This is a genomic window from Mesorhizobium sp. M0166 (assembly GCF_040322255.1).
Taxonomy (GTDB): Bacteria; Pseudomonadota; Alphaproteobacteria; order Rhizobiales; family Rhizobiaceae; genus Mesorhizobium.
Window position 1 is genome coordinate 1 of the sequence record NZ_JAMYTD010000038.1, and the last position, 52207, is coordinate 52207.

The 52207-nt window shown below is 58.7% G+C and carries 36 protein-coding genes and 5 pseudogenes; 18 read left to right on the forward strand and 23 right to left on the reverse strand.

Annotated elements, in window-relative coordinates:
• Positions 1-745: 745 nt before the first annotated feature.
• On the reverse strand, positions 746-3328 hold the full coding sequence (locus NKJ46_RS27705; protein ID WP_352669228.1) for a caspase family protein: 2583 nt from the start codon (positions 3326-3328) through the stop codon (positions 746-748).
• A gap of 386 nt (positions 3329-3714) precedes the next feature.
• A complete protein-coding gene (locus NKJ46_RS27710) occupies positions 3715-3918 on the reverse strand; it encodes a hypothetical protein (protein WP_352669230.1) in 204 nt (67 codons plus the stop codon).
• A gap of 57 nt (positions 3919-3975) precedes the next feature.
• Between NKJ46_RS27710 and NKJ46_RS27715 the strand changes: the two genes are divergently transcribed.
• Complete coding sequence (locus tag NKJ46_RS27715; protein WP_352669319.1) at positions 3976-5175, forward strand: IS256 family transposase; 1200 nt, start codon at positions 3976-3978, stop codon at positions 5173-5175.
• 255 nt (positions 5176-5430) lie between these two features.
• On the opposite strand, the gene NKJ46_RS27720 is transcribed toward NKJ46_RS27715, so the two are convergent.
• Complete coding sequence (locus tag NKJ46_RS27720; RefSeq protein WP_352669232.1) at positions 5431-6900, reverse strand: caspase family protein; 1470 nt, start codon at positions 6898-6900, stop codon at positions 5431-5433.
• A gap of 400 nt (positions 6901-7300) precedes the next feature.
• Between NKJ46_RS27720 and NKJ46_RS27725 the strand changes: the two genes are divergently transcribed.
• The 3 genes from NKJ46_RS27725 (at position 7301) to NKJ46_RS27735 (ending at position 10736) form a co-directional block, all read left to right on the forward strand.
• A complete protein-coding gene (locus NKJ46_RS27725) occupies positions 7301-8395 on the forward strand; it encodes an autotransporter outer membrane beta-barrel domain-containing protein (RefSeq protein ID WP_352669234.1) in 1095 nt (364 codons plus the stop codon).
• An 831-nt stretch (positions 8396-9226) separates the two neighbouring features.
• Positions 9227-10063, forward strand: a complete 837-nt coding sequence (locus tag NKJ46_RS27730; protein WP_352669235.1) for a PA3715 family protein — start codon at positions 9227-9229, stop codon at positions 10061-10063.
• Positions 10064-10187: 124 nt separating this feature from the next.
• Positions 10188-10736, forward strand: a complete 549-nt coding sequence (locus NKJ46_RS27735) for a class I SAM-dependent methyltransferase (protein WP_352669238.1) — start codon at positions 10188-10190, stop codon at positions 10734-10736.
• A 341-nt stretch (positions 10737-11077) separates the two neighbouring features.
• Here NKJ46_RS27735 and NKJ46_RS27740 read toward each other — a convergent pair whose 3' ends face one another.
• The 4 genes and pseudogenes from NKJ46_RS27740 to NKJ46_RS27755 all read right to left on the reverse strand — a co-directional run.
• Complete coding sequence (locus NKJ46_RS27740) at positions 11078-11311, reverse strand: DUF6429 family protein (protein WP_352669241.1); 234 nt, start codon at positions 11309-11311, stop codon at positions 11078-11080.
• 101 nt (positions 11312-11412) lie between these two features.
• Positions 11413-11672 (reverse strand): annotated as a pseudogene (locus tag NKJ46_RS27745) (inositol monophosphatase family protein); the annotation flags it as partial.
• Positions 11673-12066: 394 nt separating this feature from the next.
• A complete protein-coding gene (locus NKJ46_RS27750; protein ID WP_352669244.1) occupies positions 12067-12387 on the reverse strand; it encodes a sunset domain-containing protein in 321 nt (106 codons plus the stop codon).
• 97 nt (positions 12388-12484) lie between these two features.
• Positions 12485-12662 (reverse strand): annotated as a pseudogene (locus NKJ46_RS27755) (transposase); the annotation flags it as partial.
• 171 nt (positions 12663-12833) lie between these two features.
• Here NKJ46_RS27755 and NKJ46_RS27760 point away from each other — a divergent pair.
• The 6 genes from NKJ46_RS27760 to NKJ46_RS27790 all read left to right on the forward strand — a co-directional run bounded on the left by NKJ46_RS27760 (position 12834) and on the right by NKJ46_RS27790 (position 22721).
• Positions 12834-14420 carry an adenylate/guanylate cyclase domain-containing protein gene (locus NKJ46_RS27760; protein ID WP_352669247.1) on the forward strand — a complete coding sequence of 529 codons (1587 nt, stop codon included), beginning with the start codon at positions 12834-12836 and terminating at the stop codon, positions 14418-14420.
• Positions 14421-14723: 303 nt separating this feature from the next.
• Positions 14724-15719, forward strand: a complete 996-nt coding sequence (locus NKJ46_RS27765) for a glycosyltransferase family 2 protein (RefSeq protein WP_352669250.1) — start codon at positions 14724-14726, stop codon at positions 15717-15719.
• A gap of 92 nt (positions 15720-15811) precedes the next feature.
• A complete protein-coding gene (locus NKJ46_RS27775) occupies positions 15812-16894 on the forward strand; it encodes a glycosyltransferase family 2 protein (protein ID WP_502903462.1) in 1083 nt (360 codons plus the stop codon).
• A 6-nt stretch (positions 16895-16900) separates the two neighbouring features.
• A complete protein-coding gene (locus NKJ46_RS27780) occupies positions 16901-19918 on the forward strand; it encodes a trifunctional glycosyltransferase/class I SAM-dependent methyltransferase/polysaccharide deacetylase (protein ID WP_352669255.1) in 3018 nt (1005 codons plus the stop codon).
• Entirely contained in the window at positions 19915-20904 is a 990-nt protein-coding gene (locus NKJ46_RS27785; protein WP_352669258.1) for a glycosyltransferase family 2 protein, read from the forward strand. The genes NKJ46_RS27780 and NKJ46_RS27785 overlap by 4 nt, the downstream gene beginning before the upstream one ends.
• On the forward strand, positions 20901-22721 hold the full coding sequence (locus NKJ46_RS27790; RefSeq protein WP_352669261.1) for an ABC transporter ATP-binding protein: 1821 nt from the start codon (positions 20901-20903) through the stop codon (positions 22719-22721). The genes NKJ46_RS27785 and NKJ46_RS27790 overlap by 4 nt, the downstream gene beginning before the upstream one ends.
• Before the next feature lie 160 nt (positions 22722-22881).
• Here the strand turns inward: NKJ46_RS27790 and galE are convergent, their stop codons facing one another.
• The 8 genes and pseudogenes from galE to NKJ46_RS27830 form a co-directional block, all read right to left on the reverse strand.
• Positions 22882-23856: a UDP-glucose 4-epimerase GalE gene (galE, locus tag NKJ46_RS27795; RefSeq protein WP_352669264.1), complete on the reverse strand. Its 975-nt coding sequence runs from the start codon at positions 23854-23856 to the stop codon at positions 22882-22884.
• The gene (locus NKJ46_RS27800) at positions 23853-24827 is read right to left on the reverse strand and encodes a UDP-glucuronic acid decarboxylase family protein (RefSeq protein ID WP_352669267.1); all 975 of its coding nucleotides are present in this window, start codon (positions 24825-24827) and stop codon (positions 23853-23855) included. Before NKJ46_RS27800 ends, galE begins: the two co-directional genes overlap by 4 nt.
• Positions 24828-25234: 407 nt before the next feature.
• The gene (locus tag NKJ46_RS27805; RefSeq protein ID WP_352669270.1) at positions 25235-25492 is read right to left on the reverse strand and encodes a hypothetical protein; all 258 of its coding nucleotides are present in this window, start codon (positions 25490-25492) and stop codon (positions 25235-25237) included.
• A gap of 136 nt (positions 25493-25628) precedes the next feature.
• Positions 25629-26369 (reverse strand): hypothetical protein, encoded by a 741-nt coding sequence (locus tag NKJ46_RS27810; protein ID WP_352669272.1) that lies wholly within the window; start codon positions 26367-26369, stop codon positions 25629-25631.
• Positions 26366-26658, reverse strand: a pseudogene (locus NKJ46_RS27815) (DUF1236 domain-containing protein). Before NKJ46_RS27815 ends, NKJ46_RS27810 begins: the two are co-directional and overlap by 4 nt.
• Positions 26659-27673: 1015 nt before the next feature.
• Positions 27674-27907, reverse strand: coding sequence for a hypothetical protein (locus NKJ46_RS27820; RefSeq protein WP_352669275.1), 234 nt, complete (start codon positions 27905-27907; stop codon positions 27674-27676).
• Positions 27908-28016: 109 nt separating this feature from the next.
• The gene (locus NKJ46_RS27825; protein WP_352669278.1) at positions 28017-28985 is read right to left on the reverse strand and encodes a hypothetical protein; all 969 of its coding nucleotides are present in this window, start codon (positions 28983-28985) and stop codon (positions 28017-28019) included.
• On the reverse strand, positions 28960-30396 hold the full coding sequence (locus NKJ46_RS27830; protein ID WP_352669280.1) for an MBOAT family O-acyltransferase: 1437 nt from the start codon (positions 30394-30396) through the stop codon (positions 28960-28962). The genes NKJ46_RS27825 and NKJ46_RS27830 overlap by 26 nt, the downstream gene beginning before the upstream one ends.
• Positions 30397-31298: 902 nt before the next feature.
• Between NKJ46_RS27830 and NKJ46_RS27835 the strand changes: the two genes are divergently transcribed.
• The 3 genes from NKJ46_RS27835 to NKJ46_RS27850 all read left to right on the forward strand — a co-directional run bounded on the left by NKJ46_RS27835 (position 31299) and on the right by NKJ46_RS27850 (position 35002).
• Positions 31299-31823: a hypothetical protein gene (locus NKJ46_RS27835; RefSeq protein ID WP_352669283.1), complete on the forward strand. Its 525-nt coding sequence runs from the start codon at positions 31299-31301 to the stop codon at positions 31821-31823.
• Positions 31824-32055: 232 nt separating this feature from the next.
• Complete coding sequence (locus tag NKJ46_RS27845) at positions 32056-33624, forward strand: lipopolysaccharide biosynthesis protein (RefSeq protein WP_352669286.1); 1569 nt, start codon at positions 32056-32058, stop codon at positions 33622-33624.
• Complete coding sequence (locus tag NKJ46_RS27850; RefSeq protein WP_352669289.1) at positions 33617-35002, forward strand: phenylacetate--CoA ligase family protein; 1386 nt, start codon at positions 33617-33619, stop codon at positions 35000-35002. Before NKJ46_RS27845 ends, NKJ46_RS27850 begins: the two co-directional genes overlap by 8 nt.
• Here NKJ46_RS27850 and NKJ46_RS27855 read toward each other — a convergent pair.
• The 4 genes from NKJ46_RS27855 to NKJ46_RS27870 form a co-directional block, all read right to left on the reverse strand.
• Positions 34896-35159 carry an asparagine synthase-related protein gene (locus NKJ46_RS27855; protein WP_352669292.1) on the reverse strand — a complete coding sequence of 88 codons (264 nt, stop codon included), beginning with the start codon at positions 35157-35159 and terminating at the stop codon, positions 34896-34898. The two genes, NKJ46_RS27850 and NKJ46_RS27855, sit on opposite strands and share 107 nt — an antisense overlap.
• A gap of 406 nt (positions 35160-35565) precedes the next feature.
• Entirely contained in the window at positions 35566-36954 is a 1389-nt protein-coding gene (locus NKJ46_RS27860) for an O-antigen ligase family protein (RefSeq protein WP_352669294.1), read from the reverse strand.
• A 28-nt stretch (positions 36955-36982) separates the two neighbouring features.
• Entirely contained in the window at positions 36983-38137 is a 1155-nt protein-coding gene (locus NKJ46_RS27865; RefSeq protein WP_352669297.1) for a glycosyltransferase family 4 protein, read from the reverse strand.
• A 75-nt stretch (positions 38138-38212) separates the two neighbouring features.
• Positions 38213-40207, reverse strand: a complete 1995-nt coding sequence (locus NKJ46_RS27870) for a GumC family protein (protein WP_352669300.1) — start codon at positions 40205-40207, stop codon at positions 38213-38215.
• Between the two features lie 465 nt (positions 40208-40672).
• On the opposite strand from NKJ46_RS27870, the gene NKJ46_RS27875 reads away from it, so the two are divergent.
• Genes NKJ46_RS27875 through NKJ46_RS27890 form a run of 4 tightly spaced genes read left to right on the forward strand, consistent with a single transcriptional unit; the run spans position 40673 to position 47045 of the window.
• On the forward strand, positions 40673-42022 hold the full coding sequence (locus tag NKJ46_RS27875) for a polysaccharide biosynthesis/export family protein (RefSeq protein WP_352669302.1): 1350 nt from the start codon (positions 40673-40675) through the stop codon (positions 42020-42022).
• A complete protein-coding gene (locus NKJ46_RS27880) occupies positions 42022-43227 on the forward strand; it encodes a glycosyltransferase (protein WP_352669305.1) in 1206 nt (401 codons plus the stop codon). The genes NKJ46_RS27875 and NKJ46_RS27880 overlap by 1 nt, the downstream gene beginning before the upstream one ends.
• Positions 43163-44341, forward strand: a complete 1179-nt coding sequence (locus NKJ46_RS27885; RefSeq protein WP_352669307.1) for a glycosyltransferase — start codon at positions 43163-43165, stop codon at positions 44339-44341. The genes NKJ46_RS27880 and NKJ46_RS27885 overlap by 65 nt, the downstream gene beginning before the upstream one ends.
• Complete coding sequence (locus NKJ46_RS27890; protein WP_352669310.1) at positions 44298-47045, forward strand: glycosyltransferase; 2748 nt, start codon at positions 44298-44300, stop codon at positions 47043-47045. Before NKJ46_RS27885 ends, NKJ46_RS27890 begins: the two co-directional genes overlap by 44 nt.
• Before the next feature lie 82 nt (positions 47046-47127).
• Here the strand turns inward: NKJ46_RS27890 and NKJ46_RS27895 are convergent, their stop codons facing one another.
• From NKJ46_RS27895 to NKJ46_RS27910, 4 genes and pseudogenes are all read right to left on the reverse strand, one after another.
• Positions 47128-48831 carry a calcium-binding protein gene (locus NKJ46_RS27895; protein WP_352669312.1) on the reverse strand — a complete coding sequence of 568 codons (1704 nt, stop codon included), beginning with the start codon at positions 48829-48831 and terminating at the stop codon, positions 47128-47130.
• A 529-nt stretch (positions 48832-49360) separates the two neighbouring features.
• Positions 49361-50287 carry a polysaccharide deacetylase family protein gene (locus NKJ46_RS27900; protein ID WP_352669314.1) on the reverse strand — a complete coding sequence of 309 codons (927 nt, stop codon included), beginning with the start codon at positions 50285-50287 and terminating at the stop codon, positions 49361-49363.
• A gap of 62 nt (positions 50288-50349) precedes the next feature.
• The gene (locus NKJ46_RS27905; protein WP_352669316.1) at positions 50350-51378 is read right to left on the reverse strand and encodes a GNAT family N-acetyltransferase; all 1029 of its coding nucleotides are present in this window, start codon (positions 51376-51378) and stop codon (positions 50350-50352) included.
• Positions 51379-51670: 292 nt separating this feature from the next.
• Positions 51671-51832: pseudogene (locus tag NKJ46_RS27910) on the reverse strand (IS5/IS1182 family transposase); the annotation flags it as partial.
• Positions 51833-51907: 75 nt separating this feature from the next.
• On the opposite strand from NKJ46_RS27910, the pseudogene NKJ46_RS27915 reads away from it, so the two are divergent.
• A pseudogene (locus NKJ46_RS27915) lies at positions 51908-52126 on the forward strand (transposase); the annotation flags it as partial.
• Between the last annotated feature and the right edge of the window lie 81 nt (positions 52127-52207).

Genomic DNA, 52207 nt, shown 5'->3' on the forward strand with positions numbered 1-52207 from the left:
TCGGGAGAGAACTTGTTGGTCGTCTTGCTTGTCATGGCTCCACCTTCTCAGGAGTTGGAGCCTCCGATCAACCCGGGGCGGTTCATATCGTCCGGGTCGAGACCGTGGTGTAGAGCGCGGTGATGTCGAGCATGCTGTGCCGGATTATTCGAAATGCGCGTGCTGACGAGCGCAGCTGAAGGCAGTCAGGTCTCATGGTTCAAAGGTAGCGGCCAGCCCCGCCCCGGAAGGCGTGGTGCGGCCAGCTATTAAATCATCCCGCCTAGCTGACCGAGGCCTGTGGACGACTTCACCCATTTCCGTCAAAGGCCGGTTCTCCCTGCTTTCTTTGTGTCGGCGGGGGTGTCGATGACGACTGGCAAGTCTGGTAGGATCAGATAGCGCCATCGGACGCTGGGCTCGTGCAATCCTTTTTCAATCTGACCTGATCATCCTCCCCAGCCGCCGCCCCCGCTTCCACCGCCGCGTCCGCCACCGCCCCCAGACGGAATGACAGGCGCGGGAACAGGCTCGTCCTCAACCGGTATAATCACTTTCTTCGCAGTTTTTTGTTTGCGAACGGGCTCGACGACCTTCGGCGAAGGAACCCGGCGAAGGATCTTCGGCTGGGGCGTTTCGACCAGTGGCGTCGGTTCAAGTTTCGGAACCAGGGAAGTGCAGCCCATAAGCCCCGCCAAGAAGCCGGATAACGCTGTTCCAAGTATTGCTTGTTTCAAGACTCCGCCCGCCATTGTCTCCTCCTTGGTCAAAACAAGTCCCGACGCGGATTGGCTTCTTCCCAGACTCGTCTGGCCGCGTTAACCAGTTGGGTGTCTTGTGAACCGGAGCCAGGAAGCCTCGATTTCATTTCCTGTCGCAATTGCTTCAACGCCGCTGTTTTTGGCTTCGGTCCGAACTTCGCAAGCGTCCTCTGGGCGTCCGGCAGTTCTTTGCGCACGTCAAGTGCGGCCGCAAGCGCAAGGAAGCGCACGGCAAGGGCCTGGTCGGTCTTGTCGCCCTTTTGCATCTCGAGGGCCGCGCGATCGTAAGCTGCGAACGGATCACCCCGCGCGATCCCAATTTCGAACAATCTTTGCGCTTCTGCGAGGCTCCGTTCCACACCGACACCGTCCCGATACATGCGTGCGAGGCTGCCAGGCGCATAGGGCTGGCCGAGATCGATTGCCTGCTGAAATAGCGCTAGTGCCGTTTTGGGATCCTTCTCAACGCCCTGCCCGGACAAGTAATTGCGCCCGAGCAGGTTCATGGAATACATGTCCTGCCGCTGGACACCGGCTTGCAGGAAGGCAACAGCGCGGGCCGGGTCAGCGGTTACGCCGTTGCGGCCCTCGGTGAAGATCGCGGCCAGATCGTTCATTGCATAGGTGTGCCCCATAGCGGCCGCCTTGAGCAGCAGGTCCAAACCCTTGCTGGTGTCGGGCTTGACGCCGTAGCCATTGAACAACGCGCGACCCCACGACGTCATCCCGTAGGGATCGCCTTTGTCGGCGGCCGCCGCGTAAAGGGCATTGGCCTGGGTGCGGTCCAGGGCCACGCCGGTTCCGGTCGCATACATGTAGCCGAGTTCGAACACCGCGCGTACATGTCCCTTCCTGGCCGCCTCCTCGATGGCTGTCTTGGCTTGTTCGACCTTGCCTGCCGCAAGCAGCGCCCGCCCCAGTTCATAGCGGAAGCGCGGGACTTCCGGATAAGCCTTCGCCGCGGCCTCGCAAAGATCCACCGCGCTAGCGCCAATTTCGTTCGGCAGCAGGCCGGGGGTGACGCCTTGCAGATCGAGAGGTTCGCCGGCAGCCGTGTCGCACGGATCGATCGTCGGCGACAGTTTCATCGTGGCCGGCTTTGATGAGCTGCTGTCCGCCCGGATTTCGAAACCGACCTCGACCTTGGCTTGCGCGCCGATCTGCGGTTCATAGCGCAGCCGGTCGACCTCCCCGGCCATCAGGCTGGACTGCGGCGACAGCGTTCGATCGGGCAGCGAGAGCGTTCCCGTTGCCGGATAACTCGATACTTTCAGGCTGACGGCGGGATCATCGGTCGGGAAATCCAGGTTCAGCGCAATTGGACCCACGCCCACGGGAACTTCGATGTCGCGGTTGCCGATCGCCTCGGCCGCGCCGGTGATATGAATGCCACGCTCCAGCACCTGCTGCTTCTGCTCGGCCTCGAGCGAAGCCACGATCTGTTCGCCTTGCGCGCCTTCGCCGCTCTTGACCCGGAACACGACGATGCCTTGGGTCTGGCCACCCCAGTCGTCATGCGTCGCATAGGCCAGCATGTCGACCTCTTCCTGCGGGGCGACTCCCTTGGGAACATCCATCTGCAGACGCGGCAGATCCTTGCCTTGGATCGGCACGCCCAACTCGACAGGCTTGCCGTCCAGCATCAAACGCCCCAGGGTGGGCGGTCTTTCGATGCTCAGGGTAATCGTGCCACCATCGACATCGACCGGTTCAGGCAGACCCAAATCGACGGGTCCGACCCCCGACAGCACGACCTTCTCCAGCACCGGCGGCAGCGAGGGTCGATTGCTGCGGCGCATCAGGACGACTTCGTCGATCAGCGATGAGTTCTCCCAGGGAACCTGGAGGCCGTTTGTGGCCTCGACCACATCGCGGCGCACCGCCGCCATCACGGTGCGGATCTCCTGGTTCGGGGCCAGCGCGCGACGGGAAAACGCAGCCGAAAACGGGCTGAGTTCGCCGGCGCCGTCATAAGCCGCCGCGCCGGGTTCGGTGGCGAAAGCAATCAAGGTGTTCAGCGAGCTCCTCACCTGCGCGAGCCCGGTATTGCCGGCAGTAATGAGCTGGTCTCTCAGCCAGTAATTCTTGCGCGGAAACGGATTGTTGCGGCAGGCGTCGAGTATGATCACCTGGATCTTTGATTTCGAGCGTAACTGTTCCAGCACATCGTTGAGCTTGATGGCCTGGACTTCGATGTCCGCCGCCTCCTTCAAGGAGGCATCCACCGGGATCAGAAAATTTTCGCCGCCGATCTGGAAACCGTGGCCGGAGTAGTAGACGACGGCCAGTTCTGAGCCGTCTGCGGCGGCAAGATAGTTGCGGAACTGCTCCTCGAATTGCAGCTTCGTCAGATCGCTTGCGACAAAGACGTCGAATCCTGCCAGTCGGAACGTTTTGGACACGTCCTCGGCATCCTTGGCCGGGTTTTTGAGTGCGGGGAATTGTCGGTACTCCGAGTTGCCGATGACAAAGGCGACCCTTCGGTCAGCGCAAGCCTCAAAGGTCGTGAAGCTCGCGAGGAGGAAGGCTGCGATGATTCCGCAAAGTCGGAGCATGGCAAATCCCTTGAACGCTATTGCCTCGCCCACAAGAACACGGCATGTGCCAGCAAGGTCCGTCAGAGAGCATGCAATCTGCCGAGACAAAAAGAGAGAAAAGCCGTCGCGACAGCGGGCATATTCCTCACTTGATTGAATGCTAAATTACATGAGGGACCGAGTGTCTGCAACGTCTGTCACACCTCCAGGCGTGCTCTTCCGACCCTGGCGCTCTGCTCGGTCGGCCACGCGAGACTTACGAGCCTGCCAGTTCAACCACGCTACGGATCAAATCCGGGTCACGAAACAGCTCACGGCGACACAGAGCTGGACCCGCGGCCGCGCCAGACCACATGGCCGCTAGACAGTCGACCGGATTGAGCACTGCGGCGGCCGTCGTAAGCAAACTCTTGCCGTTGCCCAGCGAAGCGACATTTTCACGATTGTCCCGGCAGCTCGAATTGAAAAGCCCGGCGGCTCTGCGCGGTTTTCCACCATCGAGACGAGGCAAGATTGTTGGGTCCGAGTGTATGGCGGAGGGGGTCGTGTCCCCACAGGTGGTGTAGCTCGGCGGTAGCGAAGCCGTTCGCGAGCGCGCCCTTGATAGCGCTGTAGCGAGCGAGCGGCTTTGCGGTGGTCATCGGCGCTTTCCGGTAGGGTTTGGTTGTTGACGCCAACCCATTTCGGAAGGACCACCGATAACCGACGACATGATGAACCTGCGCACGCTCGTGGAGAAGACCCCGGATGCCGATCTCTTGCGCGAGATGATCGGCTTTGCCGCCGAGCGGCTGATGGAAATGGAGGTGGGCGCGGCAACCGGCGCCGCCTATGGCGAGAAGAATCCGCTGCGGCTCGCCCAGCGCAACGGCTATCGCGAGCGCGACTGGGAGACGCGGGCCGGCACGGTCGAGCTACGCATCCTGAAGCTCAGGAAGGGTTCCTACTTCCCCGGTTTCCTCGAACCGCGCCGCATGGCCGAGAAGGCGCTGACCGCCGTCATCCAGGAGGCCTACGTCCAGGGCATCTCGACCCGCTCGGTCGACGACCTGGTCAAGGCCATGGGCATGAGCGGCATCTCGAAGAGCCAGGTCTCTCGGCTGTGCGAGGAGATCGACGGCAAGGTCAAGGCCTTCCTTGAGCGGCCGATCGAGGGCGACTGGCCATACCTGTGGATCGACGCCACCTACCTGAAGGTCCGCCGCGGTGGGCGGATCGTCTCGGTCGCTGTCATCATCGCCGTCGGCGTCAACGCGGCCGGCCGGCGCGAGGTGCTGGGCATGGAGATTGGCACGTCGGAGGCCGAGCCGATCTGGACGGAGTTCCTGCGCAAGCTGACACGTCGCGGCCTGCGCGGCGTCAAGCTCGTCGTCTCCGATGCCCACGAAGGGATCAAGGCGGCCGTCACCAAGGTGCTGTGCGCGACATGGCAGAGGTGCCGCGTCCACTTCATGAGGAACGTGCTGGCCCATGCCGGCAAGAGCGGGCGCCGGGTCGTCTCAGCCTTCATCGCCACCGCCTTCGCCCAGGAAACGCCCGAGGCCGCGTCCGTACAATGGCGCGCCGTCGCCGACCAGATCCGGCCGAAGGTGCCGAAGCTGGCGACAATCATGGACGACGCCGAGCCGGACGTGCTTGCCTACATGACCTTCCCGAAGGAGCACCGTGCCAAGCTGCACTCGACGAATCCCATCGAGCGCCTCAACGGCGAGATCAAGCGGCGCACCGAGGTCGTCGGAATCTTCCCGAACGACGACGCGATCGTGCGCCTCGTGGGCGCAATCCTGCTCGAACAGAACGATGAATGGGCAGTGCAGCGGGCCAGATATATGACTCTGGAAACGATCAGCCAGATGAGCGATGATCCCCTGATCAGCCTGCCAGCCGTGGCGCGCTGATCAGCCCGGCCCATGCCGGAGAGCACGGCGACCAATGTCGTCAGCTACACCACGCCGCGGGACACGATCGCGGAGGGAGAGGAACTCGTATCCAACCTTCTGCGCACCTCACCAGACAATCGTTCATATACGCCGAACGGATCGCCGGAACAGCGATCGGTACGAGCCAGGTTGCTTTAGCTGCGGCAGGCGGGCCTAAACCACGCCATGCTGTGGTCGCGTGCCAGGAAGGGTACGCGTGGAACAATGGCTTCTCTAGAAAACGCCGCCAATCCCAATTCCGCCACTGATATCGGGAGGAGCCGCTGCGGGAGGCGAGGATTGCGGCTGCGAGTTTCTGGCATTTTTTCGGCTGGGAGCACCCTTTTTCCGCACGGGGGCGACGTCTGAGGCGACACTTGCTCGCCTTGGCCTCTGCAGTACGGTCACGGGGTCTTTGCAGATGCGGCCGGAGTGCAAAAAGAGCTCCCCCAGAAGTTCAACGGTCGGCTCGGTGGCCGACGGTGTCCGCTTGATGTTCTTGTAATACGTGCTGAGAGCATGGAGCGAGCCCTTGCCCCAATCTCCGTCAACCGTCATGCGATAACAACCCAGGCGGCGCAATTCTGTCTGGACACTGCGTACGAGCTCGGCTTTCTTTTCAGGCTTCGTTGCACCAGCCTGCGTGCCAACGATCAATGTTTCAAGACCGGAGATCACACTTTTCCGGGCCCCTTCGAGGCTGGCAGTCTCCGTACCGACCGCATCGGCTGAAGCGCCGGATGGCGCCGAGGCGTCCAGCGATCGTAAAGTCTGTCCCACGATAATCACCGCAGTCTGCAAGTCGTTGGAAGCAAGTTCTACCTGCAGTCTTTGCTTCGCGACAGGATCCGACAGGATACGCGATAGGCTGGCGCTCAACTGAGCCGGGTCGAGCACTTGCTGCTCGGTGAAGTAAAACTGCTCGCGAAGATTGGACTGATCCCACGGGACCTGACGACCGGCAGTGAGTGCTTCAGTCTCGTTGCGCACGCGGATCATCATGTCCGAAATGCTGAGCCCTGGGATCTCGACATTCTTCACCAGGGCTGTAGTGAACGGGCTGTTGTCTCCCGAGCCGTCCGCCGTGATGTTGCCTGGCTGGGTTGCAAAGGCAACAAACGTGTTTTCGCCCACTTCGACCTGCGCGAGCCCATTCATTACGCTTGGGCCTTTGCCCATCGGGTTGTTTCGGCACGCGTCGAGGAAAATGAAGGTCTGCCGTTCCCGACTTGAGAATCGTGCGATCAGGTCGTTAAGCTTGATTGCTTTCGCAGTCAGTTCCCCGATGGTTTCAGGATCGGGCGTGTCGACCGGCAGCAGGTAATTTTCGCCCTGAAGCTGCAGGCCATGGCCGGCGTAGAAGATCAGTACCGCGCTAGCGCCCACAAGCTTGCCATCGGCATGGCGAAAGAGTTCGCCGAAACCGGCAAGGGAGAGATCCACTCCCAGCAGCACATCAAAATTCAGCCTTCTCAGGCTTTCGGAAAGCCTTGTGGCGTCGTTCACCGCATTGGGCAAGTGTGGGAGACGAACGCTTTGGTAGTCGGAGTTGCCGATGACAATGGCGAGCCGCTTGCTTGGTTGTTCCGTTGGTTCATCTTCGACCGCCGCTTGAGCGCGTACCGATCCAACCAGTGCCACCAGCAGAACCATTATGATGCGCAGGAAGGGGCTGTGGGTCCTGTAACAGGCTCGTTTCAGCATGCGACAATCTCAGAGTCGTCGAAGTGTCGAACCGGCTCACGCTACTCTTGCGCGTGAAACTTATGTCTCGGAGTGCAGCGGCTTTTTTACACCAGAAATCACCTCAAAGAAAGCGCAAGGGTGGTGCTAGCCCGCTTTCTTGACGCAGTGCTCATCCGAGAGAGTAGCGCTGGCGCGTGCAATCGACAATCCGGTCGGCAAGCTCCGCCGCAGGTTCTAGCAAGCAGAAATCGAGCAATGTACGAAACCCATATCCCACGCGGCGAGAACCTGCTACACTCTTGGCAGCGCCGGTGCAATATGTTGCACCCACGCTGCCACAGCCAGATATTGCATTGAGACTCTTCTGCGTATCGCATCCCTTATTACATTGGCTTTGTAGTTAAGAGGGGAAAGGACAATGAAGGAAAGCTTCGCTCGGCGCTTGTGCGCAGCGGGCATGTTCTCGTTTGCCGCTGCATTGATCTTACTGCCTTCTCAAGCAAGCGCCTGCATTATCGACAGTGAAGGCGTCTTTCTGGACACGAACTGCTATCTTGGAGGTGCGACCAACAGCGTAATTGTCGACACGTCTTTGCGGGCGCTTGGTGATGTAGTTGACAGCGTGGTCGAAGCGGACGTCGGCCTCGCGAACGGGGTTCCGCTCGCCCAGTCTACGCCGTTCGGTGTTTTCGCTTCCGGTCAGTTGGCTCGCACGGAACATGACGGCTTCTCGATTTCGAATAGCTTGGGCGTGCTCGATGGGCCGAGCTTCCGCGTCGATGAATTCTCCGCTGCCATCAGCGTCGACTTCAATGCCGCAAAGCATTTTGGATTCGGCAGCGAGCATGGACTGAACCTCGGCCTGTTCGCCGGGTATGCCTCGGCCAAAGTCGATTCCGATGCGTTCGGGTTCATCGGGGAGGGTGAAGCAACCAACAGAAGTGGGATGTTCGGCGGCTACGGGCTCATTCGACGCGGCACGAGCTATGCGCTCGTGGCAGCATCTGCCTTCCTTGGGAACACCGACATCGAAAGGGGGGGACGCACTTTCGGCAGCTACGACACACAGGGTTATGCACTAACAGGCTCAATTGGTCGCATCTTCAACCTGACCGATCGGGTGCGACTCGACATCCGTGGCGGATTGTTGGGCGTCATCTTTACCGGCGATGGATACACAGACAGCTTTGACACTGTCTATGGAAAGAGCCGGTTGTCGTTTGGCGCAGTCAAATTCGAACCTGGAGTTTACGGTGATTTTCTGCTCGGCAATGGCATGGTGATCAGCCCCTATGCGCGATTGGATATCCAGCAGCGCTTCGGCTATTCCAACACGGCAAGCGCCGACGGTAGACAGAGTGACTTTGACGACGCGGACTTTTCGGCTGCACTGTCGTCCGGCTTCAACCTGAAAATGTCTCAATCGATAATGCTCAGCAGCGAAATTCGCGGTAAGTGGTCTCAAGACAGTTCAACCGTCAGCGGCAAGCTGGGTGTGAAGATCGCCTTTTGAATTCGGGATTGGGATCCGGTAATTGGGCTGGCCAGCAAAAAAGCTGATCATCGCCATTACCAGCTATTCAGCGGCGGGATGCGTTTGATGCGGCTGGTCAATAGCGCGGGCGATGACCCGGGGAGCGGGTCCAGCAGGGTGCCCAAGCGCGGATGGTGGCCTTCCCGCTGGGGATGAAATGCAGATTGGCGAATCCTCGTCATCGCGGTGGTGGCTCCGCTCGGTCGGCCGCGCGAAACCTACGAGCCAACCAGCTCAGCCACAACGACAGATCAAACCGGGGTCGCGCCGAGGCAGTGCTGCTTTTCCAAGGCGCTTTAGGGTCGCCAGTATGCCGGCCTTTATGCGCCGCGCAGTCGCTGCGAACCCTCACTGCACCCCATTTTTTCAGCCCGCGCCCGCGCACTGGCCCGTTAACGGGATTCGGTCGAAGGGTGTGGAGACCGAGCTCCTACATCTTCGAGAGGAAGCGAGCGCCTTTGCCTTCTTGAAAGCTGCCGACGCTACACTTCTTTTTTGAGCAAGACGCGCCGGTCCGGCTTGAAGGGTGGGCCGATCCGATAACGGTTCACGGCGGTACAGAGCTTGATCCGGGACTCCCAAGAGACACCTCTCGATCCGCGGAAGATCGGGTCTGCGCTAGGCCGGCCATCGTATGGCACTTAGCCGTCAGAATTTTGGCAGTTAGGGCCGGATCTTGAAGTTTCAAACGAACTCTCTCAGCATGTCATCGCCGTGGCGTTAGCCGCGGCTTCCTTTAGCCCCTGTGCGCCGCCAGCAATGTCGCGTAGACATGCCTGCCGGCATTCGGCGCTGCGACGTGAGAATCCCATGCGAATGCTGTCGCGTACCCTCTTCCTCTTCCTAGGGCTCGCCGCCGCCAGCCTGTCGCCCGCCCGGGCTGCGGCGGGCGATTGCGCCGATGCCGCCGCGCTGGTGCAGCAGGCCTATCCCAAGGCCCGAAAGAGCGCCGGCGGCACCTCGTTCACGCTTGAACCCCATACCAGCATCGTCTCAACGCTCCCGCAGAGCGATGCGCCATTCGGACTGGCCTGCAGGACCTGGCCAGCCCATGACGACCTGCTACTGGTCGCAGTGCCGCTGATCGACACCGCTAGCGCCGACCACCTGCATGTCGGCGATATCGAGCTTCTGGTCATCGACAGGAAGAGCCTGCGGGTGCGCCAGCGCCTGCTCCAACCCGGTCTGATGACCGATGACATGATTGTCATTGAAAAGGTGGAATTCGACACCGGCCGTTATGCACTGGCCCCCGATGTCAGCGCATTCGGCCTGCGCATCGAAATGGCGCACCATTCGCTGACCGCCCCCTTCACTGAAACCGACCTGCGGCTTTACGCTCTCGTGCGCGGTGAACTCAAGGTGGTGCTCGACGGCCTCGTGGTGGCCGGCTCTGGCGGCGACAGCGATGGCAGTTGCGCCGGATTCTTTCATTCCAGCCAGGTCAGCCTGGCGATAAGCCCGGCGAGCCATCATGGCTATCACGATATCACCGCGGTTGAGCGGACGAATACCGACAATCCCTTCCCCGACCAGAATGGCGAATGCCAGTCCCATCCCGGCAAGGCTGTGAAGCGTACCTACCGGCTGCGCTATGACGGCAGCCGCTATGCGGTCCCCGCGGCACTCAAGGTGATGGGGTTGTGACGCGGCCGCACACGTCCCTGCCTTGGTTCGTCAATGTTATCAATTCCAGTTGAATGGGTATCGACCGTTAATTCTCTCGTGCTAGGAGGCGCGCAAGGGGGCTCTTCTCGAAGGAGCTGATGATTTGTGGTGGTCAAGATTCAAAAGGGGTTTTGCCGGAACGTGGGACGACAGACTGGACGGACTATTCTCCGCAAAGGTCGACTACGCCGGAAAATCCATTCTCGATGTTGGCTGCAATATGGGTGTTGTCGCCTATGAGATATCCAAGCTGAAACCCAGTTCGATCCATGGGATCGACATTGCCAAGCCGCATATCGAGACTGCAAAAATGTTATTGAGCGGCTCCCCGGTGCATGCCCGGTTCGATCGCCTGAATCTTGGCAGCCGGCGCCTCGGCAATATTCTTCTACCGAAATATGATATCGTCCTGCTGCTGGCCGTCTATCAGCACATGCAGCGCAACATCGGCCCAGGCAAGGCGCGAAGGGTGCTTTCCAATATTGTGAGGCGCACCTCGAACGTCGTTGCCCGCGTTCCGCCTGGAACGGATGGCGAATTTATCGAAACGCTCTCTGACGAGGGTTTCCAGGTCAAGAGCACTCACACGTCGCCTCTTGGTAGTCATGTGCTGGTGCTGGAGAAACCCACCCCAGGAAATCCGCAGCCATAGGGCCTCGCCAGTGGCAATCTGCCCCACTAACATCCCATGTGTCAGCAGCGGGCGCCGACCCGCTGCTGGCTGCAACTCACCCCGGGAGCTCCGATTCGCCGGCAGAAAGCATTTTTGCAGATGGACTTCGCGCCAATGCCGTTGACATTGAGGGCCGCGGCCGCGGTGTTCTCTGCCACCGCCTTAACAGACCGGATGCGCCCGCTGGCGTAGGTGACGAATACCAATTTGGCCGTCACGGCGAGAGCGCTGGCCGTCCGGCCTGCGGTCAGCGCGCCGCCGGTGTCCAAATTCAGCCATGTGCGCTATCAGCTCGCAGGCGCCCGTTCAGCGCTCACGGCTCATGGCGCCGGACGGGTGAACAGAACTCGGAATTGCTTCTCCGCACGCCGCAGTCCCTCATCTGTCAGAACCACTGAGTTCGCCTTGTTTGCCGGATTCGCGATCAGCCCCTTCTCGTGCAGGCGATCCAGAGCATTCCAATCCAACCCCTTCCAGGCGCGCCTCTCTTCATGCAGCGTCAGCCAAAGCAGGCCCATAACGGCATCGTCGATCTTGTCGGTGTCGATCTCCATGCAAGCAGTCTAACATGCGAGAAGGCCTCTGCCACGATCCACACCGGATGGCTACTGCCTGCCACGAGCGTTCGCCTGAAAACAAATGCTCCACTCAGGCGTCACATCCTCGACGGCGTCATTGGGGGGCGACAATCCGGGACGGGATTGGAGTTCATCATGATGCCTAAGCGGCCGTGGCAGCCATTGCCGCCGGCAATGAAATGCGGATCGGCGAAATCCTCGTCGTCGCTCTGGTTGCGCTGACCGTAGGCGAGCGGCGCACCATTCAGGTGCACGTCATGCTGCCGGCAGCGCGAAATACCGCGTCACCCGCCGCGGTGTCCCATTTCATAGTGCGGCCGAAACGCGGATACGTTTCGCGGGACACTTTCTTTTCCGACGCGCTCTCCGGCCGCAGAAGGCTCAGGCACCACGAGAAGCAGGCCGCGAAGCTCATCGAAGACATGAAGCATGTCGAGGCGGTCCTGCATTTGTTGGAACCTGGCTTCAATGCCCGCGCCATGTCCGTCAAGCGGCGATCCAAACCCACTGTTCAAGCGCGGCTATATCATCCGGGCCGCCATTGACGCTCTGAGGACCGCTACAGCGCCAATGAGCGCTGAGGAGATAGCGTTGGTCCTACTCCGCTCAAAGGGCGTTGAAGCGCCTACGCGAGAAGAATTGCATTTGATGTATGGTGCGGTGAGCGCATCGCTTAAGATCAATGCCAGCGTGACCCTACACGACGGGCGCTCGCGCCGCTGGACCCTTGTCTAAACCCTAGATTTCCGCCATCCCGCTTTGCGCGCAGCTTCCTCAGAGCAAAACCAGCGTTCGCCTTTAAGAAGATTGATGCGCGTCTCCCTATAATATTCCTGTCCGGGAACGTGATAGATTTTCTCGCCAGTGTTGTAGCTGATATTGCCCTTGATGCCGCAGCCTACAGCGGCGGGAGCGAGCTCAAGGGCGAGCAGGCCAGCCAAGACCGCTCCCCCGGTCGCGATCTTCGCCCACAATGGCGTCCCATCCGAACGATGGCGCCTGCGGCGATAACGCGCGCGGTTGTACCGAGTGTCCTGATAATGGCGGACCATGCCTTCTCCCCTTGGGGAGAATGCTTCCTTTGCGGCAGAGAGTCCAGAACTGGCCTTATGCCGCCAGACGGCGTTGCCAATAGCCGGTGAAATCGACTCATGGTTTCCGCTTCAAAGCGTTTCCGGCAAGACGCTCGACTTGTTCGCCGTTGGTGTTGCGCCGGTTTGTCTTCGCGCCATGCCGCTTCCTGAGCGTAGCGGAGGAGATAGACGCCAGCGATATGGTGACCAAGGCCGATTTCCGCCCGACGCAACCGGCTGAAATATTCCTCCGCCACCATTTACCTGATCATGCCGGTTCACCGGCATGATATGTTTGTCTGCTAGGTCGGCAAATCCCGTGGCGGTTGCGCCATAATACCGTTTTCATCGAGCGGACACTGACTCTGGTACCGTGCCGGGAATGAGCTATAGTTCAGATACTAAGACGGCCGGGCGCTTGCACAATGGCTGGACTGGGTGAACAGATTGCGCGTCAGCAGCGCGCCATGGGACCGCTCCTGGTGGCGGCGGTGGTCATTGGCCTTATCGGTCTGCCCGTGGCAGCCTGGCTCGACCTGCGAGACCTGTCGGAACGCATGCTGCGCAGGCAAGCCAGCGAAATCAGCCGGATCATCGACGAAATGCGCGGATTCTACGGCAGCGATGTCGTGGGACGCGTGCTGCAGGCACACGGCGCCGTGACTGCGACGCACAACTACCGGGACGTGCCGGGTGCGATCCCTATTCCGGCGACCCTCTCGATCGAACTTGGCAAGCGCATCAGCGCCCACGACGGGTCCGTCAAATATCGGTTCGTCTCGGATCTGCCTTTCAAAGGTCGCGCCCCCCACCAGCTCGATGCGTTCGAGCGGAATGCAATCTTGGCTTTGCGCGCCAACCCGAAGGAGCCGATCATCGAAGTCTCGGGTTCACTGTTTGACCGGCAGGTCCGCGCCGTGGCCCCTGTAATAATGGGACAAGTCTGCGTGACCTGCCATAACTCACACCCGGACAGCCCCAAGACCGACTGGAAGGTAGGGGATGTTCGAGGTATCCAGGAGATATCGGTCAATCAGCCTATTGCTGCGAACGTGCTGACCTTCAAGTATCTGCTCCTATATTTCGGCTTCGCGGCGGCGGCGGGCCTGACGTTCATTCTCCTGCAGCGTCGGCAGTCCGCGTTGATCCAGGGGATCAACAAGGAGCTTTCCGAGGCAAACGACTTCCTGGCCGCGATTTCATTGAAGATCGCCAAATACCTTTCGCCTCAAATCTACAAAAGCATCTTCAGCGGCCAGAAGGACGTCACCATCGCGACCGAGCGTAAGAAGCTCACGATCTTTTTCTCCGACGTCAAGGATTTCACCGCGATCGTGGAACGGCTCCAGCCCGAGGACTTGACGCTTCTCCTCAACGAGTATTTCACCGAGATGTCGACGATCGCGCTCAGACACGGCGGCACCGTCGACAAGTTCATCGGCGACGCGCTTCTTGTGTTTTTCGGCGACCCCGAGACGCAAGGCGTCGAGGAAGACGCGAGAGCCTGCTTGCGCATGGCTGTCGACATGCAGCGTCGGGTGGAGCAGTTGAACAGGGTGTGGCGTGATCGCGGAGTTGAACGGCCCTTCCGAGCTCGCATGGGCATCAACACGGGCTATTGCAATGTTGGGAACTTCGGTTCCGATGATCGGATGGACTACACGATCATCGGAGCCGAAGCGAACCTGGCGGCCCGTCTGCAGTCGATTGCCGAGCCCGGCGGCATCTGCCTCAGCTACGAGACTTACGCGCTCGTGCGCGACCTCGTCCGAGCACGTCCGTTGGCACCGATTGCCATGAAGGGGATCAGCCGGGAGGTCGTCCCCTACGAAGTCGAGGGCCTCCTGGGTGAACTCGCCCAGCGCCCTCAGGTCATCAGCGAGCACGCGACTGGCCTCGACCTGTTCCTCGACGTTGAGGCAATCGACGAGAACGGCGTCGAGCGGGCGAAGAAACGACTTTCGGAGGCGCTCCTGGCCTTAACCATCCGAACGAAGCCCGCCGCATTTTAAGTTCTTGTTCGTGACGCAATGTCGACCGGAGCCTGCCACAGAAATCAGGTTCAATGCCGTCTCGGCCACCGTTATTGACGCACTCGGGTGCTATCACGAGGTGCGACTAGGAACGGCGTTCCGAGACGCGACGGCTCTCGCGCCTCTTTCCTGAGTTCGACGTGATCTTGTCGTGATCGCAATTTTTTGGGCAGGCGGACGCACCCGAGCAATCTTGCCCCGAATTCGCCCCGAATTGAAGATCAGTACTGACACCGTGACAGCATAGCCGTTTTTCAACCAGGGGAGAAAACGAAGTCGCTGATGATCCAGGACAGAACCACGGTTGGAGTCGTGGTCCCCATGTTCAATGCGGAGCAAACCATTTGCTCCACCCTGACCAGCATCTGCCGGCAAACCTATCAGGCACTGGATATTATTGTGGTGGACGATGGTTCCGCGGACAAGTCCGCATCGATCGTGGCCGCCTATGCCGAGAAAGATCGACGTGTACGGCTCATAAGACAGTCGAATGGTGGCGTTGCGCACGCTCGCAACCGCGGCGCGGCCTCCACCGACGCGGAATTTCTGGCGTTTGTCGACGCTGATGATCTTTGGGCCCCATCGAAAATCGAACTGCAATTGCGCGCCCTGCGCGAAGGCGGCTCTTCGGCGGGATTGGCCTACTGCTGGTTTGCACACATCGACCAGGATGGTCGGGTATTTTCGCTCCGCCATCAGCCCGACGCCCAAGGTCAGGTACTCCAGCGCATGTGCAGACAAAACGTGGTCGGCAACGGAAGTTCGGTGCTTTTACGTCGCTCCGCATTCGAGCGAGTGGGGCAATTTGATCCGTCCTTGCGAGCTAGGAATGCGCAAGGCTGCGAGGACCTTCTGCTGTGCCTCAGAATAGCGGAAAATTATGAGTTCCGCCTCGTGCCGCAGCATCTTGTCGGTTACCGGATGACGAACGTCAACATGTCGAGCGATGTCATGCAGATGCTTCGTTCCTGCGAAATCGTCCTTGCCGAATTTCGTGAAAGATACCCGTCATTCGGGGGCGATTTCGATGCCCATCTGGTCGACATGATCCATTGGCTTGCCACAAGAGCTTTGATTGAGGGACGGTTTTTCGCTGCAGGCGAGCTGCTGAGGAGACTCTTTGTGATGGAACCAGGCGTTGCGATCTCCCGCCTGCCCAATATGCTGGAAGAATACTGCAGGGGCCGACTGGTTCCTCGATGGCTCAAAAAGAGCGTGCGACGAATGCGAAACGACAAGAGCGAATTTCGACCCCTCTATAGCGAAATGAGCTGGTGAAGATGCCTTTGACGCCGAACCGGCGCGCAAATCTGGCGAATGCAGAACTCTACAGGCTGTTTGGCCCGGATGGCTGCACAGGTATACGTCACGTGGATCTAGACACCCAGGTCGCACCCGAGGATTGCGATCCCGGCATGATCGTGGTGTGGCGCGACGGGCTTCCAGTCGGGCATCTGCTCAAAGGGAGCGACGGTGAGTGCCGCATTACCCCGATCAAGGCTGCTGCGGCCCCAAGGCTTACCCCACAGGTTCTGAACCTGCCGCGCGCCAGCGTGGTCATATGCACGCGCGACAGGCCGAACGAGTTGCGGCGCTGCCTCTCGTCGCTTCCACAGCAAAGTGTCCCTCCGGCAGAGATCATCGTGGTCGACAACGCATCGACAGGCAGCGAAACGCGCGAGGTAGCGGTCGCTGCCGGCGCAATATACGTCCGCGAGGATCGACCCGGATTGGATATTGCCCGTAATCGGGGGGCTGAGCGTGCATGCTCGGAAATCGTTGCCTACACTGACGATGACGTTCTGCTTCATCCGCAATGGCTTGAGCAGCTGATCATAGCATTCGACAACCCTTCGATCGGCGCGGTGACTGGCCTTGTACTGCCAGCCGAACTTGCCACCGAAGCGCAGCGCTATTTCGAGACGTTCTGGAGCTTCGGGCAAGGCTACATACCCCAATTTTTCCGCGCCGCCGACTTTGCCGCCAGCAAGCACGAGGTGTTCCCGGCCTGGAAAATCGGTGCCGGTGCCAGCATGGCCTTCCGGCGCGAGGTGTTTGACCGCGCGGGGCTGTTTGACGAGCGCCTCGACGTCGGCCAGGCTGGATGTTCGGGCGACTCCGAATATTGGTATCGGCTTCTCGCCAACGGATATGATTGCCGGTACCAGCCCACCTCCGTCGCATTCCATTTCCACAGGCGGACGATGGAAGGCCTGGCCAGGCAAATCTATTTCTACATGCGCGGTCACTCGGCCGCGTTGCTCGTCCAGCATGAACGGACTGGCGTGAAGGCGAATTTGAGACAGGCTTTCAAATGGAAGCCGCTTTGGTACCTGGGCAGAGTTCGCAGAAGGTTGTTTGGACGCAGGACCGCCGAGGATCGTTTCCTTTGGCATGAAATCGCCGGCTACGCCTCAGGAATCCTGTTCTACCTCCGAACCAAGCGCAGGTAGGGCGACGTGGCGGACAATCCCTGGGTTTCAATCGTGGTGCCCGCGCGGAACGCGGAGCTGACGCTGGCACAAGCACTCGACTGTCTCCTCGGTCAGGATATCACTGATTGGGAGGCGATCATCGTCGACGATGGCTCGAGTGACGGCACCGCCGCAATCATCGCCAGTTATGTCGAGCGCGATCCCCGATTTCGCACGCTGAGTTCTTCTGCCCATAGCGCCGCCGGCGCGCGCAATCAGGGGCTCTCTTCAGCGCGCGGACGCTGGCTGATGTTCCTGGACGCGGACGATTGGGTGGACGCCAGCTTTCTGGCGAAAATGCTGGCCGTGTTGGAAGCCTCGCCCGATTCAGTAGCTGCCTATTGCGGTTCTCGCCGGGTGATGCCCGATGGTGCACTTACCCCACCGAGCAGTGCGCCCGAGGTCGCAATCCAGCCTTTCGAGACATTCGCGCGCCGCTGCGCCATCCGCACTCACGCGTTGCTAATCGATCGCGCGACAATTACCGAGTTGGGCGGCTTCGACGTTTCGTTGCGCACCTGCGAGGATTGGGATTTGTGGCAGCGCGTCGCGCGTTTAGGCAAACGCTGGGTGATGGTGGACGAGCCGCTCGCTTTCTATCGGAACAGCCCCGGCTCGCTCACCCGCAATTCGACGCAAATGCTGGCAGACGCGGAAATCGTTATCGCTCGCGGCTTTTCCGCCGATCCCAGGGTCAAGCACCCGGCATCCGCTCACGCCAATGGAGCGATTTCGGCGCACGGCGGAACCGCTTCCGAAGCACTCGCGTGGTTCGTGTTGTGGAACGCCGCATCAGATTGCGGCAGTGGCGGCGGGTCGATCGAGCCGCAGACGCTGCGCGCGCTCCCGGCCAGATTTGAATGGGCCCGTGAAATCGCAAAGGTGGTCTTCGACGGTCTGATGGTAGGGAGTTTTGCGGCGCCGCAGCAATTGGCTGCGAGATGGGAAAGGTTCGGCGGTCCCCTCACCGATCTGATCGCTGAACTCGCCAAGATCTGGAGAGATCCGGTTGCGGGTCGTCGCGTACAATATCATCTCGAGCAAATGCTTCTCGACTTCGACAATCTCGCCGCTCCACGCAGACTGGCGCGGACGCTCGGGATTCGCGTCGATGCCCGAAATCCGACCTCAACCGACCTGCCTGAAGGGATCGATCAAATCTATGCTTATTTGATGGTGGATGGCCGGATCGAGGCTCTCGTCCAGTTCGGCGTACTCGGGACAGTGACAAAGCGTCACTGGATTGAACTGCTACTGAATGTAATGCCTGCCCAAGCGGTCACACGCGATCTCTCCGGATTTAAGCGCATGGCATTCCGCTTCTGGAAGGGTGCCGCGCGGCTTGCGAGCCGGTCGCCTTCGCTACCCCTGCAACAGGACGCAGGAACCGGCAAGACAGATATGTTGGCTGCACAGGCCATGATGCGAATAGCTGGACGCCGGTCTGATCGGGACAGCCACTTCGGCAAACTCGCGGGATTGGCAGCGGAAGCGCAACGTCTGGTGCGGTCGAGCGCCGAAACTAAAGAGCCTCTTGCAGCGCCGCGGCGTGCGCAGGCGGACGGTGGCCGGGACAAGGATCGCAAGTCGTTCTGGGATCGCTATTTTGCGACCGAAGATCCCTGGAACTACAGTTCACCCTACGAGCAGGAAAAATATGAGCGGCAGCTCGAAATTCTGCCGGCCGGTCCCATCGGGCGAGCGCTTGAGCTGGCCTGCGCGGAGGGCCACTTCACGCGGCAGTTGGCCCGGCGAGTGGGTCATCTAACCGCAACCGACATCTCTGCCGTAGCCGTCGAACGCGCGCGTGAGCGGTGCAGGGACCAACCGAACGTCGAGTTCGGCGTACTGGATTTCGCCGCCGATACCCTGCCGGGTGCCATGGATCTGATCGTTTGCTCGGAAGTGCTCTATTTCCTGGACGATCTCGCCGAATTGCGGCGCGTCGCCACAAAACTGGTGCAGGCGCTGGTCCCCGGTGGCAGCTTCGTCACCGCGCATGCATTCGTGCTTCGTGACAATATGGAACGAACGGGCTTTGATTGGGACCACAAATTCGGAGCGAAACTGATCTCGGAGACGCTGGCTGCGACCGAAGGCATTGTCCTCGAGCGATCGATCCAAACCGAGCTCTATCGCATTGACCGCTTCCGCCGCCTGTCGCCGCAGGATGTGTCGATGGAAGCGAGGATCGATGAGGTCCCAATCCAGGCGCCAATCGAGACGGAGGTCGCGCGGAAGATCGTCTGGGGCGGGGCGCGGGCCTTGCGCCGCGACGTCGCACGCAGCGAGCGCCGGGAGCGTATCCCTGTCCTCATGTATCACGGCGTCGCCTATGAAGGTCCGGCCGCGCTCGCCCGCTATCGGGTTGCACCCGCTATGTTCGACAGCCAAATGGTGTGGTTGCGCGCCAACGGCTTCCACGCGATCATGTCAGAGCAGCTGAAATGGTTCATCGCCAACCGTCACCCTTTCGTGGGCCGCCCGGTGCTCATCACGTTCGATGACGGATTCCAGAACTTTGCCGACCATGCCTGGCCGACCTTGCGCGCCAACGACCTGACCGCGGAAGTGTTCCTGGTAACGGATCTAGTGGGTGTGAGCGCGCAGTGGGATGCCGACAGAGGTCCGCCGGCACCACTCATGGATGCCCGGACCGTGGGACGCCTTGCCGCCGAAGGCGCGTTCTTCGGAAGTCATCTGGCAACGCATCGTGCGATCGATGGTCTTTCGAGCTCCGAGCTGGCCTCTGAGTTGCTGCGCTCGCGTATGTTCGTGGAGCGGTGGACCGGTCGGCCAACCACGGCGTTCGCGGCACCCTTCTCTGTCACCGACCGACGGCTTGGCAGGCTGGCCAAGGAGTGCGGCTATCGAATCGGCTTCGGGGGCAGATACGGGCCGGCGGACCTCGATTGCGATCCCATCGACCTTCCCCGCATCGAGGTGCGCGGGGATCGCTCGCTCGACGACTTTGTTGCGATGGTGGAGGCCGTCCTCGAATGAACGGCAAACTCGTCAGTGTCATTATCCCGGCTCACAATGCCCAAGATACAATTGACGAGACGCTCCGCAGCGTCCGCTCGCAGTCTCACCGCGCGCTCGAGATTATTGTCGTCGACGATGGCTCGCGCGACCAGACTGTCACCATCGCCCGACATCACATGGAGGCCGACCCGCGTGTGCGGCTGATCGAGCAGGAAAACGCTGGCGTGGCTGCTGCCCGCAATACGGGTTGGCAAGCGGCGCGGTCTGATCTGATTGCATTTGTCGATGCCGACGATCTGTGGGCGCCGACGAAGATTGAGCGGCAACTGGCTGTGTTCGATCGGGCGGACGAGAAAGTGGGGCTCGTCTACTGCTGGTATCTGGTCATCGATGCGCAGGGCGCGGTAACGGATGATCAACATCGCCCAAACTGGCGGGGCGATGTACTTGAACGTCTGTTCCATGGCAATTTTGTTGGCAACGGCAGCGCTGCCTTGGTGCGCCGGCAGGCGCTGATCGACGCAGAAGGTTTCGAGGGCCGGCTGCGAGAGGCCGGCGCGCAGGGTTGTGAGGACATCCTCTTCTACTGTCGCGTCGCGGAAACATATCAGTTCGAAGTCGTCGAAGAGCCGCTGGTCGGGTATCGCTACCTACCGGGGAATATGTCGAGCAACATGACACGAATGCTGCGCTCCTGGATGCTTGTGGTGGACGAGATGCTCGCCCGCCACCCCAATGCGGCTTCCACGCTGCGCCAAGGTCTGCATTTCTATTCGGCCTGGCTCCTGGAGCGGACGTTGCGCCAGAGGCGCCTAAGGTATGTGCTGCCGATCCTGTCGTTGCTGCTTCGCCGTCATCCCGCTATCGCCATGCGGATAATCGCCGTGGATTTGCCCTTGATCGGGGCGCATTTGGCCAAGCGCGTCGCGACGAAGTTGGTGCGCGCTCGCCTGCCTGTCCGGCCGCGGCTGACCGTACGGTTCCCTATTGGGGAAGTGAAATGACCGACGAGAACGGGGCCATACGCCGCGGTGCGGTCCGTGCTTCGTTGCGCGATCTTTCGCACCTGCTTCGCATCGTTGGCAAGCCGCGCTGGGCGACACCCGCGCTGCTCGCGGTAGGCTTTCTGTCGTCATTGGCCGAGACGCTCGGCATCACCCTGATTCTGCTGTTCCTCTATCTGGTGTCCAGCCGGATCACGGAGGCTGGAAATGGCCTTCAGGGTCGAATGCTGGGCATGGCCGTAGCCTGGTTCGGTAGTCCTACCCGGCTCGCCTTCGCGATCCTCCTGCTCATCCTCGCGCGTGGAGCACTGGCTCTGCTGTATTCGTTGATAAGCTCCAGTATCGGTGAACGGATCAGCGAGCGCGTGCGCAACCTCGTGCACGAACAATATCTCAGGGTCTCCTTTGGATACATCCAGCGGCACGAGCAATCGCAGCTGATGGAGGTGCTCGGGACCGAATCGTGGCTGGTTGCGCAAGCCTATGGCGCGGTAACACGGCTCATCATCAACAGCTGCTCTATCTTCGTGTTCGCCGTCTTTCTGCTCACGATCTCCTGGAAGATCTTGCTGATCGCAGCCCTTGGCTCGATGGCGATCTCGGCGATCTTGCGCATCTTTTCGCGACCGGCGCGGGACCTGGGACACCGGGTGAAGAAGATCCATCAGTCGCTCGGCGAGCACATGCTCATGACGCTCCAGGCGTTGCGCACCATCCGCGCCTATGGACAGGAGGCGCTTCATCAGCGTCGCTTCGCGCAATCGTCGGCGGCCGCGCGTGACGCATCGCTGTCCATGATTCGCCTTTCGTCGTGGATCGGCCCAATGACCGAAATCGGCTACCTGGGAATGTTGGGCTCCATCGTGCTGGTCTCCGGGTGGTGGCATATCAGCTTCGAGGTGACGCTGGCCGCCGTGGCCCTGCTATATCGGCTGCAGCCGCATACGCAGGAGTTCGAGGGCAATCTGCTGTTTCTGGCGCAGATACAGCCGCAACTGCGCTCAGTCCTGGAGATGGTCCAGTCCGAGGACAAGGAATATCCATCGCAGGGCACCATAGCACTCGGACCTTTGAACGCGAGTATCGTCTTCGAGCACGTGAGCTTTGGGTATGATCAAAATGCGCCGGTGCTCACTGACCTGTCGTTCGAGATTACAGCCGGAGAAACCACGGCGCTGATCGGCGCAAGTGGCGCTGGCAAGACGACGATCGTGAACCTCCTCCTACGGCTATACGAACCGACTTCTGGCGACATCAGGATTGGCGGTGCCCGGCTGCAAGACATCAGGCGGGACGACTGGCTGTCCAAGATCGCCGTAACGGGCCAGGACGTCGACCTCGTCGAGGGCACGGTGACTGAGAACATCCGAATGGCCAAAGCCGATGCGACCGAAGAAGAGATTATTGTCGCTGCCCGCAGTGCCGGCGTCGCGTCGTTTGTCGAGGATCTTCCCGATCGCTACGATACCTGGATCGGGCAGGAGGGGCTGCGATTTTCCGGCGGCCAGCGGCAGCGCATTGGCCTCGCCCGAGCTGTATTGCGCAATCCGGACTTTCTGATCCTGGATGAGGCAATGAACGCACTAGATACCGCGCTCGAGGATCAGGTACGGCGCGCGATTGACAGGCAGCTTGGCAAAAGGACAATTCTGCTGATCACGCATCGCATAGAGACGGCGCGTGAGGCCGCCAATGTTATCTGGATAGAGAACGGCAGGATCAAGAGCCAAGGACCTGCCTCCGTCGTTGTTCCTCAATACCAACGTCGCCAGCATGAAATCATATGTGCATCCGATTCTGAGGATAAAGCACGGTGACCGTACTCTTCTTCTTCAATTGGCCCCAATGCTGAACGTGTCGAGGCGCGGAGCATCTCCATCGACCTGATCCGGCGCGGGCAGTGATTCGGGACCTCGTCGGCCGGGCCGTCGCTGCTCTCTCGACAACGGATAGCCAGGCCAGCAGGTGGCGCGCCTGTCACAATCGGCTACGATACCAAGCCAGCGCGGTCTCGACGATCCTGTCTATTCCGGATTGCTCGGGCACCCAGCCGAGTTCCCGCTGCGCTTTGCCGGCCGCGGCTACCAGCGCTGGCGGGTCACCTGCCCTGCGCGGACCGTAGGCCACAGGAAGGCGCGATCCCGAAGCCCGGCTCACCGCGTCGACCAGCTCCTTCACCGTCGTTCCAGTCCCAGTCCCGAGATTGTAGACGTGAACACCCTTGTCGCGAAGCAGTTTCTCGCCTGCCAGGACGTGAGCCCGAGCGAGATCGGTGACATGGACATAGTCACGCACCGCGGTTCCATCGCGGGTATCGAAGTCGATGCCGTTGATGGTAAAAATCCGGTCCCGCTTGACCGCCGCCTCGATAGCCAGCGGTATGACGTGTGTTTCCGGTTCATGCCATTCACCGATTTCGCCGTCGGGATCGCATCCGGCTGCGTTGAAATAACGGAGCACGACCGCGTCGAGGCCATGGGCATAGGAGAGATTATCCACCATCCGTTCTATGATTAATTTCGACCATCCGTAGGGATTGATGGGCGACTGCGGATGAGTTTCGTCAATCGGAGAGCGGACCGGAACGCCATACGACGCACATGTGCTGGAAAAGATCAGCCTACCGACGCCGGCCTTCAACATTTCCTCGAGCAACACCAGCGACCCGAAACTGTTGTTTCGGTAGTAGAGTCCCGGATGTTCGACAGATTCGCCCACATAGGCATAGGCGGCAAAATGCGCCACCACATCAGGCCGATATTGGCGTAAAGCCGCCGACACGGCCTCGGCGTCGGAAATGTCGCCCTCGACAATCGGCCCCCATTTGACCGCGTCGCGCCAACCGCGCGAGAGATTGTCATACGTGACGACCGACCAACCCGATTCGGCGAAGGCCTTGCAACAGTGTGATCCGATGTAGCCGGCTCCGCCGGTGACCAGGACTGTCTTCATTCGGCAGCGGCAGGCCGTAGATACCCGGACGAAACCAAGCCCTCGAAATAGGCAATGGTCTTGACAAGGCCGTCGCGCAACGTCGTTCTTGGCTTCCAATCGAGCTCACGCAGGGCACTTCCGATATCGGGCTGACGCTGGCTTGGGTCGTCGATGGGCAAAGGCAAAAATCTGATCGTCGACCGGCTTCCCGTGAGTTCGATCACAAGGTTGGCGAGTTCGAGCATCGTGAATTCGACCGGATTGCCGAGATTGATCGGACCGGTAACATCGTCATCCGTTTGCATCATTCGAACCAGACCGTCGATGAGGTCGTCGACATAGCAAAATGAGCGGGTCTGCTGGCCGGTGCCGTACACCGTTATCGGCTCGTTCTGCAGGGCTTGTACGATGAAATTGGAGACAACGCGGCCGTCGTCCGGACGCATCCTCGGGCCATATGTGTTGAATATGCGCGCTACCTTGATTCGCAGCGTGTGCTGCCGCCAATAGTCGAAAAACAGCGTTTCGGCACATCGCTTGCCTTCGTCGTAGCAAGCACGCGGTCCAATCGGGTTCACCCTGCCCCAATAATCCTCGGTCTGCGGGTGAATTTCGGGGTCGCCGTAAACTTCCGACGTGGACGCCTGAAGGATCTTGGCGCGAACCCGCTTGGCGAGCCCCAGCATGTTGATCGCGCCGTGAACGCTGGTCTTGGTCGTCTGGACCGGATCGGACTGGTAGTGAACGGGGCTCGCAGGGCAGGCAAGATTGTAAATCTCATCAACTTCCACATAGAGCGGAAACGTCACATCGTGACGAATGATCTCGAAGGATCTGTTGTTGAGCAAATTCGAGACATTTCTTCGGCTTCCGGTGAAGAAATTGTCCACGCATGCAACCTCGTGGCCTTCGCCAAGCAGCCGCTCACACAAGAACGATCCCAGAAAACCCGCGCCTCCCGTCACCAGAATTCGTTTTGCCCGCTGCATTTCGGCGCCTCCAAGGCAATTTAGCCAACCCTAATCTCTGACCAGATTAGGCCGATTGACCAGCGGCGTGCTTTCAATTTTCGTTACCGACAAGACATTGTCGTCAATGCGAGGATCCCAACTCATTGATTGTCCCGTAGCGGATTGGCACATCCCCAGCTACGCCACGATCGACCGCAATTCGGCTGGAGGTTCGAGACAGCAAGGTCAGAAAAGCTTCCAGGGACGCCGGCCAAACCGGATGAACGGTGGACAGCTTGGTTCCCGGAGTTCCTCCATCACTTCAACGATCGTCGTTTCTGCAAGTAAGTCAGAGGGCTGCCTGAAGACGCGCAGCCTTCGCCTCGGTTCCATCCGAAGTTCGGGGGGCCCGGAGTATCCGTCCGGTCTGGGCCTTGTCGCTGCCGCTATTTGGGCCGGCGGGCGGCAGCGATGGCCTGCAACAGATTGATGCTGTTCACGTCGGGTTGACTTGACGCGGCAACGGCAAGTGCGGCGGCCTCGGCCATTTTCACGACGTCGTCGCTGCTGATCGTTCCGCGCTTTTCCAGCAGATTTACAAGTTCGACAACGAGAAGAAAGGCGTTCACGCCATATCGTTCGGCTTTGAGCTCGAACTCGCCTCGAGCCGATTTCCCCGCGTCTCCTTCAGCCTGTTTGTCCACGTTGGCGTCCTCTCCTATGGCGACAAGCTATCAACACTTAGCACGAATGGTTTGATCCTTCGAACTGACCACACCTTTGGCCAGTTGCCGACTGCCGGACCTCGGCGCCGCGTCGCCGGTGGCAACGCGCATGGCTTTAGCCAAGGATGAGACCTGCCAGCAGTACGGAAAGGACAACGGACGCTACAAGAGCAAGCAGCCCCCATGCCTCCAAGGTTTTATTTTGCGAAAGTTTCATGGGGCGCGCCTCGCTTTTAATTCCTGTTTCGCGGACGAGCTTCATCTCACGCCAGATCGGGCGCGGAGCCGACTTTTGAACGTGAGTAAGCGCTCCTCGGCCCCGAAAAGACCGATGCTGTGCGGGGGTCAGAAGCGCTACCTGTGCGGCGCCCGCCTGCTTTTCGTCGACGCGAGCCATTACAAGAATGACACCCTCTGCAATCTTGGGCTGGCGTGGCGTTTGAGGGAAGCCTGTGAGCGTCTCGACGAGCCCGCCGGCAAAGCCGCCCCATGTCATGCCGATCAAGGCCATGCCGGCCACCTCCGCAAGATCGATGCCCAGAGCTCCAAAAGCGCCAAAGCCGGCCAGCAGACCGGCCGGCCCGCCAACGACGGCGCCGACGCCCGCACCCCGCCAGAGAGTGCTCATCTCATCATCGCAAGCTCCGGCAACACTGATCGGCTCTTGGTTGTCGTTGTAAGAGCCGACGACGCTGATCTGCCGGCGAGGAATCCCGGAGCCTGAAGCCTGCTGACTGCATGTGACGCCTGGGAATAGGTATCGAAGAGCCTGCTGATCGTCTGCATCATCTGGCATCAAGTCGCCCGCCGCCCCTTTGAAGCGGCGGGCTTCTCCCCTCTCCAACGCTAATGTCATTCAACCACTTTGACGACCTTGCGCGTGCGGGGATCAAGGACGACGGTCCGATTGTCGACCACCACGTAGCGGTATTTGGTGTTGGGCACTTTATGCAGCTCTACCGCGTCGGGAACGGTTGAGCCGATATTGAGTTCCACGTCGGAGATTTTCACCGTGCGAGTGGCTGCTTTTTCACATATTCTTTGATGACGGTTTCGTGTTCAGGCTCGATCACCACGTCCCGAGCGGCGGCTGCGCCAACAGCGGCCAGCAGCAATAATCCGGCCGCGGCGGTGGAAAGTTTCAATCCATGATCGTCTCCTTTTCAAACTCCCTTGCGCTGGCAGCAGGTTCCTCACCGCGCTAACCCTCATGGCACTTCCTTCGAACGTTCCTTGACGGAGCCTTAGGTCCCTGAAGTCGTAGGACCCAAGTCTGACCTGCAGGGCGCAATGGGCTAACCCAGGCCTCGAGCGGAACGGCGACTTCTTGTTCCTCGTTAGCGGCTGCGATCTCACGGGAGGAAGTCATGGAAAATAGCGTCCACCAAGCTCGTTGGTTGCTTGCACCGGTTTTCGCCGTCTCCATCACGCTACTGGTGACTGGAATGGCCGCTGGCTGAATGTCCATGACTTCCAACATGACGCTCCAATTGATCGACATCGAATCTGCGCAGCTCAAGTCCCTTCCTGCGCCGATAGAGTCCGCCCGCCAAATCGAGGAATGGCGGGCGGATTCTTATGCGCCAATACGCTGAATGCCGCAGGACTATGAACCGCAAATGAACGATAACAAGAGCTTGAGGTGACGGTCTCGGAGGATCTACTAGCTAGGGCTGGCCAAGACTGCCGGTTCCACCTTCGAGGCCTTCGAGACCGCACAGAACTTCCCCTAGCCAATGACACCAAGGAAAGGGTCAGCTAGGTTGCGCGCGCGGCGGATGTGATTCCGCCTGGCCGGCACCTATCCCCCGCCCTCCCCCGCTCCCGATGGGTGCCGGCCATCCTCCGGCGACGTGAGCCTTGTAGCGCAGCGCACTGCCCCAAATGCACAGGTTCTGACTTACAGTCACGCCCTCGAGGAGAATCCGCCTCCGGTCGCGAGCCGATCGACTGGAAGTCGGTGACAACCTGCCGGTCGAAGATCTCTCCGTGGCGGTCGAGAAGGTCAGCTGGTACGCCCTGCGCTGGAAGACGTAAGGTGTTCTACAAGGTCATGAAGTCCGGGCTGCCGTGCCTAGGAGGCGACGCTCGAGAGCGCCGAGGGGCTGGCGAAGTTCCTCGCTCTCGTCTCGGTGGTCACCTGGCCCATATTCTTCCTCACTATATGGGCGCGCGCCAAAGCGAGACGCCGCGCCAGACGGCATTCTCAGCTTCGCCGAGATCACTGCGGTCGACCGGATCGACGCGTCCCGAACGCGACCGCGCCTCCAACGGCCCACGCTCGCCGCTTACCTGCTGCAAATCGCCATGCTTGGCGGCTATCTCGCCCGCAAAACATGATCCCCCTCCCGGCAACATGGTCGTCTGGCGCGGCATGACCCGCTTGCACGGCATCGCGTTCGGCATCTCCATTGGATCAGGCTATCACGATGTGGGTAATCGAAAGCTTCGCCGGAGGCGTTCCCTTTGGTTCAGAACATGACATCCAATCTTTTAGGCCTACTCATTTGTATGGTTTGGTAGCGCGCTGATCGAGAGCAGAACGAACGTAGTCATTATCGGCCATGGCTCGGGCCAGCGCCTTGGAAAACTGTTGGGCTGCGGGGGCGGAAAGATGATAGCCGTCTGGAAAGTCCGCAGGGGTAAAGGGTATCACCCCCTGAAGATCGATAAGTTCTGCTCCTGCGTTGCGGATCGTATTGCGAAGTTCCTGTGGAAGGGGGTAACGGCGAGGAACGGGGACGGCAACGAACACGAGCTTGTTGCCGTCCTCCACGACCATCCCGATGAAGCGCGCGAGTCGATGATAAGTCACGGGCGGATCAGGAAGGTCGTGTTGGCTCTGGCCCCTAAGAGTTCTGTTGATGACCTGGGCGAGCGTTGTATAGCCGGGGATCAGTGCAAGAACCCTCGTCTGCACGCGTACTCTGTCCGCCCACAATCGGAAAACGCAACTAAGCAGGTATTCAATGCGGTCGCTAGGTGACAGGACATCGTGCGCGAACGCCTCCGGGGCAGAGGAAAGCCCTGCAAACTCGCCACCGAGGCGTTCGACATTGAGCGGCTGATGATCATCCAGGTGACCATACGCAAAGCTAATCACGATTAAATTAAGCTGGGGGTTTTTTGGCTGAATAAAGTTGCGGTATAAGTAGTGCCAATCGACGATCGTTGTATCGTCCGGAAAGATCATGGCAGGGTTAACCCTAGGAAGGTTAGCGCTAGCCAATGTGTCTGCGACAAGATCAGGTTGGATGCTGGCGCGTGTGAGCGAATTTCCAAGAAATAAAACGCGGGGAGGCTCTGCCGTCCTAAGATTTTCAACGATGCCTGGTATTTGCCGGATGTGCCGTACGTCGGCAGATAGCCAAGGCTCACCTAGATAAAGAGAAAACTCTACCGCCGCCAGCAAAAGCAGGACGGCCGCAATCACCTTCGACTCCGTCCTAAAATTGGAAATAAATGAATTCATGGGGGTTCGGTGATGGAAAGAAAATCAACATCAGGATCATGTAAGCGTACACAAGGGCGCGGACTGACCATGATCCCTGCGGAAGTGCGAGAAGGTTCTTCTTACGACGATCGAGCCAGAACTCGAAAAGAAATAGAGGAAGAGTGTAGAAAACCATGAGACCCAGCATGGCGGTTGCGCCAGCCGTGATCCGCCAATCAGTGGCTATGAGATGAAGGAAGGTTCCTACTTGACTTATGTTCTCAGCCCGAAACAGAAGCCAGCCGAAGCATACGAATTGGAACATCAGAACAATTCGCCAGGCACGGCCGAAAGCGGAGACAGGGGCTCTGCCCTCCCAGCCCATGAAACGGTAAATGCAAAGCAGTAATCCATGGAACAAACCCCATAAAACAAAAGTCCAGTTGGCGCCGTGCCAGATGCCGCCCAGAACCATAGTGATCATGAGATTTCGATAAACCATTGGCGTGCTAACCCGGCTACCGCCGAGAGATATGTAGACATAGTCGCGTAGCCATGTGGAAAGGCTGATATGCCAGCGTCGCCAGAAATCGCTGGGCGAGATGGCTAAATAAGGTATCTTGAAATTATCCATCAAGTCGATGCCCATCCACTTGGCGAGACCTTGCGCAATGGAACTGTAGCCGGAGAAGTCCGCATATATCTGCCATGCGAATGCGTACACACCGACGAGACATTCGAGCCCGGTAAGTTGATCGCTCTCACGACCAAAAGTGCTGTTGACCAGCGAGGCCATGTTGTCGCCGACAACAACCTTCTTAAAGAGGCCTAAAAGTATGTAGTACAGGCCGAGGCTGAAGTCGTCAGGACGACTGACGCGCGGCACCTCAAGCTGTTTTAGGAGTCCGCGGCCTAGCTCCTCATGCCCCTTGGCACCGGAGCGCATTATAGGTCCCGCGACCAAGTGCGGGAAAAAGGAGACGTAAAGGGCGAAATTCCAGAAGCTGCTAGCCGGCTTTGCAATGCCACGAGCTATGTCGAAGACATAGCTCATACTCTGGAACGTGTAGAATGATATACCAACGGGAAGAATAACGTTAAGCAAAGGTAGCGATACTGCTATTCCCAACGAAGAAAGAGCCGTATCGAGTTGGTCGGCGAAGAAGTTATAATATTTGAATGTTCCAAGCAGCAACAGGTTAACAAAGACAGAGATCCAGATGTATCGTTGTCTGGGTGGGCCTGCCGGAGCCGCCGCCACAAGATTGCCCAGGCAGAAATCCATGACCGTAGAGAAAGCGATGAGTGGGAGAAATCGCCAATCCCACCAGCCATAGAAAAAGTAGCTTGCGGCGAGGGTAAATAGTCTCTGCCCGCGAAACGGAAGCGCCCAATAAACGGGGATAAATAACGAGAAAAATATCCAGAAGGGCCAGCTATTGAATACCATGGCTTCCCAAAATTAGCTAAGCAGGATCTTCTAAATATTTTAACTTCGAAGGCGCAGAGAACGGCGTGATTTGAAGGCGACGCTTGAGGAGATTGGCGACGCGGGATCACGGCATTCCACGACGGCTCATCCCGTCTTGACGTGACCAAACCCGGTTGCCAGCTATTCATGTGCAAGGTCAGCGACGTGTCGACTAAGGGTGGTTCCAGGAAAGCTGTCTCCCTTGGCAGGTCGGAGGCCCCAGCATGACGATATCGATTGCACCCACTTTCCCGCTGTCTCGCCGGGCGGCTATACGCTGAAATGTGCAGAACATCGGCGAGGCGCGCTTTAGATCAACGTCTAGGCTAAGGCGTGGCCCTAATTTGTCTTCGTTCATTCAAACGACAACGCGCAGGCTGCCTCCGCGAGACGATCCGGTACTGGTGGACCCGTCTGGGCTCGATATTTGCCGCCGAGATCCGGCGCAAGCGGACACAAGGGATGCGCCCCAGGCCACAATGGCAACGGCACGTAGATGCGGGTGTTCGTCAAGATCACTGGACAGACCTACTGCCTTTGGCTGGCTTTCGATCACGAAGACGAGCTCCTTGAAGCGCGCCGAGTTCCTATGGGGCCGCGATGAAGCTCATAGGCTGTGCGACAGGCAGGAGACCGGCCCCTTGGTTGGATAATCGAGCTGAGAACTCACACCAGCCTGCATCGCGCGTTCTCGTCGTCGAAACGTGCATGTGTGCAACAGGCGTTGCCAACTTGGCGCAAGCGCCTGTGCTCGCCGCCTCACGCCTACCACAGAAGCGCGTAACCAAACGTGCGTGAGCGAAGACCCGGCATCATCAGAATGATCGATGAAAAGATTGGGGCGGGGGCGATAAGTGACCCTAATCGTAGCGGAGCAACTCATGTCTTCGGCGTATTTGGGAACACAAGTCGCAGATCAGGATCTAGCGGCGGATTGTCAGACAACGACCTCCGATAATTGGTCAAATGTCCTACAATACGCACTGGATCAGGGTGGTCCCGTGCTGCGCCCATTTCAACGATTGGGCGTCGATTTTACCAACATTGCGGCCTTCGATCACCTGAGAAATGTCGTCCGCCAGTACCCCGACAAGCTGGCAATCAACGACGGCGACAAGGGGCGCCAGGTAGAAATTAACGGTCGACACGTCGAGCCAGCCGAACTCGAACGGCTGCTGCGTTGCGCACCCTCTGTCGCGGATGCCGTGGCAATCGTGACGGCCGCGAATGAGCTTGTCGCCTTTACTGTTTCTCGGCGCTCGGCCGAAGCGACCTTTTCGGACGAGCTTCGCGATCCGGTTGTAGAGTCCCACCTTTCCGCCAATCGTCCCCTTATCGAGAAAGCGGTGGCGAAAACCTATTCGCCAATCGAGTCTCGCAAACTGGAGTACAAGCCATCGACCTGATCTCAACATTCGGCAAAGACGCGCCGGTGCTCGACGCTGGCGCGGAAGTCGATCGCATCGTCCAGATCTTGCGCCAGCAGGTCTTCGGCACGCTGCGACGTCGAGGGGTGGTTGTCGGCCTCTCAGGCGGCATCCCGGCGCCTCATACGGGCCGAGTCGCTGCATAATGGGAGTTGGATTGCTTTCGTCGGTCTGGCAGCGGTCCAAGGGGGCAGCAGGATGGGGAAATGCCATGTCGAATGCAATGTCGAATGCGGCGTCACCAGTAACACCGATGACTGACGTCGCGAAGTCGCGCTTCGTCAGCAATGTGGCTGCCAACGCATGCTACATCGTTCTGAACACAACCATCATGCTCTGGTATATCCCGTTTCTGGTAAATCATCTCGGTGTAGCGGCATACGGGATGATTGCGCTCGCAAATTCCTTGGTCATGTATGGAGCCCTTGTGGGAACCAGCCTAAACGTTTCCATTAGCCGTTTTCTTGCGATAGACCTGAACAAGGGGAATACAGCCGGCGCAAACGGGACATTCAACACAGGCCTGGCGCTTTCGGCAATTGCTTGTAGCATTCTGTTGGTCCCGGCAGCCATTCTGACCTATTTCCTTCCTGCGCTCTTCAATGTTCCAGCCGGGTTGGAGCGCGCGGCCCAGTTTCTGTTTGCAAGCGTCGGCGCTGCATTTCTCGTGACAATACTGAGCAGCAATTTCGGTGTTGCAAGCCTGATCAAACATCGCTTCGACCTGCGAAATATTGTAAATTCGCTAACGTTGCTAACGCGAGTGGGTATCATAGCACTCTGTTTCATAGCTTGGCCCGCAACCCTCTGGTACGTCGCAGCGGCTTTCGTCATTGCCGCCATGATCGGGCTTGCAGGCGATGTAGTCGTCTGGAGGCGCTTGGCGCCCGAGTTGCATCTCAACTACCGAAATATCGATCGTCATCACTTTCGCGCGCTTTCGAATTTGGGAAGCTGGTCGGCAGTCAATCAGACCGGCACGCTCTTGCTGATGCAGGTGGACCTCCTGATCGTGAACGCCATGTTTGGTGCCGAGATGACCGGACGCTATGGTGCCGTCCTGCTCTTCCCTGCTTTGATCAATACGCTTACGGAGGCGGTCGTCACGGTGTTAAGTCCGGCAATAATGGCGCGCTATGCCGCAGGCGACATTGACGGAATGCGCCGGATCGCTTGTCATTCCGTCAAGCTCCTTAGTGTTGCATTAGCCCTGCCGGCTGGCCTGCTGTGCGGCTTTGGCGCACCTTTGCTGCATCTGTGGCTAGGCCCGCAGTTTGCTCAACTTAACGTGCTGCTGATCCTTCTGGTTGGTCATTTGGCTGTTAACCTAGCTGTCAGGCCGCTTTTCTACGTAGTGACGGCGTACAACCAGGTCAAAGTGCAAGGGCTGCTCACCCTCGCCCTTGGCTTGGCGAACATCGGCTTGGCGATCGCGCTTGCACGCTGGAGCGGATGGGGAGTGGCCGGGGTCGCGGCTGCCGCGGCCATCGTGTGGACGCTCAAGAACTGTCTGTTCATGTCCAGCTTCTGCGCAACCCTGTTGCGCCTCCCCTGGTGGTCATTCTATACGCCCTTGACGGCCGGAGCGCTCGGAACGCTAGCCGTCGCCTTCGCCGGGAGGTTGGTTTCACAGTTTTGGTGGCCACCTAGCTGGCTCGCTCTCGGCGCCATGGTTGCGACAATAGCTGTGTTGTACAGTATAGCTGCTTACTTTTTCTGTTTAAATCGCGCGGATCGTGAATTGCTGTGGAGCGTTGTAAAGGGAAGATCCCGTGCTTAATTGGCGTGCACCGGTCCTGAGGGTCTACGACACATGGATTTCCCATAACCCGATCCCCGGCTATTGTTCATTCTTGCACGAATTCCAAAGCCGGCCGGTCTCACGCCAGCGTGAGGAGCAGTACGAGCGGCTTTCGCAACTCTTACGGCACGCTGCGCGCAACGTGCCGTATTACCGTGATGTGCTGGCCGCAACTGGGGTGGTGCACGGCGATCACGTGAACCTCGAACGCTTTCGGCAAGTGCCGGAGCTTACCAGGGAGGTGTTACGCACGAAATTCGACCTTCTGAAGAGCGACGATCTGGTCTCGAGGGCGTGGTACAAGAACAGCTCGGGTGGAAGCAGTGGAGAACCCGTGACGGTGCTGCAGGACAGATACTACAACGATATGGGGCAGGCCTTGACCGGGATGCACCATTCCTGGGCTGGTCGAGGCTTCGGCGAGCCCTTCGTGAAACTTTGGGGGTCGGACCGCGACGTACTGTTCGGGACCGTAGGATGGCGTAACAAGCTCAGCAACTTTATCCGGAACCAAACCTTCCTCAACTCCTTCGATCTAAGCAGACAACGCATGCAGAACTACGTCAGAGTAATTCAGCGTGTGCGCCCCGTCATCATCGAAGCTTACGCCGAAAGCATCTACGAACTTGCGCGCTACATCAATGCCGAGCAGATCAAGTTGCCCCCTATCAGGAGCGTCGTCACGAGCGCCGGAACTCTGTATCCCTTCATTCGTGAAGAGGTCACGCGTGCCTTCGACTGCCCCGTGTTAAATCGTTACGGCTCACGGGAAGTCGGCAGCTTCGCCGGCGAGCGCGAGGCCGGAGCAGGGCTGAAAGTCTTCACCTGTACACATTTTGTCGAGATCTTGGATGAGGCAGGCGAGCCATGTGGGGCGGGGGAAGAAGGAGAAGTGCTGGTCACGTGCTTGACGAACTACGCCATGCCGATTATCCGCTACCGGATCGGCGACCGCGCGGTAGTCGCAGCCGCGGTCTCGACCCCCACGCCCTCCGTTGAAAAGCTGGCGACGGTTACCGGACGCATGATGGATGCCTTCCTGCGCAGAGACGGCTCGACGATCCCCGGATATTTTTTCGTCCACTTCCTTGGTGTGGTACACAAATCCGGCTGGCTGAAGAAGACCCAGATCATCCAGCAGGACTACGACTCGATTCTGATTAAGATGGTCACGGCAGGGCAGCCACCGGAAGGCGCCTTGGAAGAAATCCGCAGTTCGCTGCAGCGTGTTACGGGAACCGCATGCCAGGTTAACTTCGAGTTCGTCGATGCCATTCCGAAGCTGGCCTCAGGAAAATACCGCTATACGGTGTCGCTCGTTTCTCGTCCGCCACACAGCACATCCGCAGTACAGTAAGTGGGTGAAGTTCGCACAGCCTGCGTCGCAACAGCCGCTTCACCGGCTCCGCAGGGGAGCTCGCTTCACGAGTGTTAAGGAGTGCCGCACAACACACGGCCAACTCGACGACGCGACAGTCCAGGAAAGGCGAACGCAGCTCGATAGAACGCGCCATTGAGGCACCATCATGTCACAGAATGTCGACCGGCAGGCCGGCAGGTACAGCGCCTAATCGAGTACCTGTTGGCGCGCCCGACATCGTTTGCCCCCGCCGTGGCACTGCCGCGAAATTGTCCACAGAAGGGCCGATGGCGAGTTGCGGACCGGATCGGTTCGCACACGATCAAAGGGCGCGGCGAATCCCCATCCTGATCTGCCCAGGGCGCATCCAGATCGGCGTCTGATTTTCCAAGCCGACTCACACGTTGCCCAATCGGGCGCGGTGCGGCTCGTCCAGTCTCCCCAGCCGGATAGTGTGCTGGCGGGAGCTTTTGAGATCCCTTCAAAAATGCACCGGTCCCTGGAGAGACCGTTCAGGGCCAGATACTCGGCAAGTGCGGCAGCCACGTCTTGGCAATCGCCTACGCTGGCGAAGGGTGATTAGCCCGCGTTTGCAAGTCCCCCCTGATGCTAGCCGGAAACAAGAGCAATCCTAGAAATATGAAGAAAGTCGGATGGGCAGCCATGCCTCCGCCCTTCAACCATGAGGCGAAGTAGCCCACGGACACGCCCAGCACCAGCGGAAAATAGCCTGCGACCAGCTCATCGTGACTATGCAATCTGCCGCGGTAACGGAAGAATTGCCAAACCCCGAGAACTACTGCACTGGCGTACAGAACGACACCGAGCACGCCTGTCTCTGCTGCTACTTCGAGAAGAGGATTGTGACTCGGCACACTAGCGCGATCAGCGTAGTTGCTCGTCAGGGGAGCGACATATTGGTAGAGTTCGGACGGGCCGTTGCCAATTCCCACCCCGCTCCACAGGTGGTCGCGTACAAGTTGCAAACTAGCATACCACAGCACAACGCGTCCCCCCAGATCTCCGCCCTCACCTTCCTCGAAGCGTCGCACGAGGACATCAGTGGCGAGTGGTGCGATGGCAAGCAGGGTAACCACCAGTATTATTCCGACGATGCCGAACGGCCTCATGGGCTTGTAGAAGAAGAACGCGAGCAGCACGAGCAGGAGCGAGATCGAACTTCCCCGGGACCCGCTGAGGGCGACGAGGCCCAAGGTGCAAAGGATGAAGAAAATACTGAGGACCAGATGGAACGCGCGGGTCAGGCCGGCGGAGCGCAATACCGGCCAAATTTGGCCGGGAAGCGTCAGGACCAGGGTCACACCAAAAAGATTCTCGTTCATATCCAAGACTTGCAGTCTCTCACCAAGCTGGTAACCGCCTGCGAAAACTGCCTGCAATCCAGCCAGGATGAGCATCCAGCCCACCAACATTAGGACGCGCATCAATCCGTCTATGGCTGCGATTGATCTGACCTCCACAGAAATGAGTAACAGCACAATGAATCCACTGGCATAGGCGACAAGTTCTTTCCGGGCCAGGATGAGATCGGGAGCCCAAAGCAGGGTGACGACCGCCCAGACAAGATAGAGGGCCATTAGAACACATACGCCGTTCCACTGAATGTGCTGCCGCTGAACGATGACGCTAAGCAGCCACGCCCCTAGCGCTAACGCCAGAGCCGAATTAGCGGCGACAGTGTAGACCAACCCGGACCGCAGCCCCATTGGCATCAGCGCAAGGAAGATCGCGACATAAAGGGCGCTCAAGGGCCGTTGGACTAGATAAAGAGCGATGGCGGCGCCGCCGGCGGCGCCGACGGCCAAGATGGGAGCCCGGGGATCGCCCCACAGGATCAGCAGCAACGCCATCAGGATGGCAAGCAGGACAGCCGAGCTCACATACATCAGGCTTATCGGGGATGGTATATCAGGAGAAAGATTCGACACCGCTCGTCTCCCTGCCTTCGAATCCGATTCAGCTGCGATCCAAAGATGGCGTCGCGACGTTCCAGGTCCGGCACCGGCCTAACTGCACTCCCGGAAGCGCCCTTTCCAAGGCTCGGCACACTGCCTCGAGGCTATGCTGCCGGCGAACGTAGGAAAGCGCGAGTTCTCCGCACCGCTGATTGAGCGACTTCGTTCGAACGATCGTATCCACATCGTGGACCAACTGAGTCATGGTTCGGCTAACGAAACCAATCCCCTTCTGCTCGATCACTCCTCCAGGATCCACCGATAGTGACACGACCGGAACCCCAACACTCCATGCCTCAAGCATGGTATTTGGGAACCCTTCGACGGACGATGTATTTACCAGAGCCTTAGCTTTCGACAGCAGGGCCATGACCTCGTTGTCGCGCTTGGGGCCGTAGAAGATCAGGTTGTTAAGTTTGCGGATCCGCTGTTCCAGCGCCACCTTTACCGTGCTGCTTACCGTGGGATCGAATCCGCCCACCACTGCGAAGCGCAGGCGGGGCAGCGCTTCCGCCAAATCCAGGAACAGATGGAGTTGTTTGCTTCTTCGGATCTTCGCGATCCAGATCGCATCAATGGTGGTCGTGTCGTATACGCGCGGATACTGGGAGACCGAGCGCACCAGATTCGGCACGTAGGCCGAGCGCTCCCGCAAACGCCGGTCGAGCGTAGCCAATTGCTGGTGATGCTGGACCGCAATCACGTCGGTACTTCGCATGCCAAGGCTGAATAGCGGAGCGTGGAACCATTTCTTCTGATCGTAAGCGGTCCACGGCGTGCAATGAACATCGTTGGCCAGGGCATATATGAAGCGCGTATCGCGGCGCGATCTGGCAAACAGGCCCATCAGCCAAATAAAATCTGTTGGGAGGCGCGCATAGAGAACATCCGGGCGCAACGTGTCCATGGCACGCCAGAATGCTGGGAGACTTGCCGGCAATCGCCACGCCGGTGCGGCAGCGATGCAACTGACCCCCGCAATCTTGCTGGGGGACTGCGTGTGCCCGTCGCCATAAATGAGGCTTACCTCGTGCCCCAGACCTGCGAGAGCCGCGGCAAGATGAGCTATCTGTGCTTCAGCACCGCCCGATGAGCGACTATCGCCGGCAAGGACCTGAGTCGATCTATATCCAGGAGAAACAAAGCACCACCGCAACGTCCAACTCCCACTCTACGGCGAAAACGCATTATGTGCTGGTCGTGACCTCTGACCGGAGGGCGCCGGTTCGGGTTAATTCCAAAGACCGGAGCGCGAATAGTTTTTTCGGTGCTTCTGAAGGAATTCACCAATGTCCCCAAATCGATACCGTGCATGCTTGCGCAGATGGACACGCGTCAGCACCGCATGAACATTGGTCAGGCTTTCAAACCGAGTAGAGCAACGCAACTGCTGGAGGGCATTGCCGACGACCTCGCGCCTGGTACTTCCCCACCGCACTGCGAAAATCACCTCGTCGGCTATCGCGGAAAGGAGGCGGGTTTCCGGTGCGAATGTCGGCGGGGCGTCAATGATGACGCAATCATAGCGTCCGCGCAGCCCTTGACAGACATCAACGATTTTCTGAGCCACAAAAAGCGAAGGTTGGTCAGCACCTGTCCGCCGCACCAGAAGATGGTCGCAATCCAGATCTGGGATCGGGCTAATGGGACCAGCGCTCGTATATTCGGGAGAAAGCGTGTGCTCGCCATTCCGGCGCGCCATTTCGAATGCAGCTGTAGTTGACGGATCCTTTAGCTCGTGCAGGTCACGGTCGATCAGGAGAATCCGGCGGCCAAGACGCGCCGCGCAGGCCGCGAAACTTGTCGCAAGCGTTGTCTTGCCCTCGCCAGGCACACTGGACGTCACGAGAATGATCATCGGCTTGGCACTCGGACCAGCAGGTTGGAGGATTGCTGCCACGATCGAATAGATGGCCTGACCGTATGCCGATGATAGCCCATTGAACAAATAGCGGTCGCTCTGGCGGCGGTAAGTCCACCGAATGTTAGGGACAAGGCCGACGCACGAGACTCCAAGGGCGTCAACTATGTCACGTTCGCTCCGCAAGGTGCGGTCCATGCGCTCGAGCATACCCGCGATAGCCCATCCGAAACCCGAGAAGGCGATGAGGGCGGCTGGAATAAAGAGGATCGGGTTGATCGAGCTTGGGCGCGTCGGCGCTCGGGCAGATGTGAGGACATGCGCCGCCACTGTCGCGTCCTGCTCCTCGGCCAAATTTTGCTTGCGCCGGAGAAGTTCGTCGTAATGGTTCGCCGCGGAAGCGCTTTGGCGCTCGAGAAAGCGAAGTTCGGCTTCGGAAGCGAGGCGGTCGGCGGCCTGGCTCTGCAGTGACTTCAGATCCTGCTCCAGCATCGAGGCTTGTGAGCGAATTACTTCGACCTCGTTCTTCAACCGAGCCTGCGAACGCTCATTTTCGGGGTCGCTTACTGCACCCGGTTCTGGAGCCGGCATATCGTGACTCTTGACCTGCTCCTCACCTGTGGCTGCGGTACCACGAGGCCTATCGATAGCAGCCTCTCTGACCGCTATTTCGGATCTCGCACGTGCAAGCTGCCGCCTCGTTTGGGCGATCAGTTCTGTATCAGCCTCGACATTGCTCATTCCGTGAACAATGCGGAACGATTCCATCCTCCCTTCCGCTTGATGAACCTCGGATTTGACCTCCACCAGTCTCTGGTCCAGCCAAGCCAGCAAACGTCTGGCCTGCCGCCGGTTCCGATCACGCAGCTCATTGATGTGGAGGTCCACGAATTGGTTCACTATGGCTGCGGCCCTTTCAGGACTCTCGTCGGTGTAGCTCACGGAGATCACGCGGGAGCGGCGCTCTTGATTGACCTTTACGCCAGCTCTGAGTTCCCCGACGGTGGGAACACCTGGCCGCGCATCACCAGCCTCGGCTTCTGAATCCGGTGTGGGAAAGATGCTTTTGATCGAGCCAATCAACGCCCGGAACCGTGCCCGTAATGTTTTGATGGAATTCCTCAATACCGAGGTTTCGTCTGGCGTTTCCGACTGAAAGTCCGGGTGATCGTAGAGGCTGGCCTGAACCGAGCGGATATGATCTTCGGCAGTTAGAAGAGCGATTGCCGTATCGATGACGGTCGGATCGACGGTTTCGAATATGGTCGACTGAGTTGAGTTCGCATCGCGCGGGCCAGGGTCGATCATGAGCTGAGCCGTTGCCGTGTACGAAGGCGGGACTGCCAAGGCGGCAATGAAAGTCACGAAAGTACCGAATCCTGCTATGGCACCTATTAGTACCGTGTGCCGCCTCACGATGTCGGTGAGTTTGGAAAATTGGACACCAGGATCCGGTCGCGAATCCGAATGCGCCGAACCGTCTATTCGAGAGTATCTCCCGCCTGGTACCCTAACGCGTTCCATGACTTGCGGCCTTCTATTTCGTCAGGACAACTTCGGAAATTTGGATGGCATGCTTGGCCTCCGATGCCGCGCCGTCTGGAGGAAACCGGTATTCAATTCCTAAGGAGACCGCGGAGGTGCGTCTTCATGCGTTCAGATGGTGTCGGCAGGCACAAAAGAATGAGACTTTGAGGAGTGGGATCGAGATCTTCAGGATCAATCCATGCTCCGTCGGGCCGAGCCAACCGGTTCACGAGCAAACGCGTCGGGGACGTCATGAAGACAGCAAGGTTAGGCCTACGGCGCCAAATGCTAAGCGTCGGCTGGATGCCACTCCTGTTCACTCTCGTGGCTAATGCAGCCGCAACCGAATACAAACTTGCGCCAGGGGACGCGATAGAGGTCACGATCGAAGGATTGCCGGAGTGGCATCACCGTGTCCCCATCGAGTTCGATGGAACGATATCTCTGCCGACGCTGGGGACTATCGAAATCGCAGGTTTGACGGCCGCAGAAATGCGGAACAAAATCGCAGCCGCCCTGCCGACACGACTGTTCCGGGAAAGGACTCCCGAGGGCCGCGAATATAGCGTTCTGGTTCTCCCTACTGATATCGCGGCAAGCGTTGCCGAATACCGACCTATCTACGTCGATGGCGACGTCTTGACGCCAGGCCAGTATGCGTTCCGGCCTCTTATGGCGGTTGGACAGGCCGTTGCCCTTTCGGGGGGCTACAGCACCATACGGGGAAGCCATGCCACGGCTGATCCTAACCAATTGGTGGACTTGCGCGAGGATTACAATCTTCACGCGTTGGAATATGTCAGAGAAACCGTGCACCTGTCCCGGCTGCAAGCCGAACTGAACGATGCAGATAGCTTCGAAGAGAATATTCCGGCAACCCAGCTGATTCCCGCTGCCAACCTGGCAAACGTCATTCAGTCTGAACTGAATTTGCTGAAAACCTCACAAGAAAGCTACCATCAGGAAATCGCCTCAATTCGCGCCGCGATGAAGCAAGCGGACGGGCAGATCGCAATTCTCGCTCAACAGGAAGAGAAGGAACAAAGCGGAGCACAGGCTGATGCACAAGAGCTTGAAAAGCTTACCACGCTGTTCGAGGCCGGCAACGTGCAAGCTACGCGCGTGTCGGAGGCACGCCGCGCGGTGCTGCTGTCTTCCACGCGCCAGCTTCAGACAATAGTGAACAAGATGGAAATCCAGCGAGGACGGGAGGCCTCAGCGCAGACTCTCAACAAGACTGCAAACTCGCGTCGGATCGGACTCCTTCAAGACATTAGAGAGACGAGCGAGAGACTGGCCGGTGCGGAGTTACGATTGAGGGCCGCCAGTGAGAAGCTTCGCCCTGGCGGGACGACTTCACCCTCTGAAATGCTCGGAACGGCTGCGGCGCCTGTGATCACGATCACGCGCAAAGTCGATCAGGATTGGCGCCTCGTCCCGGCAGACGAGCATACCGAGCTGTTGCCCGGCGACATCGTCAAAGTCTTGCTCCCTTCCAACCAGATGCCGGGTCCCGCAGCGGTGATCGGGGAAATAGATAAGACGCCGCAAAGCCGCCAGCCTGCCGAACAATCCGCTACGGTCCAGACGCACCAAAAACAAGACCGGCACACCACAAGTGCAAAGGACGCCTCCAAAAGCGAGTTTGACTAATGGGCGCGGCACGCGGTTCGAGGCAAGCGGAGGCGATCGCCGTGGTCGTCGGACAGCTCGGACAAGGCGGAACAGAGCGGCAACTCTATAATTTTCTCGCCCATTGTGATTTTACCCGCTGGGCCCCCACCGTCTACGTGTCGGGCGAGCTCGGGTTCTGGGAAGCTCCGATACGCAAGCTCGGCATTCCTGTGGTGCTGTTGAAGGGCCGCCGCCTGGATAAGATGCGCCAATTGCGTGCGGCATGCGTCGCCCGCAAAACACGATGCTTCTTTTCTTGGTCGTCCTATACCAATGTGTTCGCGCTCGCCTTGACCGGGCTGGGCATCCGACGCATCGGATCATTCCGCAACACGTTGTTTGCTGATCTGCCGACAGAATGGCGCGGCTTATGGTCTTGGGTGAGCGTGGCCGGCATCTCTGTCGCGGTTTGCAATTCCCGCGAGACCCAGGAGCAGCTCGCGCACCGCCTCGGCTCAAAAAGGTCTGTCGTCTATGTGCCCAACGTGGTCGAGATTTTCCCATCTGATCAGATAGCCAAGTGGCGTGCCGAGTGGCGTCGGCGGCTTGATCTGCGCGACGACGCAGTGTTGGTGCTTGGGGTAGGCCGACTAGCGCCGCAGAAGCGCTTCGACCGGTTTATCGACACGATCGCACGAGTAAGTCGGCACCGCAGGGTGCAGGCCGCGATTGCCGGACAAGACCTCGGTTGCCTCGGCGAGTTGAGGAGCCAAGTGGCGCGTCTCGGACTTGACGATAGAGTCCGTTTTCTCGGCAGCGTGCCTGATGCCCGAGAACTCATGTGCGCTGCGGACATTTTCCTGCTGTCTTCCGACTATGAAGGCATGTCCAATGTTGTGCTGGAGGCCATGGCCTCGGGGGTGCCCTGCATAGCCACGCGAGTGAACGGCGTCGCCGACCTCATCCAGAACGGCGTAACCGGGATCATAGCCGAACCCGAACCGGACGAGCTATCACGCCATGTTCTTCGCCTCGGATCGGACCCCGGCATGCGGCGCGAGATCGGCACTCTTGCGCGCACCTGGATCGAGCAGAAGTTCCAGCCGAAATCGGTGACTGGCCAACTCTGGACGTTATGCGCGGCGGGGAACGACGCCGACACAAGAGAAGGGATTGGCCATGCGACTCGCCATCTTCGTCGATCAGGTTTTCTGGCGCGACGGCGACACTCTTTCGACGGATGAGCCTTACATCCTTTTTCCAGCTAGCTTCATCGAGTCCGTCGACGAGATCATCTTCATCGGGCGCGAGGCAAGGCAAGCCGGGCGCGGGCCCTATGTGCTCGACCACCCGGGGATCACGCTATGCTCGCTCCCCTACTATCCGAACTTGTATCAGCTGTGGCGCCTCAGCCCGAGTACGTTCCTGGAGATACGTCGCCGAATTTCCGAGCAGGCGCGGAGTTGGGATGCGATCCTGATTGGCGGTCCAAATCCGATCGGGCAGATGATCGCGATGCAGTGCATTTCCCTCGGTGTGCCGGTGAGCCTCGTGGTTCGCCAGAACCTGATCCAGCAGATGGACACCCATCGGGGTTTGAAACGCCTCGCTGCCATGGCGGCCGCAAATGCACTTGATTGGCATTTCAAGCGGCTTGCGCGTAACCGGACAGTGTTCGCTGTAGGCGGAGACCTTGCTCGGGAGTACGGCCGCTTCACCAACCGTGTGCACGAGCATATGCCCTGTCTGATGAGGGACGCGCAGCTCAGGACCTTTGCAGAAATGTGTTCCGGGCCCAATCCAAGGCGTTTGATCTGCGTTGGCCGGCTGGCTCCCGAAAAGGGACATCACGTGCTTCTCGAAGCACTAGCGCACCTCAAGCAGCGCGGGGTGTCGTGCCACCTCGATATCGTTGGAACAGGACCGCTTGAGGCGGAGCTCAAGGCCCGATCAACCGCTCTCGGCCTACGTGACAACGTCACATTCCGCGGTTTCGTGCCTTACGGGCCGGCTTTGTTCGAACTTTACCAGCAAGCCGGAGCGCTCGTGCTCCCATCCTTCACGGAGGGCTTTCCGCAGGTCATCAATGAGTCGCTGTGCATTGGTCTACCCACGATCGCGACGGCCGTGGGAGGAATTCCGCTTTTCCTGAAAGACAATGAAACAGCCATGATTGTTCCGCCAGGCAACGTCACTGCGCTGGCAGCTGCGATCGAGCAAGTGGTATGCCGCCCTGAATTACGGGAGCGCTTGCGCAGCAATGGGCGCGCGCTGATGGTCGACAATACCATGGAAGCCAATCGCGAACGGATGATTGGAGCTCTTCATGCCGAAGTCTTCTCAAAAAAGATCGCCTGAATACCGGTCAGCGCTCGCCGACTATCCAGGAGCGCGCATCCCTGAGCAGCCGACCGTTGGCATCGTTATCCCGGTCTGCAACGAGATCGCACATCTTAGTGCACTCGCTTCCAACCTTTTCAGTCAGGATTATCCCGCGATCGCCGAAATCTGGTTCGTTGACGGGGGGTCAACCGACGGAACGCTACAGATGCTGCAACAGATGCAGCGGCGCGACCCACGAGCGCGCGTCATCGAGATTCCAGGGCGTGGCCCTGCGGCTGCCATCAATCTGGCGGTTGCTCGCATGCAGACGGACGTCTTCCTGCGTCTTGACGCCCATGCCCACTATGAACCCGACGTCGTCCGGCAAAGCGTCTCAGGGCTGCTCGCCACAGGTGCGGGAGGGGTGGGAGCAATCGCGCGTCCATTGCCTTCGCAATCGCTGGTTGGTCGTGCAATCGTGGCAGCACATAGAAGTCTCTTTGGGATCGGAGTTGCCAAATTTCGCAGAGAAAACGCGTCAGGATGGGCCGACACGGTCTGGAATGGCTGCTATTGGAAGTACATCGTAGACCAAGTCGGCCCACTGCGAGAAGATCTTTGGCGTGCTGAGGATAACGACTTTAACGAACGGATACGTCGGCTCGGCTATGGTCTCTATCTCTCTCCGGACATCCGAGCTTTCTATCAGCCCCGGGAAACCCTGTCCGCACTTTGCAAGCAATATTTTGGCAACGGATTTGGCGGCGCCCTCGCGTGGGTCGAGAATTGGCGCGCGTTGCGGCTCCGACATCTCGCTCCGCTCGCACTGTTAGCAAGCCTGTCAATTCCGTTTGCGGTTTCTTTATTTTGGCCGCCCGCGCTGCTCCCCGCAGCAGGCATGCTGTTACTTTACGAAGTTGGGTTGCTGTGCGCTACCTTGCAGGCCGCTTACACAGCGCCGGGCAGGCATCTGCTCCTCTTCCCGGCGGTGCTGGCGGCGGTGCACTTGAGCTATGGATTCGGTTCCCTTTGCGGACTCGCCTTGCACGGCTTTCGAAAAGCCGGTAGCTGGCGTTGGCTTCACCCCGCGCTGGTCCTCTTGCTTGGGCTGAGCATCTTCTACTTCCTGCTGCCTTCGGGTGCTGGGCAGGGAGAACCGGTCATATGGCTCGTGCCTAGTTTGGAACGAGTAAGCCAGGACGCTGCCCCCGGCGATCGGCTGAAGATCGAGCTTTATGCAGCTCGTGGTGAAACCGAGTCGTTCCAGGTTGGAATCCGTGCGCCGGGCACCGCCCTCACCAACGTGACGATTCAGGTCCAAGATCTGGTCAGCCCAGGCGACCGAGCCCGTATCGCTGCGAAGAATGTGACGCTTTACCGCGAACACTACGTCCATGTGGCGCGATCCAGTCCCGACCTGAAAGGGTCGAACCGACCGCTTGGCCCGGGATGGTACGCTGATGGGCTGATACCGCTGGATACCGAGGGAATCACTTTAGCGGCACAGGGCCATTCCCGACCTGCAATCCGCTTTTCCGTCCCTTCGCGCGCTAACCAGCCCATCTGGATCGACATATCCGTTCCACCCGGCACGCCACCCGGCCGCTATGGCGGCACCGTGAGGGTGTCAAGTGATCAGGGCAATGCTGTCGGCGAAGTCGTGCTTCATGTATGGGACTTCACACTCCCGCTTACCCCGTCGTTGAACTCAGCTTTCCTAATCTGGGATGCGAATACTCCGCAGGCCCAGGCGGAGTTACTGAAGCATAAGCTAATGCCGCGTAACGTGCGTGTTCAGAACCAAGCCTCCTTCGTTGACAGGTTCGGACTAAAATCCACCAATCTCGGCCTGTGGAGCAATGCCAGCATGGCTCAATGCGCGATGAAGCCGCCGCCATCGCTCGAAGAGGTGCATGAGGCGGCAGCTCAACACCATCCCGCCCTCCATCTCTTCAACTACACAGCCGACGAAATCGACCGCTGCAAAAGCCTCTATGGAACTATGAAAGCCTGGGCGCGCGTCCTGCATGAGGCAGGTGTCGACAATCTCGTTACCATGACGCCTGCCCCTGAGCTTTTTGACGATGGCACTGGAAGCGGGCGTTCTGCGATCGACATCTGGGTGCTTCTTCCCAAAATGTATGACAGCGCACCGGAGCGGATTGCTGAGGCCCTGGCAAAGGGTGATGCGGTTTGGTCATACAACGCGCTCGTTCAAGACGAATATTCTCCCAAATGGGAGATCGATTTTTCGCCGATCAATTTTCGCATCCAGCCCGGCTTCATCAGTCAGAGTCTCAAGTTGACAGGGTTGTTGTATTGGCGCGTCGATCTTTGGACAAACGATCCTTGGAACGATGTGCAGACCTATCGGACGGGAGGTAATGACTATCCGGGCGAGGGAATGCTTCTTTACCCGGGGCAACCCGTCGGGGTGGAGGGCGTCGTACCCTCAATGAGGCTCAAATGGCTGCGCGACGGAGTCGAGGACTACGAATTCATCGAGATCCTCAAGCGAAAGGGTTGCGGCGAAATCGGTGCGGAGATCGCGCGAACTGTTGGGGCCTCCTGGAGGAGCTGGACGCAAAACCCGGAAGCATTGGAGGCTAGCAGGCGGCAACTTGGATCCATTCTGTCGGGCCTTGGTGGTGCGGGAGCTGGCTGCCATGCGCATTTGACCGGCGATGAAGTCAAACTGCTTCGAGAAGCTGGATCGAGTACCCGCGGGCCGGCCGATTGAGGCACGACACGCTTGCGCAACGCAGTGTGTCCTGCATTGGACAAGGAAGCCAGCGCGAACGGAGTCCGCGCTGGCAAATCTGTCACACTAAGAAAAAGGAAGAATGGATCTGCGAGAAATGCATGTCTAGGAAGCCGATATTGCCATGGTCGCTGGTTGCGAATACGTCGTCCTTGGCGCCATCTCCATCAATGTCGGCGGGGACAAACGCCAGGTCGTTAAAATGCAGACCAGTTCCGTGCAGGTCGATTCTATCGATCCCAGCCTGCCAGTCCATTATCACATCCGTACCCCAGTTGGTTTCATGGAAAACAAAGACATCGGCATCCTTGCCGCCGGCAAGGAAGTCGTTGCCGTGCCCCCCCGTCAATTGGTCAGCCCCATCGCCCCCCTCAAGGATATCATTGCCGTCCCCGCCGAATAAGTGATCGTTACCGGATTTGCCATCGATCATCTCGGCAGCCGCGGTTCCGACGATCTTGTTTGCGCCACCATTGCCGTCGATCTCCTTGTAAGAGCCGTAGTCGGGTAGGCCGATGGGAACCTGACCAAGCCCGGATGAATCTCCAGACACGGGCCCAGATACGGGACCAGGCTCGGGCTGAGATGGGACCCCCCCCCCAGACAGCGCGGGCTGCTCGAAGGCGCCCAGATCTGGCGCGGATCCCACATAATCGTGGCCAAGGTCGATTCCTTTGTCGACAAGGTCACTCCCGTTCGCGAGATGAAGGAATTCCGTGGTCGGGAGTGAGCCGTCGGCTGCACGATGCCCCAGTGCCGTACTGTCGTTCAACGACACAAAATCGCTGGAGTCCACCTTTACAGGTAAGGTCCAAGAATTGTCTTGGCTCGATCCGGACGCCGCCACTCTTCCGATTCCGGCCGAAAGATTGTTGCGGAAGGTATGCTCCTGTTCCCAAAATCCATAATTGTATAGGCCGTTGTCGTACGCGGTATTGTTCTGGAGCGTTATTGGGTTGGAGGCGGAATTCTCGTCAAAACCGTTCGCATGATTCCCCCACGCAACGTTGTCGCTCACGATATGGCCACCGGAGGTGCTGCTCGTTCCCGCGCGAGCGCCGCCCAGCTTGAAGCCATTTCCATCACCAGCCACGCTGCCATCATTGGCGTAGCCATTGTCGAAGGCCCAGTTGCCCTCGATGACAAGGGGGGCAGCATGCGTGTTGTCATGCACGTTGAAAAAATCGTAGCCATCGTCCGAGTTGGCCCACGCTCGATTGCCCCTCAGCACGTTACCCGTGCCCGTGGTGGAGACCTGAAAGCCGTCCGCGTTGTCGCGATGCAGATCTTGGTTATGGTGTGAGTCGTTGTTGAGGAGCAGGTTGTTCGAGCTTGCGCCGAACAACACAATGCCCTTTCCCTCCCACTCGGAATTCCATCCGTTGTGATGGACGTTCAACTGCTCGATCGTGTTGGAATTCGATTGGCCCTCGATCATGAGCCCACCTTCAGGCCCATTCCTGATCTCAAGACCCTTAATGTGGTTCCACGACACACTTTCCATGTCGACGACATAGCCGCCGCTCATTGAGGATCCGTCCAGGATGGGTACCTCATTCTGGTAGTTTGTCACCGTAATCGGATTGCCACTCGTGCCGTCATGCGTGAGCCGCACTTCAGATGTGAGTTCATAGACACCTCCGCGCATATAGATCGTATCGCCGGGCTTTGCGATATCGTGCGCATGCTGAAGCGATGCGAATGGTGTATCCAACAGACCAGCATTATTGTCTGATCCATTCGGGGACACGTAGTAAGACGCCATTCTGTCTCTCCTTGTAGGTTTTATTGCCTTAGTTAATACAACCTATAGTTTAGTTGTAATTCCCTCAAAGGCGGTTAGTTATTGATTCGATTCTTCGAGAGTGCGAGGGCTGATTGGACGCCTAATGCGACAAGACTTTGTCCGCATCCAAAATTCCACAGAAAGTCGAAGAGGCGCGTCATCTCCATGGGAGGACAGCTCGAGCGGCTGCAAGGCCCCAGCCAACAGCCCGAATTCCAGCAACGCGACGCGGATGGCGTGCGCAGGGCCTCGCCATCGGCTCCTGCCTGACGTCCCGGCCAAGCCTCGGACATGGCTCACATGGCAGTGCGAGGAACTGATGCAGGAGGCCTGCTTCCGGCCGAATGCTGGCCGACAGAGCGACGACGGCGGTGCCATCCGTAATGATCTCAAACGATGCGGCGTCGAAGCAGTAATCTCGACAAAGTCGAAACGGAAGATTCAGCGCCCCGTCGACAAGCCCAAATACGCTCCCCGCAACCGCATCGAGCGCTCTTTGAGAGATCCGCTACGATACTCCGCCAGTCTGGATCTTGTGCTTGATCCACTGGCGCTCCATCCTTGCTCGTTCTCTAGAGTCTATGACGTTCTCGCCACGCTGCTGCCGAACATAATCGAGGAACGTCGCTACCGGTACGAACCAGCCATTCTTCGAGGCGAGGCGCCTTACGAGTTCCCTGAACCGCCAATTGAGATTTCCGTCCGTATCCTGAAAACCGGCAGCGAAATGCGTATACATGATGCAGGCACCGCCCTCAGCTTCCAGACGATCCTGGTTTGCTTCCGAAATGGTACGAATAAACGAATCGACGTTCGGCCCCTCAGATGATGAGAACCATTGTTTCACAAAGGGCCTCTCGGGATCGTAATATGGCATGAGAGGATAGGTCTTCATCGTATTTATATCCCCGGTAATGAAATTGCGTACGTAGTCTATACGATCGCGGCACAGATCTCCCCAAAAGTAAGGACTTTTTTCGCAATGACCGTAGAAGCTTTGTCTTTTCAGAAGGAGCTTATATGCTTGCCTCCTGATCCCGCTCAGCCGAGCATCTCCCCAATAGATATTCTCAGCGGAGCTGGCATGATTAGCCATGGTTCGAGGGTAGCCGCCAAACAACTCGCGGAAGTATTCAAGGCCATGCGCGATATTGGTTCGCTCTGAGCTATGGTAGGTCGCGCCGTGAAAGCCTATCTCAAATCCATCGCGGCGAAGTTCACGGATATACGCCAGATAAGCCGGATCCTCACACGTAGCTCCGCCCATCTTGGAGTTCTGGGATCCGCGAATTGGCCAAACAGACTTCGTCGTGAGAAGGCCATAGTCGCGCAGGCAGTCATAAACCTTCTCAAAATTGCCAGGAACTGCAAGGTCCGTGTCGTCAAACACCGTGAACACGAAGGACTTTCCATCTGGCCAGTATAGCTTTTCCATTCAAGACATCACTTCGTCCTCGAACGCCTCGGCAACTACCAGATCATGTCACGAAACCCGTGTCATCGCGCGATCGAAGGATCGGCCCGTGATCTCAAATTAAAGATCCGGCGTTTCCAGCCACGCGGCGCGTCGTGCAACATTCTCCCGGCATCTCGCAGCATAGATACTACAACGCTCCTGGATGCTCTAAACTGCTGGTACATTACTGTATCACCACCATATTTCTCCTTGTAAGCGCCGCCGCCGCCCCAATAGTGCCAATGTACACCTCGACGCTTCCAGTACTTCATCGCATACCAGTGCATCACCTCATTAGGCCGTGCGTTCTGGTGCTCACGAAGGCTGGCGTTTCCCCAGAAATAGGAAATGTCATTAAATCCAGGGAATATACCTGTCGCAATGCTCCGCCCGTCTGGATCGCGCGCGCGTAAGAGAAGTAAATCGCCCGTTGGATAGATGTGCCTGATAAGAGCTTCCACTCGATTCATGCCATATGTTGGCCGCATGTTCTGCTTGGCGAAGACGTCTTCCAACTGAGTAAAGTACTCTCCCGCAAACCCATCCGGCGCGGCTTCCTCGATAACGACTCCGGACTTGGCAGCTTTCCTGATGCAGCGCCTGCACGCTCCGTCCATGCGGGCGAAAAGTTCGTCTTCTGTCATCAGAAGGTTTGATCGAAAGGTACGGACGAGCTGCGCTTTGACTCTGACGTCTCGGAAGTGCTCCCCGCTCAGATAAGGATCTGAAATTTCCAGATGATGGCAGCCCAGGTCAGAGAAGGCGTAGCCGATGAGCGCGTCGACTGCATCGGCTCTGGACACCTCGTGCCTCAGATTGAATCCCATATACGGGGTCGTCCAGCCTGGGAATGGACTTCCTAGTATTTGGAAACCCATCCGCCGGACGATGACACCTACAAAAAATCCAACGGTCACGCCCGCGTCTTCAATTCGAGCCACAACCGGATCCCCGGCCTGGGTCTCGCAAATGAAATCAATCCATGCCTTTCGCTGCGAAAAAGTTCGGTCGCTGAAAGAATCGAGCAGCGGCCAATCTACGCCGGTATAGACCTCCCTTTCCAGCTTCATCCCGCCCGTCCCCATTCCGCCGTTACATGATACGACAGGTCTAGGAGACTCGAAACTCTGATTTGTGCGGGAACTGGTTGAGTGGCCCGTCCGTTGTGATTCCCTTGAGTTGCCTAGACTTGAGCGAGGTCCCAACATGGGTTGGACGGAGGGCCACCCGCCGGCAATATTGCCGTGCGGGGCAGCGGGATGCAAAGATGCAAACGCGTTGACGGACAAGAAATGGGCGTTGATCGAGCCATTCCTGCCGGGAGCGAAGGCGGAGGGTCGACTTCATTGCGGGCGGTCGTGGACCCATGCGGTGGTCGCTCTTGAGATGGCCGATGACGGGCTCGACGGCGGAGAGGCGTCGCAACGCTCGTTTGACGGCCTTGGTGAGGCCACGCTTGCAGCCGGCGACATAAACCTTGAGGGTGTTGTCCTTCGGTGCATTGTGGCCGCGATAACCGGCATCGGCGAGATCTTGGAGAGGTTGGCGCCAATCGAGCTCCCGATCGCGGGAAGGACGGTGGCCAGCGCTCTGACTCATCTCGGCACGTGGACCCTCGAAATCATCAAGCGTTCGGACGCCGCCAAAGGCTTCGAGGTCCTGCCACGACGATGGGTCGTCGAGCGGACTTTCGCCTGGCTGGGACGCAGTCGCCGGCTCGCCAAGGATTTCGAGGCCACCATCGCCAGCGCTGAGGCGTGGATCTTTATCGCGTCCATCCGCGTCATGTGTGATCCGAGTTTCGAGTCAGGCTCCTAATCTTACTGAGTCAGAAAGTCGCGGCTGCAAGGGGATTCGCGCTGGTCGCGGATTTGTTAGGGTGCTGCTTCGTGATCAGGG

Bases quoted from the DNA above. Each gene is read 5' to 3' on its own strand.
- NKJ46_RS27785 (WP_352669258.1), top strand. From the start codon at position 19,915: ATGAACGGCAAACTCGTCAGTGTCATTATCCCGGCTCACAATGCCCAA.
- NKJ46_RS27835 (WP_352669283.1), top strand. From the start codon at position 31,299: ATGTCTTCGGCGTATTTGGGAACACAAGTCGCAGATCAGGATCTAGCG.
- NKJ46_RS27760 (WP_352669247.1), top strand. From the start codon at position 12,834: ATGGCTGGACTGGGTGAACAGATTGCGCGTCAGCAGCGCGCCATGGGA.
- NKJ46_RS27885 (WP_352669307.1), top strand. From the start codon at position 43,163: ATGCGACTCGCCATCTTCGTCGATCAGGTTTTCTGGCGCGACGGCGAC.
- NKJ46_RS27800 (WP_352669267.1), bottom strand. From the start codon at position 24,827: ATGCAGCGGGCAAAACGAATTCTGGTGACGGGAGGCGCGGGTTTTCTG.
- NKJ46_RS27710 (WP_352669230.1), bottom strand. From the start codon at position 3,918: ATGACCACCGCAAAGCCGCTCGCTCGCTACAGCGCTATCAAGGGCGCG.
- NKJ46_RS27830 (WP_352669280.1), bottom strand. From the start codon at position 30,396: ATGGTATTCAATAGCTGGCCCTTCTGGATATTTTTCTCGTTATTTATC.
- NKJ46_RS27725 (WP_352669234.1), top strand. From the start codon at position 7,301: ATGAAGGAAAGCTTCGCTCGGCGCTTGTGCGCAGCGGGCATGTTCTCG.
- NKJ46_RS27900 (WP_352669314.1), bottom strand. From the start codon at position 50,287: ATGGAAAAGCTATACTGGCCAGATGGAAAGTCCTTCGTGTTCACGGTG.
- NKJ46_RS27875 (WP_352669302.1), top strand. From the start codon at position 40,673: ATGCCACTCCTGTTCACTCTCGTGGCTAATGCAGCCGCAACCGAATAC.
- galE (WP_352669264.1), bottom strand. From the start codon at position 23,856: ATGAAGACAGTCCTGGTCACCGGCGGAGCCGGCTACATCGGATCACAC.
- NKJ46_RS27855 (WP_352669292.1), bottom strand. From the start codon at position 35,159: ATGGCGCGTTCTATCGAGCTGCGTTCGCCTTTCCTGGACTGTCGCGTC.
- NKJ46_RS27810 (WP_352669272.1), bottom strand. From the start codon at position 26,369: ATGACATTAGCGTTGGAGAGGGGAGAAGCCCGCCGCTTCAAAGGGGCG.
- NKJ46_RS27740 (WP_352669241.1), bottom strand. From the start codon at position 11,311: ATGGAGATCGACACCGACAAGATCGACGATGCCGTTATGGGCCTGCTT.
- NKJ46_RS27825 (WP_352669278.1), bottom strand. From the start codon at position 28,985: ATGAATTCATTTATTTCCAATTTTAGGACGGAGTCGAAGGTGATTGCG.
- NKJ46_RS27790 (WP_352669261.1), top strand. From the start codon at position 20,901: ATGACCGACGAGAACGGGGCCATACGCCGCGGTGCGGTCCGTGCTTCG.
- NKJ46_RS27820 (WP_352669275.1), bottom strand. From the start codon at position 27,907: ATGCCGTGCAAGCGGGTCATGCCGCGCCAGACGACCATGTTGCCGGGA.
- NKJ46_RS27905 (WP_352669316.1), bottom strand. From the start codon at position 51,378: ATGAAGCTGGAAAGGGAGGTCTATACCGGCGTAGATTGGCCGCTGCTC.
- NKJ46_RS27880 (WP_352669305.1), top strand. From the start codon at position 42,022: ATGGGCGCGGCACGCGGTTCGAGGCAAGCGGAGGCGATCGCCGTGGTC.
- NKJ46_RS27765 (WP_352669250.1), top strand. From the start codon at position 14,724: ATGATCCAGGACAGAACCACGGTTGGAGTCGTGGTCCCCATGTTCAAT.
- NKJ46_RS27750 (WP_352669244.1), bottom strand. From the start codon at position 12,387: ATGGTCCGCCATTATCAGGACACTCGGTACAACCGCGCGCGTTATCGC.
- NKJ46_RS27720 (WP_352669232.1), bottom strand. From the start codon at position 6,900: ATGCTGAAACGAGCCTGTTACAGGACCCACAGCCCCTTCCTGCGCATC.
- NKJ46_RS27895 (WP_352669312.1), bottom strand. From the start codon at position 48,831: ATGGCGTCTTACTACGTGTCCCCGAATGGATCAGACAATAATGCTGGT.
- NKJ46_RS27730 (WP_352669235.1), top strand. From the start codon at position 9,227: ATGCGAATGCTGTCGCGTACCCTCTTCCTCTTCCTAGGGCTCGCCGCC.
- NKJ46_RS27845 (WP_352669286.1), top strand. From the start codon at position 32,056: ATGTCGAATGCAATGTCGAATGCGGCGTCACCAGTAACACCGATGACT.